This window comes from Amycolatopsis sp. NPDC043887 (assembly GCF_056435665.1).
Window position 1 is genome coordinate 395,163 of record NZ_JBWKEB010000006.1, and the last position, 57,671, is coordinate 452,833.

Consider the following 57,671-nt stretch of genomic DNA (forward strand, 5'->3'; position numbering starts at 1 on the left):
AACCCTTGATTCTAGCAATCTGACCATCGAATGCTTTAATTTCTTTTTCAAGATAGGAAATGCGGCCGTCAATGATTCACTGGCGAATCTCTGACGTAGGCGCATTCTTCAGGATTCCCTTGTTGTCGAAAGCGTCAGGATTAGCGCGGCAGGTGTCTAGCTTCGCTTGATGCTCTGCACTCCTAGCTTGAAGCGAACGAATCGACTTCTCTTGTTCAGGCGTTAGCCCTCCACCACCCTCGTTGTGAACGAGGACCGGAGTGTCTCCGGCGAGTACATGGTACGTGTGGTCGGTGTTGATGGTGAGGTTGTGGACACGAGCGGGCGCGTCCCAGAGCCGGGTGGCGGTGACCTGCACCGAGGTGCCGGTGCTGGTCTGCAGCCTTGAACCCGACACAAGTTCCTTCGCCGGTACCCATTTGCGCTGCTCGGGGAGCCAGAAGGGGTGACCGTCGGTGGCCACGATCGGTGCGCCACCGGTGACACTGATCTCGACCAGGCGTTTCTGACCCTGCCCGATGATCGTCGCCACAACCTTCCGGGCTGTGGTCTTACCCGTCTCCGGATCCGTCGCCTGCACCTGATCATCGAGCTTCAACTGCTCGATCGGACGACGGCTGCCATCCGCCATCACCACCAGCGTACCCGGCACGAAACTGTTACACCCGGTCGTCTTCGACAACCGCTCCTCAGCCTCGTGCACCCGCCGCAGATCCGCCTGCGCCTTATCCCGCTTCCGAATCCACGCCAGCAGAGGCATCAAATTGCATATTTGGATCAGCTGGCGGGTTCACGCAGGACGAGAATCACTCGATCAACCCAATCGCTGTCGTTGACGAACACCTCGACCCGCCGGGATCTTCCGGTTAGCTGCACGCGCAAACATGCGATGTCGTCAGAGTCATGCGCCTTGACTTCCATTGATGGCACATTCAGGACCCCTTCAAACTTCCGCACCAGCTCAGAAGCGGCGAATTCGGGGATATAGTCATGATAAATATCCACGCGAACCGGACCGTCGACATCAGCCTGCACTGCCACATAGAGCGAATCATCATCTAGGTGAAACGGCTCATTGGCGGCATCCCAGGAATCATGACCAGCTCGACTGGACACGTCCTCGAATACCAGCAACCCATGCTGGAAGAACGTGATGAACCCACCTCCATAGATCTCGGCGTCCAGGTTGTCGAGTTCAGTTTCCTCAGAAGTCATAACGATCGTCTCCCAACTGACGTACGATCCCGCCCTGCTGTCTCATGCAGGTCACGCACTGAGGATAGGCCGTGTGCTGCGTCCCCTTCGGCACGGCCTGCGTGGGCGGTTGGTGATCACGTACCCAGTTACCCTTCTTTGTGCCCGGCGTACTCGCGCCACAAGTGTGACATCCGTTTCGGTTGCCGGCCTCATTGACCAGGTTTTGCACACCGGGTCCGTTGATATTGCCGTTCTCCAGAGCCACGCCCTCCTTGGCGTAGGGACCGGGCCCCATAGTCAGACGGCACACGTCGGCTTCATTGGCGTTGTGGACGAACAGCGCAGCGCCCCCTGCTGCGACGTAGTACGTGTGGTCGGTGTCGATGGTGAGGTTGTGGACACGAGCGGGCGCGTCCCAGAGCCGGGTGGCGGTGACCTGCACCGAGGTGCCGGTGCTGGTCTGCAGCCTTGAACCCGACACAAGTTCCTTCGCCGGTACCCATTTGCGCTGCTCGGGGAGCCAGAAGGGGTGACCGTCGGTGGCCACGATCGGTGCGCCACCGGCGACGCTGATCTCGACCAGGCGTTTCTGACCCTGCCCGATGATCGTCGCCACAACCTTCCGGGCTGTGGTCTTACCCGTCTCCGGATCCGTCGCCTGCACCTGATCATCGAGCTTCAACTGCTCGATCGGACGACGACTGCCGTCCGCCATCACCACCAGAGTGCCCGGCACGAAGCTGTTGCACGTCGTCTTCGACAACCGCTCCTCGGCCTCTTGCACCCGCCGCAAGTCCGCCTGGGCCTTGTCTCGCTTCCGGATCCACGCCAAGGTGTCCTGGAACGCGTTGACGATCTTGTCGACGATCTTCCCGCCCTTGAGGATCTTCCCCCACGGCAGCGCGGTCAGAACTTCCAGACCGCACTGCAACAGACTGAAATCCTTGATGCAGTGGTCGACGATCCCCTTGACACCCACGATTTCCTGCAGGATGTCGCCACCCGCCTGGATCGCGATATCCATCCAGCCCCGCTTGTCCGCGGCGGCCTTCTTCGCCTCCTCGTACTCCGCCTGACTCAACCCGGCGTCTTTGACCGCTTGTTCCTTCTGGCTTCCGCCGCCGCCACCGCTGTTCAGCATCATCGACCAAGGCGAGTCGATCCAGACCCGGTAGACGAAGGTCTGCACCACCCAGTAGACGAACGAGACCAGCATCAACATGGGGAAGAAAAGGCCGAGGAAGAACATCTTCCAGGCGAACCCGATATGCGCGGTCTGTTTGGCGACCTTGACGGTCTTCCAGTAGAGGCCGCTCGGGTCGGAGTTGGTCGCCGGCGCGTTGTTGGCGTAGGCGTAGCCGTTCATCTGCTGTGGATCGTCGGTGTCGAGCACCGGGTCCGGGGAGATGAACCGGCCGGTCTCGGGGTCGTACTGGCGTGCGCCGAGGTTGGTGAGCCCGGATTCGTCCTTCGCCCCGCCGACGAAGCCCTTGTCGTCCGGCCAGGTCTTCGGTTCCTCACCACGCGGATTGCCGAAGGCGTCCTGCCGCCGCTGACTGACCGCGAGAGTGCTCGCATTGACGCTCATGGCCGCGGTGCCCTGATGGTCCCCGAGCAGCCAGGACAACCCGCCGCCCGCACCGGAGGTCCTGACCGCGACGGCGGAGCCGCCGTGGTCGTAGTACCGGCGACCGGTCAATTCCTGGGTGGCGGGTTTGAGCACCAGCTCCATCCCGTCGAGATAGAGCGTGGTGCTTCCTGGCTCGCGTTTGATCAACCGCCCGCCGTCGGCGTCGTAAAGGTAGGTCGACGTACGGCCGTCCGCCTCGGTGACCTTCTCTGTGCGGCCGAGCGGGTCCCAGTCGAGTTTCTGGGTCGACCCGGAGATGTTCCGGGTCGTCATGTTGCCGGTCGTGTCGTAGCCGAACTCGTCCTTCGACGTCCCCTGAGGGCCGGTTTGCGTCACCGATCGCAGGGTGTGGGGCTGAGTTCCGTTCTGGCCGCCGTAGGCATACGTACGGGTGACGTCGCCATCGAGCCGGTGGTCGACGTCGGAAGTCCGGTTACCCGCTTTGTCGTAGGCATACTCGTGCCAGTACGGCGCGGCACCACCCATGGCGGCGAGCGATGGCTGGACGGCGCAGTCCCCGCTCTTCGGAGTGAAGGCACTGGTCATGCGCTTGAGATAGTCGTAGGCGTAACACTGGGTATCGCCTACGGCCCCGGGCGGGGTGTCGGCGATCTTGGTGACGTTGCCCGAAGGGTCGTAGCCGTAGCTCCGCTTGGCGAGGTAGGTGCCGCCTTCGAGGTTGCGCTGGACGTCGACACCGGCGAGCCGCCGGGTGCCTTCCTCGTAGAACATCGAGGTGTAGACCGTCTTGGCGCCGGAGCCCATGGTGAGCCGCAGCGTCTCGCCGTACTTGGAGTAGAGGTGCTCCGGCACATAGGTGTCGATGCCGAAGGTCTCGGTCGGAAGCCCCAGTTCGTTGTACCGGTGGTTGATGATCTCCGCGTCGAGTCCGCCTGCCGCGGGCTGGGTCTGAGTCGCGACCCGCCCGGTGTTCGGCTCGTAGGAAGTCCTGAAGGTGTAGGTACCGGTGAGTTTTCCTTCGCCTTCCGGGATGACGACCTTGGTCATCGTCGGCCGGTTCGCCGAGTCGTACGCGCCGACCTGCTTGGTGTAGCCCTTGCCGTCGATCCACCTGGTCGACGAGTCGACGAGCCCCCTCTTCAGGCCGTCGTAGCTCCATGTCGCCGTCTTGACCTCTGCTTGGCCCGGTGCCCGTGTCTCATAGCTCGCGACCTTGCGGCCGAGCAGGTCGTACTCGGAGCGGGTCACCGCACCGCGTGAATCGGTGACGGTTTCCAGCTGGTCGAGTGCGGTGTAGGTGTAGCGGGTCGTCCCGCGGTCCGGATCGTGGTCGGCGACCCGACGGCCGAGCTGGTCATGCTCGTAGCTCCACTGAGCGCCGTCCGGGCCGGTGACCGACGTCGTCAGGCCACGAACGTCATGGACGTACTTGGTGGAGTCGTAATCGCTGGTCGCCTGCCGCCCGTGATGCTGGCGCTTTTCGACCGCGCGGCCGTGCACGTCGCGGATCACCGTCGTCGTGGTACCGCCCTCGGGCGGAATGACCGTGACTCGATCGGCTTCGTACGACGACGAGGTCTGCCACTGCTTGACACCGAGTTTGTGGTAGGCCACCTCGGTTTCGCGCTGGAGCGCGTCGAACACGGTGCGCGTCTGGTTCGGCACCGCGTTGTCGAGTACGCCGAGGAGAGCTTTCTCGGGCTCCTTCTCGTTGTAGTAGGCGCCATTGACCTTGTGCTTGAGACCGCGGGAATCGTAGAACCAGTCGGTCAGGACGCGGCCGCCGGCGACCGCCGGCAACTGGGCTTGCCGCTCGCGCAGCAGTCCGTCGTAGAGCGTGTACGACGTCGTGTACTTGCCGTCCTCCCGGAGAACTCGGGTGGTGACGACGGTCGGCCCGTCGGTCCGGTATTCGTAGGCGAACTCGCTGCTCGGCGTGCGGCCGTCCACTTTGGACCGTCCCGGGGCCCAGGTCCGGATGACGCGACCGAGCGGGTCGTAGTCGATGTCGGCTCGCTCACCGCTGATGCCGACGTCGGTCGTGGTGAGAGCCCACGCTGGGTCCTATGGTGGTGACCGAGGTGAAGCCGAGCGGATCCTTTTTGGTCACTGTCCTGACCCCGAATTCGGGACCGGGGCTGTAGGTCGTGGTGACCTTGTGGCCCTGAGCGTTCACCACCTCGGCCGGGCGGCCCAGCGCGTCATAGGTGGTGCCCTGGGTCAGCTGCCAGCCCGTGCCGGTCCACCTTTCGGTGGCGGTCAGGTTGCCCTTTGCCGGAATCGCCTCGAACGCCTGGCCGTCGTAACTCGAGCGGACGTGGGCGACGACGTCCTTGGGCGCGCCCTCTCCTGCCGAGCAGGGCAGGGCGACGGTGCGAACGGTCGAGGGCCTGGTCAGGATCCAGGCATCGTTGTTGGGGACATAGGTGGTTCGAGAGCAGGTTTCATCGCCGGTGACGCTGGTGTCTCCGGTATCCTCGACCTGGATGACGTTGCCGTGGTCGTCGAACGAGTTGGTCACCTTGGTGCGCCGCCACGAGCCATCACCGAGCAACGTCCGCCCGCGGACGGTGGCGATGTTGGTCATGAACGCCTTGTCTTCGCCCGCGGTCGCGGTCGGGCCGCGGAGCCATGGTTCCTTGACTGATGCCGACACGATCTTGTCGCCGTCGTAGGAAAGGCTTTCCAGGCTGAACCCGGCGAGTGCTTCGTAGTCGGTGACCTTGCTTCCCTCCGAGTCGGCGACCTCGACCGTGCGCTTCTTGCCATCCGGCAGGCGATCGCCGTCCATGCCGCGCAGGAATCGCTCGGCCGTGACGGTTTGCGTCTTTCCCGGCTCCCCGGCGATGGTGCGGACTTCACCGAAGCCACGCCATTGCGACCAGGTGCGGTGCTTCATCTCGGTGAATTCGGCGTCGTCGAAGTGCCAGGCCGCGCCACCCTGGTACTGGTACTCGGTCTTCTTCAGTTCCGAGCCGCCGGTCCGATCGTCTTCCGTCACCGCGGTGACGACGTATTTGTGGAACCAGCCGAGTACGGCTTCGTAGCCGAATTCGGGGAGCCACCAGCTGGGGAAGCACCGCATGGTGTTCTTTTCCGGGTTGGCGGGCATCGCCGAACCGGTCACACATTCGCGGTCGGAGTACTTGACCTCCGTGATGCCACCGGCTTCGTTCTGGACTCGTTCGATGCGGTAACGGGTGATCGGCGGCAGCCCGTCGTTGGCTTCCACCCGGTTCGGCATCGATCGGCCGTGGAACACCATCTCCGGCAACACGGCCGTGCCTCCGGCCAGACCGGTGTGCGTGATCCCCGCCAGCCACAACGCCGGAGACAGCCCGTCACCGGTGTCGGGGAACTGGTGCCGCAACGTCCACGCGTCCACGTCACGCCACTGCGCCGGGCCAGTGACGTCGTCGCGGCGGATCTGGGTCAGCACCTTCACCAGCCGCTTACGGCTGAAGAACGCGGGCGAGGTGCGCCCGTCGCATTTCTCGCCCGGCTTGCAGATCCGGTCGAAAGGCACATCAGGCCAGGACTTCGCGGTGTCCTTGGTCAGCTGATCGGGGTTGCACGCGAACGTGCTGGTCGGCAGACACCGTTCCGCGGTGTCGAACCACACCCGCGACGGTGCCGGGGCGAACAGCGCACCCGCCCGCAGACCGTATTCGATACGGCGGACGAAACCGGCCGCGACATAGGAGGTCTGCTTGTCCGCGGACTGGTCCCGGCCGTAGAAGTTCGTTTCACGGTCGTAGTAGTAGGTGGTCGCGTTGCCGTTGGGATCGACGACGTAGTCGAGGTTCCACCGGTACGCCTGCTGGCACCAGGAGTCACCGAAGGCGGCTTTCGCGCAGGGTTCACCCGCGTTGTTGCCGAAGACCGGAACCGTGAACGCCGAGCCGGTCTCGGGTTTGCCCTCTGTCCAGCCGGGAGCGCACCGACGCCGAGCAGCAGGCTGCGTGCGGCGTGCTCGGCGATCATCGGCCCGACCGGGATGCGAGTGACGGCACTGCGCCCGAGGTCGCCGGTGACCAGCCCACCCAACCACTCGACGTAGCGCTCCAGCACCGGGCGGTCCAGGCCCAGCTGCGCGGTCAGCGCGGCGACCTGCTGCGGGTCGGCGCGCTGACCGAGCGCCTGCTCGACCGGATTGCCCGGCAGCACCGTCACGGCCAGGAACATCGCCGTGACGACGGCGAACAGGAGCGCAATACCGACCGCCACGGTGCGCCCGACGCGGCCGGCCCACACCCGCGGTCCGGCGGGCGCCGCCGGGGCGGCAGATGTCACGGGGCCGGCTTCACCAGGGCCACCGGTCATTGCGCCAGCTCGATCGTGGCCAGCCGCGGCAGGTCCTGGAGGTACGCGACGCTGCGGATCGCCGTGACAGCGGCGTCAAGGTGCTCGCCGTAACCCCAGACGATCTCCCCGCCGCGCTCCCACAGGTACCGCTGAGCCTTGTCGAGCGCCTGCTGCCGCGCCGCGGGATCGACGGTCGTCTGCACGGCCTGCAGCAGCGGGTCGTACGCGGGGCCACCGACACCCGTGGTGTTGTACGGGTTGCCGGTACCGGTGACCATGGACATGCTCGAGGCCGCCGGCCGGTTGAACAGGTAGTAGGACTGGAACGGCGTGGCCAGCAGCGCCTTGTAGTCGGCGAAATAGGTGTCGGCCGGCACCGAGGTCAGAGTGATCGTCAGCCCGGCCTCCGCCGCCTGTTGCGCAATGAGCTTCGCGGCATCGACGGTGCCGGGAACCAGGTCGGCGACCTTGAGCTCCACGGTCGACACACCGGCGCCGGCGAGCAGCTGGCGAGCGCGCGCCACGTCGCGCGTGCGCTGCGGGATCGTCGACGCATACCCGACGAGTCCCTTGCCGACCAGGTCGTTGCCCACCTCGCCGTTACCGAACAACACGGTGTCCACGATCGCCTGCCGGTCGACGAGCAGCTTCATTGCCAGCACCACGTCGGGATTGGTGAACGGCGCCTTCGTGAGGTTCATCTCCAGTGTCATCGCGACCGCGCTGCCCACCCCGCCGCGCAGGACATGCACAGAGGGGTCGGACGCCAGCGTGGCGGCACCGGCCGGGCTGATCCCGTGTGCGAAGTCGATCTCACCGCCGAGCAGCGCGTTGAGCCGCGTGGTCGGATCGGCGATCGCGACGATCTCGACCCGCTCCAGCGCCGGCGCCTTGCCCCAATAGTCGGGATTGCGCTCCAGCGTGATCCCGCAGGCTCCGGGCTGCGTCGCGGCGAGCTTGAACGGACCGGACCCGTCCGCCGCCTTCCACTTGTCGTCGGTGGTGCCATCCGGGAAGACCAATGCGAAGCCGGTGAAAACGCCCTCGACCAGATCAGCGCGCGGTCGTCGCAGCGGGACGCGCACGGTGCGCGGGTCGACGACAGTGATCTTCGCGGCATCGATGTCGCGCAGAAGCGCAGCCAGATTGAAGCTGCGCTTCGGGTCGGAGGCCGTGGCGAGCGTGTAAGCGACGTCGGTCGCGGTGAGGGGCTTGCCGCTGTGAAAGCGCACACCGTCGCGGATCCGGATCGTGTAGACGGTGGCGTCGGCGTTCGGTTCGATCGACTCGGCCAGCACCATCTCGATCTTGTCTCCGACCAGCTGGACCAGCGGATCGTAGAGCGCCCACATCGCCATGTAGTCGACGGAGCCGGTGCTGGTCAGGATGTTCAGCGCGTCGGCGGGTGCGCTCTTCGCCCCGATCCGCAGCGTGCCCGCCTTCGCCAGACCGCCCGCGGCGGAGCCGCTGCGGCCGCCGCACGCGGCGAGCACGCCGGACGAGGCCGCCAGCGCCGCAGTCCCCACCGCTCCGCGGAGGAACGCCCGGCGCGCCACGGCGGGGGAAAAGGGGAAGCGCTGCGGATCACCGCAGCTGGGTGGAACGGACACCGGGGCTCCTCGTCATCACAGTCTTCCACCGGCCCGGTACACCCAAACAGCAAGTAAGGCCAACCGCCGTCAGCGCATACGGAGTTCCCACGAGCCGGGTCCAACCCCTCAATAATGATAATGACAATCAATACCACTCGATCGGTGGGTACCGCCACACGTGCCGGTGATCGACGGTGAAACCCAGCTACGCCACAACGGACTGACAGGTCCGATCACGAACCGCCCGATCGCCGCCCCGATGAGACAGGCCGTCAACGAGAACCGGATGACCGGCGAGGACCACGATGAGCAGACCGGTCCCAGTTCCAACGCTGGCGGAATCGGCGGCGAAGGGGACCCGCCCCCTTCGCCCCCGCGGAATTCACTCAGGCCCGCGGCTGCCGCGATCCCGGTTTCCGGGTGCCGGAATTCGGCGCGCTGGCGCAGCCGCCCACTCCTGGCTGTCCACGGCCGGATTGCTCGCCGCGTTCGCCCGGTCGAGATCGGCCCGGGTATCAGCCGTCGGTACCCCGTCGAGATATTCGCGTAGCCGAGGTTTCGAGCCAGCCAGGTAGGATCGCGAGAAAAGAGACGGAAATCATGCCGCAATCCAGGGCGCCGTCGTCGCTCGAGATCCTTCCTCGACTGCACAACCAAATCAAGTCGCTGACCGTGGTACTCACGTTGCCGACGGCGCCTCGGACGTCAGCGTTCTGCTGGAACAGCTGGCTGCCGCATGAGCCCACTCTGGCCGGTCTCCCGGTTGGTGTGAAGATCGTGATCATGGACGACGCTGACGAACCGGAACGGTCACGTGAATCCAATGCAAACTGACTACTGGTACCAGCGAACGTATCCGGTCGACGGACATGGCCGCCGACCGGATACGTTCGTTGTAAACCGATCGAATGTGGAGATCAGCTCGCATTCCCGTTGCAGGCGCTGTAGTCGGCCTCACTGCCAGGGTTCAGGATGTTCAGCGGGCCATTCCACAACCACGGCGCGACACACAGGTTGTCGCCGATGCTGACGCCGCTGTGGTGCTCGGCGGTATTTCCGTTGCAGGCACTGTAGTTGCTGCCGCTTCCCGGGTTACCGATGTTGCCAGGGCCGATCCAGTTCCACGGGAGCGCGCACACATTGTTCAGGATGCTGACACCACCGTTGTAGTGCCCGCCGTTGTCGTGGTTCGTCGCAGCCGGTGAGGCGGACGCCGTGGTGGCCGCAGCCGTCATCGCGCCAACTGCGAGTACGCCGGCGATCACAGACCTCTTCAGGATGACCTTGTTCATAAATGTTCCTATCTGCATAACTTCACGGGCATGCGGTAGCAGCGGACGGCTGCCGCCGCGGGAATGACCCGCTGACTTATGCAAGGTATTGCGGCAATGGCGATGCGCGAAAGTAAAACCGTCCGTGATCACTCGAAGGTGTCAGTTCGGTCATGCCCGGCCGAATTCCGCGCGTAGACCACAGCGCAGCTTTCCGGATATTTCGGACATCGGCCCGATACTTGACTGCCTGGCGTATTCGCTTGCCGCAATACTGCGGTGAACCGCACACGTATAAGCAAGACTATATATTTCGCCCGGCCGCGCTGACCCGTGAAAATGCTCGTTTTGTCCACTTCTGTTGCCTTGGGCGAGGTGTAGCCACAGACATAATCCTTGGCCTGGGCAAAGTGCGACCGGAGAGTCCTGGACGCAACCTCATGTGACGTCTATAGGATTTCTCCATGGCTACGGGTTTGTCGGCGCAGAGCGCTCAGGCTCCGGACAAGGTCGGGATAGACGACCTTGAGGAGAAGTGGGCGCCGGTATGGGAGAGCAACGGCACGTTCCGGTTCGATCGCAGCAAACACCCGGCCGACGTCTACTCTATTGACACCCCTCTGCCGACCGTGAGCGGGTCCCTGCACATCGGGCACGTTTTCTCCTATACCCACACTGACATCATCGCCCGGTACAAGCGCATGCGCGGGCTTGAGGTGTTCTACCCGATGGACTGGGACGATAACGGCCTGCCCACGGAACGCCGGGTGCAGAACTATTTCGGTGTCACGTGCGACCCCGCGCTTCCGTATGATCCTGACTTCCAGCCTCCAGAGAAGCCGGGCAAAGAGGTCATATCGTGTTCCCGGCAGAACTTCATCGAACTCTGCGAACGTCTTACTGAGACGGACGAAAGGTCTTCGAAGAACTGTGGCGACGCCTAGGCCTCTCCGTCGATTGGGGAATGACCTACCAGACCATCGACCGAAATGCCCGGATAATCTCTCAGCGTGCCTTTCTGCACAATCTGTCCAGGGATGAGGCATATCAGGCTGAAGCCCCGACCTTGTGGGACGTCACGTTCCGTACCGCTGTCGCGCAGGCGGAGCTGGTAGACCGGGAGCGGCCTGCGCGGGTCGCCGGCGAGCAACCCTTGACAACCGAGGTCGTGGTCGCGGGGTGAAGCAGCCTCGGGCATGCCTGGCCAAGGCTCTCCGGCTTTGGCCAGGCACGCCGAAGGCGCGATGGCCTTACGGTTTGACGTGTTTCGCGCTCCAAGTACCGGCAGCGCGACGGAACTTCCGGGTGATGTAGTCACCGGAGCGCGTGGGTGAGATCAGGTGCACGGCCGGTTGATCAGCCGAATGTTCCCGATGTACCGAGCGAGGTACCCGCGAGCACCTTTACGAACCCGCCACCTTCGCCTTACCCATCACTAATCCGAACGATGACCGTCAGGACAGCTGGTCGTGGTAGTCCGGAAGCTGGTAGCCCTGGAGATAGTTGCCGCCCGCCATGTCGTGCGCCCGGTTACCGATATTCGCCAGAATCACGTAGCCCTCGTCGGTGAATAGCTGGCGGCACCGCTGTTTGGTGGCACCTTGCCCCTCATCACCGGCCTTAGCCGTACACAGACCGTCGACCCGGTACCCTGCGTCGGTGAGCTGTTTGGTGCTGTAAGAAACAGAGGACTCGCTTCGGGCTGTCGCGAAGAGCACGGCAACCCCGTGTTCAGCCGCCCATTGAGTGACTTCGAGGACCGGCTTGTTCGGCTGTCCCGGGTGATAGTGCGTCTCCAGGGACGTGTTGTCGATGTCGAGCACGATCGCCGGCTTGTCACCGCCTTCGGCGAGATGACTTCGCAACCACGGGATCGCCGGGTCCATCACCTTCGTCACGTCCGCCTGCCATTGCGCGTAAGTAGGCAAGCCGGCTGGAGCAGCCTGGGCGGCCGCGGCACCTGAACAGACAGCCGTCGCGATCACAGCGGCGAGGACTCCGGCTCGGGCAGAACCAACAAACGTCAAAGTAATCTCCTCACACAAGCAATAGGGCCAATTCGGACTATTGCCCATCTTTTACCGATTGATTACCAATACACCAGCAAATCACCACACCCGCTACGGCTCCTACACCGTGCGGCCGGATGATAGTCAACCTAGAATTCGACATGAATGTCACCATTGCAAGCATAGTGACATTGCTCACCGTCATTCACTTCTTCTCTCACGATTAGCGAGGGTTCGAGGTTACGAAATCGGACAATGAGTTCTCAATCAGTTCATTACGTCCTATCTAGCGAGGCTGCTCCGACCACTCGTCCCCTGCGCCCGACCAGGGCCGAAGGCGTCCTTCGTCGCTTCAGACCCGGCAAAGGGAGCCTTCACCCCACTTCCATGTCAAAGCTCGACGGTCCCCCGCGCTGCGACCCCATCTCCCCGGATCACCGGTCGAGCACGGACGACGCCCGATCGGGGGCCCGCGTCGTGCCCTATACGTCCACGGTCACGTTGTGGATCCGCAGCCATTCGGCCGTCTGGAGCCAGAAGGAGATCGTGTCGACCTGCCGCCAAACACCCACCGCGGGCTGCGTCCGCTCAAGGAGCTCGGTTGTCGCCACGCGGTCGAGCAGGGGCGCGAGGCGGGAGCCGGGATCGGCCAGCTCGTCCCTTAGCTGCCCACGCAGGAGCCGTTCATAGCCGGGATGCGGGTCGACCGGGAACGACGTCTTCTTCCGCTTCAGCACGGCTTCAGGCAACAGGTCGGTGACCGCGTCGATGAGCAGTCCCTTGGCCCGGCCGCCCGTGCTCTTCATCGCCCAAGGCGTGTTCCACAGGTATTCGACCAGCCGGTGATCGCAGAACGGGACACGCACTTCGAGCCCGGCGCGCATGCTCATCCGGTCCGTGAAGTTCAGCAGCACGCCGAGCCACCGGGTGAGGTTGAGGTGGAACATCCGGCGGATCGACGCATCCGCCGCGGATTCGCCTTCGATCTCCGGGATCTCGGCGAGCGCGTCGGCATAGCGGTCGGCGACGTATTCACGCATGCGCAACCGCGCCCGTAATTCCGGAGCCAGCACGGACTCGATCGCCGGGACGTTGCCGGTCCACGGGAACGTGGGCGCGTTCAGCCCGCCTGCCGGGGTGAACCACGGATACCCGCCGAACGACTCGTCCGCGGACTCACCGGAGAGCGCGACCGTGACGTGCTGCTTCAGCTCGCGGAACATCAAGTATTGCGCCGCGTTGATGTCGCCGAAGCCGGGCAGGTCGCGTGCCTGCAGGGCCTCCGAGCGTGCTCGGATCACGTCCTCCGGCGTGAGCACGACCTCCAGATGCTTGGAGCCGACGTGCGCGGAGACCTGCCTGGCGTACTCGGCGTCCCGTTCGGGCCGGACCGTGTCCGGCCGGAAGTACTCGTCCGCGCCCTGGAAATCGACCGAGCAGGTGATCAGCGTGCCGGTGCGGTGCGGTGCTCCGGCGGCCAGCGCCGTGACCGCGCTGGAGTCGAGCCCGCCGGAGAGCAGCGTGCCGACCTCGACGTCCGCCACCAACTGCTGGGCGACCGCGTCGCCGAGCAGTGTCCGTACTTTGTGGACAGTGGTGGGAAGGTCGTCTTCGTGCGGCCTGCTTTCCAGCCGCCAGTAAGGAATCTCGACACAGCCCGCCCTGGTCGCCAGGACTTGGTGTCCCGCGCGCACGGCGTGGACGTTTTCGAACACGCCCGCGCCCGGCGTGTGCGTGAAGCAGAACATCTCGGCAAGGCCCTCTGCCCGCACGCGGGGCTGGACGAACGGATGCGCCAGCAGCGTCTTCAACTCGGAGCCGAACACCACACCACTGTCGTAGGGCAGGTAGAAGAGCGGTTTCACCCCCAGCCGGTCCCGCGCGAGAAGCAGGCTCTGCAACTCAGGGTCCCAGATACCGAAGGCGAACATGCCGGTGAACCGCTCCACACACCGCGTACCCCATTCCAGGTAGGCCCGCAGCAACACCTCCGTGTCGGACCGGGTACGGAACCCGTGCCCCCGGTCCGTCAGTTCCGCCCGCAGTTCGCGGAAGTTGTAGATCTCGCCGCTGAAGGTGACCACGGACGGCTCCTCCCCGTCCCGGCTCGCGAGCATGGGCTGCGCCCCGCCCACCAGATCGACGACCGCGAGCCGCCGGTGCCCGAAGGCCGCCCGCTCGGACAACCAGATGCCGGCACTGTCCGGGCCTCGCGGTAAGAGCGTCTCGGTCATGGCGTCCAGCACCCGGTGCTCGGTGCCGAGGTCGCGTTGCCAGTCGACCCATCCGGCGATGCCGCACATGACACTCACTCCCTGCCGTTGTCGAGGCCGCACCGTCGTGACGGTCAGCGGGAATCCGCACCCGAGCGTGGCAGCTCAAGTCGGCTTGAGATCAACATGCAGACCCCGAACGAGTGAAGATCACTCGAGGTCGACCTTGACCTCAAGTCGACTTGAGCTGCCAAGCTGGCCTTAATGAAAAGCGTTTGCGAAAACAGGGGTAAGCGGCGCGGGGTCGTGCTGCCCGCTTCGCTTGACCTGGTGCAGGAAGACCGGCTTCTCATCCCCTTTCGTCGCGCGGGTGGTGATGGTGCTCGCCCCTCTGTTCCCGCTCGCGCTCGGGGTATTGCCCGGTGCGCCCACCCCAATCCGGCTCCTCACACCACCATCGCCGCCTGATCGAAGGAAATCGTGACCACAGTCGAAAAAGCCTTGCCCACTCCGACGTCGAACCCGCCATCGCGATCACCCTCGCCACCGCGACCGGCCACGACCGGGGCCGCGGCACGTCTGCTGCGCCCGGTCCGCGGGCGCCTGATCACCGCGGCCACGCTGGCCGCGCTCGGCGCGGTGGCCGGTTTGCTCCCTTATGTCGCCGCCGCCGAGATCGCCCGCGCCGTGCTCACCACGACCGACCCCGCGGCCGCGGTCTGGACGTGGACCGCCGTCGGCGCGGCAGGCGCTGTCGTACGGCTGATCGCGTCCGGGTTCGGCAGCGATCTCGGCCACTACGCCGACGCCGAGCTCCAGCACGACCTGCGTACCCGGCTCGTCAGCCATCTCGGGCGGCTCCCGCTCGGCTGGTTCCGTGACGCCGGTGCCAGTCAGGTCAAGAAGGCGCTGACCGACGACATCGAAGAGATGCACCACCTCATCGCCCACGCACTGGGCGAACTGGTCGCGGCCGCGACCGCGGTCGTCTGCGGTTTCGCCTACCTCGTCGCCGTCGACTGGCGAATGGCCCTGATCACCCTTTCGGTCCCGGCCTTGATGGTGGTCGGCTACCGGCTGTCGATGCGATCCCTGCCTCACCACGTCCGGCGTCTGATGGCGGCCGAGCGCCGTATCGGCGCGGCCACCGTCGAATACGCCGACGGAATCTCGGTGGTGAAGACGTTCGGTGCCGACGGTGGCATCATGCGCCGCTTCTCCGAAGCCGTCGACGAGCACACCGAGGCGATGCGGGTCTGGGTGTCCGAAAGCAAGCGCAGCTCGGCCATGACCCGCGTCATGATGTCCGAAGTGACCGTGCTGACGGTCGTGCTCGCCGCCGGATCGGCGTTCGTCTCGGCCGGCTCGCTCACGGTGCCGGAACTGTTGCCGTTCTTGGTCGTCGGCGCCGGACTGCCCACTCCGATCCTGCCGGTGGTCCAGAGCACGCAGACCCTGCGCAAGGCGCGGATGGCCGCCGGGCACCTCGAGGAGCTGCTCGCGAGGCCGGCGCTGCCGGAGCCCGAGCGGCCGAAGGTCCCTGACGGCACCCTGCTCGAACTCGAAGACGTCCGGTTCTCCTACGACGACGACCGGATGGCGCTCGACGGGATCACCGCGACCTGCCCGCCGGGCACGATGACCGCGATCGTCGGCCCGTCCGGTTCCGGCAAGAGCACGCTCGCGATGCTGCTCCCCCGCTTCCATGACGTGACAGCGGGGTCGATCCGGCTGGGCGGGGTGGACGTCAGGGACATCGAGCAGCGAGAACTGCTTTCGCGGTTCGCGCTCGTGTTCCAGGACGCCATCCTGCTGCGTGACACCGTCCTGGAGAACATCCGAATCGGCAGGCCCGGCGCCTCCGACGACGAAGTCCGGGAAGCAGCAAGAGAAGCGCAAATCCACGACGTGATCGAGGGCCTGCCGGAGGGATACGACACGGTCCTCGGTGACGGGACCGCGGGCCTGTCGGGCGGCGAGCGGCAACGGCTCGCGCTCGCTCGCGCGATTCTCGGCGACGCCCCGATCGTGGTACTCGACGAGGCCACCGCCGCGGTCGACCCGGACAACGAGACCGCGATCCAGGAAGCCGTCACCCGGCTGACCGCCGGGCGGACGCTCATCGTCATCGCGCACCGGCTCCGGACCATCGTCGACGCCGACCGGATTCTCGTGCTGGACGACGGCCGGATCGCGGAATCCGGCACACATCGGGCCCTGCTGGCCGCAGACGGGCGTTACGCCCGGATGTGGCGGGCCCAGCACCTGACCGGAACGGAGGAACGCCCGTGATCCGCCGGCTGCTGGCACTGTGGCCGCAACCAGGCCTGCTCGTGAAACTGGGCGCGCTGCACGTCGTGCTCTCCGTGCTGCAGGGTCTGCTGTTCATCCTGCTCATCCCGATCCTCCACGCTCTGCTCGCCGATCCGGTCGACTTCGCCGCGGCCACGCCTTGGCTGGTCCTCGGCGCGGCTGGCGTCCTCCTGCACTGGATCCTCACCGTCATCGCCACCCCGGTCGGATTCGCCGCGAGTATGCGGCTTTCGGCGACATTGCGGCGACGGCTCATGGCCCACGCGACGACACTGCCGCTGGGCTGGTTCGATGCGGTCACCAAGGCTCGGCTCGGCCGGACGGTCACCGCCGCCACCGGCGACCTCTCCCGGCTGATCGCGCAGCTCGGCCCGCAGGTCGTCCAGGCGACCGTGGTGCCGCTGACCCTGGTGACCGCGATCTTCGTCCTCGACTGGCGGCTCGGCCTGCTGTTGCTGGCCACCACGCCGGTCGCGGTGTTCGTGCTGCGCCGGTCCGGGCGGATCGCCGCCGAGATCAACGAAGAACTCGACGAGGCGACGACCGAGGTGGCAGGACGCGCACTGGAGCTGGGGCAGGCGCAGCCCGTGCTTCGCGCCGCCGGGCACGGCGATACGGGCGGGCGGCGGCTGCAGGACTCGCTCGAAGAGCACCGGCTGCGCTACCGGCGCGGGCTGCGCCGGGCACTGGTTCCCGGACTGGGTTATGCCGGCGTCGTCCTCGTCGCTTTCGTCGCGATGCTCGTGCTGGCCACTGCTCTCCTGTTGGGCGGTGATCTCTCGGTACCGGACGCGGTGGCCCTGCTGGTGCTGGCGGTCCGGTACCTGGAACCGCTGGGTGCGCTGAGCGGGCTCGTCGGCGGACTGCGGTCGATGGAGAACGCGCTCGGCCAGGTCGAAGCGGTGCTCCGAACGGCACCGTTGCCCGCGGCCGCGAACCCCGTACAGCGTCTTGCCGGAACCGACATCGAATTCGATGGCGTCACGTTTTCCTACGGTGGCGCGGCGCCGGCCCTGCGTTCCGTGTCGTTCCGGTGTCCAGCGGGGACCACGACGGCGCTCGTCGGCCCGTCCGGGTCCGGTAAGACCACGGTCACCCGGCTGGTCGCGCGGTTCGCCGACGTGACCGCGGGGACCGTCCGAATCGGCGGCACCGACGTCCGTGAACTGGACAACGACACGCTGATGCGCTCGGTGGCGATCGTCTTCCAGGACGTCTACCTCTTCGACGGCACGATCGAGGAGAACGTCCGGCTGGCCCGGCCTGAGGCGACCGAGGCGGAATTCGCCGAGGCGGCGCGGGCGGCGCGGCTCGACGAGGTCGTAGCCCGGCTGCCCGACGGCTGGCGGACACGGGTCGGTGAAGGCGGCGCTCAGCTGTCAGGCGGCGAACGGCAGCGAGTCTCGATCGCCCGCGCGTTCGTCAAACAGGCGCGGATCGTCCTGCTGGACGAGGTCAGCTCGGCACTCGATCCGGAGAACGAGAGCATGGTCCAAGCGGCGATCGCCGACCTGTGCGCGGATCCGGACCGCACGGTGATCGTGATCGCGCACCGTCCGGGCACGCTGGCCGGCGCGGACAACGTCGTCGCTCTCGAAGCCGGCGAGGTCGCCGAACTCGGCACGCCGGCCGAACTGCTGCGAACCGACGGGATGTTCGCCCGGATCTGGACCCAGAACGATCGCGCGTCCGGCTGGCACCTCACCGCGGGCGGCAGGATGTAAGCCCTTTCGTGGACCTCCGGTGGATTCCGGCGCCGTAGCGGTGCGACCAAGCTGTGAAAGGTGAAACGCACAGCGGAGATCGTCGGCGCCGGATTCGCCGGTTTGACCGTGGCCATCGAACTCGCCCGCAGGGGCTGGGCCGTATCCGTCCACGAGCAGGCGGACACGCTGCGCGCCTTCGGAGCCGGGATCTTTCTCTGGGAAAACGGTTTACAGGTGCTTCACGAGCTCAGCCTCGAAGAGATCGTGCTCGCCCGCGCGCACCAGGCACCGGAGTGGGAAGAACGCACCGCCACGGACGAAGTCCTGCGACGGAACGACCTTCCGCTGCCCGGTGGTGTCCGCATGGTCACGCTCACTCGTCAGGATCTGCACACCATCCTGCTGACGGCCGCGCGTGCCGCCGGAGTCCGGTTCCTGGCCGGATCCCGGGTGAGCGCGGCCGAACCCGGCGGCGTCCTCGTCACCGGGGACGGCACGCGCCGCGCCGCGGATCTCGTCGTCGCCGCCGACGGCATCCGTTCGGCCGTACGGACTTCGCTGGATCTGCTGGACGACCACACCGTCTTCCCGTTCACCGTCCTGCGGTTCCTGGTGCCGATGGACCGGGTACCGGACTGTGCGGGCCGGTGGCGCAACTACGCCAGCTTCTGGAACCACGACGCCCGCAGGCGAGTGCTCTACGTGCCGTGCAACGCCACCGATCTGTACCTGCTGCTCGGCGCGCTCCCCGGGGATCCGGCACTCGACGCGCCACTCGACCCGCGAACGTGGATCGAATCGTTTCCGCCACTGCGCGAGGTGCTCGGCGAATTACCCGGCCGGGTGCGCCAGGACCAGTACGAGGCCATCCGGCTGAAGAGCTGGTCGGCAGGCCGGGTGGCGCTCCTCGGCGACGCGGCGCACGCGATGCCGCCCACCATCGGGCAGGGCGCGGGCACCGCGATGCTCAACGCGCTGAACCTCGCCAGAGCGGTCGACAACGCGACGGACCTCGAGAGCGCGCTCGTGGAATGGGAGGCCGTGAACCGGCCGATGACCGAACAGACCCAACGGGAGTCCGTCGCGATCGCGGGAAATCTGTTCCCGGACGCGGATCGCCGTGGTGACTGGAACGAGGCCACTTTGCAAGTGGCAAGGAACCGGCCGCAGAGCTGAATCTGGAGGGAGAACTGCAATGGTGGCGCTACACGTCAGGGAATGGGGCGAGGGGGACAGGACGGCCGTGCTGCTGCACGGCTTGTCAGGGAGTTCGAAGACCTGGTGGGAGCTGGGCCCCGAACTGGCCGCGAGGGGCTATCACGTACTGGCCCCGGATCTCCGCGGTCACGGCAAGAGTCCTCGCGGCCGTTACAGCCGTGAACTCTGGGCGGACGACGTCCTCACGGTCGTGCCGGACCGCCCCGAACTGGTCGTCGGCCATTCCGTGGGCGGTGTCGTACTCTCGATGCTGGCCGAACGGTTGCGCCCGGCGCGGGCGATCTACGACGACCCCGCGTGGTGGGTGACCGAAGGTGGTTTCGGCGTCGCGATGAAGCAGGTCATCCGCCCGCAGAAGGACTACACCATGGCGGACCTGGAACGCCTCTTCCCGCACTGGAGCCCGGAAGCCCGCGCGGTCCGGCTCGAGGAACTGTCCGATTGGGACATCCGCACGACCTACATGGATTACCTGGAAACGGCCTACGTGCCGGTCATCGAAGCGGTGCCGTCACTGGTCGTGCTGGCCGACCCGAGCGTACTGACCACACCGCCGCGCCAGGTCGAACTCAAGGCACTCGGGTTCACCGTGCGGGCGGTCACGGGAACTTCGCACAATGTCCACGTCGACGACTTCCCCAACTTCCTGAAGGCGCTGGACGGCTGGATCTGACCGCTCCGGCATCGCTCTCGCCGGATGGTCGGCGAGAGCGATGCCGGAGCGGTGGCGGGCCCGTGACCGGACCCGGAACTGACGTGACCAGACGGACGACACGCGTGATCAGCGGGACGACACGCGTGATCAGACGGACGACACGGGCCAGGACACGCGCGAGCCAAATTGTCCACTTAGGACAGCTGTGGTGTCGACCGGGCGGCGAGGTCCGCACGCAAGGCGGACTTGTCGACCTTCCCGATGCCCAGGTACGGGAACTCGTCGAGCACCTCCATGCGCTCCGGCAGCTTGAATCGAGCCAGTCCTCGGTCCTGCAGGAAGCGCCGGACGTCCGGCAGTTCCGGGATCTCGTCGCCTTGCGGGACCACATACAGGCAGACGATTTCACCGAAGCGCGGATGCGGGGCGGCGACCACCGCCGCCGCTGCGATCCCAGGATGCTCGGCGGCCAGTAATTCCAACTCGGCGGCCGGGATCTTCTCCCCTCCTCGGTTGACGACGTCGTGGGAACGCCCCTCGACCACCAGCGATCCGGACGGGTGCAGGCTGACCAGGTCACCGGTGCGGTAGAAGCCGTCCGCGGTGAACGCACCGGCGGTCGCTTCCTGGTCGCCGTAGTAACCGCCGACCGTGTACGGGCCGCGAGTCAGCAGTTCGCCCGTATCGCCGGGAGGTACCGGCGCACCGGTGTCGTCCAGGATCCGGATCTCGTCCGCGGGCGAGGCGGGCAGTCCTTGGGTGTGGAACGCGACATCACCATCGGCATCGACCGGGGTGTAGTTCAGCAAGCCTTCGCTCATGCCATAGCACTGCTGCACCACGCAGCCGAGCACCTCCGGGATCCGTTCGATCTGGCCCGGCCGCGGCCGGGCGCCGCCGACCTGGATCACCTCGAGGCTGGTCAGGTCGAATCCGCTGTCCTCGGCGGCGTCGGCCCAGCGTTCGGCCAGTGCCGGTACCAGCGTGCAGTGGGTCACGAGATGACGTTCGATCAGGGCGAAGGTCGCCTCCGGCTCGGTCGACGGCCCGAGGACGACCGTGCCGCCGGCACCGAGTGTCCCGAGGATTCCGGGACAGCCCAGCACGAACCCGTGGGTGGCGGGCATGACCGCGAGGTACACCGAGCCGGGACCGATCCCGGCAAGGCCGGGTGTCGTCCGCAGCTGATAGCCGTATGCCTCCTGCAGCCGCGGAATCACCTTGGGCGGGCCGGTGGTGCCGTTGGACAACAGGCACAACGCCGGGTCGTCCAGCGTCGCCAGTTCGCCTTCGACGAGCTCGCCCGGCGACCCTGGCAGCGCACACAGGGCGGCGAGGTCCACCGCATCCGGGCTGTCCACATCGGACACGAAGAGGGTGCGCAGGGACGGATGCCCGGCACGAAGCCGCCGTGCGAGGGCGAAGTGGTCGTACCGGGCGTGCCGGGCGGGTACCGCCATGGCGACCGGACGGGTGTTCCTGGCGACATGGTCGAGTTCGTACTCGCGCAACGCGGTCGGAGTGAGCACCGGCGCCGCGCCGATCTTGGACGACGCCAGCGTCAGCACGACGAGTTCGATGTCGTTCGGCAGCTGGACCAGCACCAGGTCCCCGCGCCGGATTCCGTTGTCCTTCAACCGTTTCGCACAGGCATCCACCGCGAGTCGCAACTCGCCGTGGGTCAATGTCCGTTCACCGGAGACCAGGGCGAGTTCACCGCCGCGTGAGGAAGAGTGGGCCAGCACGGTCTCGTCCACCCGGTCCGGCCCCCACAATCCCATGTCCCGATACCGCCGAGCTCGCCGCGGATCGATCCTGACCAGCTTGTCCCACATGGCTTTCCTCACTCTCGTGCTCGTGCGATGTGCTCCTCGAGCTCGGAAAGGCTGTAGTCGTGCTTGTCCCACAAGTCCACGACAACGCCGAAGCGCGCCTTCAACACCGCCTCGAGCTCGACCGTCTCGGTCGAGTCGAGAGCGAGATGCGCACGCAGCCGGGAATCCGCGTCGATGTCCGCTTCTTCGACGCCCAGTTCGGCGAGGATCCCGCGTAGTTCGCTCATGAACCGAACCGTACTTCAAGCAGCACTGTCCTCGCGTCCATCTGTGGTTCTACAACCGCGACCGGGATGCGACTGGTCGTAGAACCGCCAACATCCAACGGTGGATACCGGGTGCACGCACGGCCGTTCGAAGATGAAAGCCGAGCGACGGAAAGTCCTTTACTGGGGGGAAGTGGCATATCGATGTCCATAGCTGAGCGCTACCTGGTCCCGTATCCGAGCAGGGGAAGCCTTCTCGGTGAACCCGAACTGGACGCGCTTTCCGCGCTCGTGCGGTCGCAGGCCCCGCTGTCTTCGGGCGGCTATCGCACGGAGTTCGACAATCGGTTCCGCGAACTCGTCGGCAGCCGCCACGCGCTTTCGGTCACCAGTGGCACCGTGGCGCTCGCGTTGGCCGTCGGCCTGCTCGGCCTGAACCACGGCGACGAAGTCATCGCCACACCACAGACGTACAAGGCGACCATCCAGCCGCTGCTGGACCTGCCGGTCACCGTTCGTTTCTGCGACGTCGACGAGAACACCCTCAACGCAGACCCGGCGAGTATCGAAGCACTCATCGGGCCACGCACCCGGGCGATCCTGATCGTGCACTACGGCGGCCTGCCCGCCGACATGGACCCGATCATGCGGCTCGCCCGGCAGCACGGCATCAGGGTGATCGAAGACTGCGCGCACGCGCTGGGCAGCGTCTATCACGGCCGGCGTCCCGGCGCGCTGGCCGATATCGGCTGCTTCAGCTTCCACTCCAGCAAGAACATCACCACCCTCGGCGAGGGCGGGATGATCACCGTGGCGTCCGACGAATGGGCGGAACGGCTCGATCGCATCCGTTCCAACGATTCCGACGCCGTCTATGTCCCTTCGGCGCAACGGTTCGGCGGCCGGGACGACGCTCCAGCCTGGATGCTGCATCCGGGGAATTCGTATTCGCACGCCTGTGTCGAGCTGCGCCACCCCGGAACGAACGCGACGCTGTCGGAGGCGGGCGCCGCGGTCGGGCTCGCCCAGCTGCGCAGGCTCGACTCCCTGGTCGGGCGACGCCGGGAAATCGCGGGCCGGATCACCGAGGTACTGGCGAGATTCCCGTTCGTCCGCCTGCTTCCCGAACGGCCCGGGGTCATGAACGCCTACCACCTCTACACCTTCTTCGTCGACCCCGGCAGCGGAGCCGACCGGGACGCCATCGTCGACCGGCTGTCCCGGTACGGCGTCGAAATGCAGCTGCGGTATTTCCCGCTGCACCTGCTCCCGGAATGGCAGGCGCGCGGGCATCGGCCGGGGGAATGCCCGGTCGCCGAGCGCCTCTGGTTCACCCAGCAGATCAACGTGCCTTGCCAGCCGACCCTGTCCGACCAGGAGGTCGGCCACCTGCTCGAGGCGCTCGAGGCGGTTCTCACCGAGGTTTCGACCGGCACCGCGGCGCTGGCCGCTCCGTGAGCGCCGCCCCGTGAAGAGCGACCGGAAACCGACAGCGCAGGAACGGAAGACCATGGGCATCAGCAGTTCGTTCGACCTCATCGTGGTCGGCGGCGGACCGATCGGACTCTCCACGGCGGCGGAGGCCGCCGCGCGCGGGCAGCGCACACTCGTGCTGGACCGGCATGGCTTCTTCAACGAGAGCAGCGGGACCAGCGGAGCGGAACGGCACTGGCGGCTGCAGTACACGCAGGAGGACCTGTTCCGCCTGACCCTGGCGGCCTACCCGCTGTGGCAGCGGCTGGAAGCGCGAGCCGAACGACGGCTGATCCACCCGATCGGCAGTCTGTGGTTCGGCGACGTGGACGTGGTCACCAACGAGGGCAAGATCAGCGAAACCGCCAGGGTCATGGACAAACTCGATGTCGGCTACGAATGGCTGCGGGCGAAGGAGATCGAGCGCCGCTACGGTTTCACCGCGCTGCCCGGCCATTTCGAGGGATTCTTCCAGCCGGACGGCGGCACCATCGACGTCCGCGGCACCCTCGCCGCGCTCTACGGACTCGCGCAAGCGGGCGGCTGTGCCCTCCACGGCGGTGAACGGGTACTGGAGCTGCTGCCCGATTCCTCCGGGGTGACCGTGCGGACCGACCGCGGCGGCTACCGCGCGGACAAGGTGGTGCTGGCCAACGGCGGTTCGATCAACGAACTGCTCGGCCCGCTCGGCGCGAAGCTCGATATCAAGCTCTACGAGATGGCGCTGGTGTCCCTGCGCCGCCGTGACGAGACCGCGGACTTCCCGTTCTGGTTCGTGTTCCAGCAGCCGACCGACGAGGATACGAACCTGTTCTACGGTTTCGGCCGCAATCCCTGGTCGCCGAGCGAACTGGTGCGGCTCGGGCCGGTCTTCGAGGTACATCCCCTCGCCGACGCGGACCAGGTGACCGGACGACCCGATCCCCGCCATGTCGAACGACTCGGTTCCTGGGTCGGCAAGCACCTTCCCGCACTCGATCCGGAGCCTGTGCACACCTCAACCTGCCTGGCCGTGCTGCCGGGCGATCCGGAACGACAGTTCCACCTCGGTTCGGCGGCCGGGCTCTTCCCGCACGGTGAGCACCTGCTGCTCTACAGCTCAGGCTGGGGCTTCAAATTCGTGCCACTGCTCGGGAGCATCCTGGCCGATCTCGCGATCGACGGCCGTACCGAGTACGACATCTCCCGGCTCTCCCCGGCGACCCTGCAGGAGGCAGACCAGTGACCCGCCCCGAAACCGCGGCTGCCGACATCGCCGTCGTCGGCATGTCCGGCCGATTCCCCGGCGCCCCGGATTTGGCCGCGTACTGGCGGAATCTACGCGACGGTGTCGAATCCGTCACCGCGCTGACCGACGAACAACTGCTCGCCGAGGGGATTCCGCCGGAGGTGTCCGGCAGGCCCGATTACGTCCGCATGGCGCCGCTGCTGGACGGCATCGACCAGTTCGACGCGCAGTTCTTCGGCATCAATCCCCGCGAGGCGGCCCTGCTCGACCCGCAACAGCGGCTCTTCCTCGAAACCGCTTGGCACGCGCTGGAAGACGCGGGCCGCGGGCCGGGCACCGACAGCGACGTCGGGGTGTTCGCCGGCGCCAACATGCCCGCCTACCTGATGTCGAACCTCCTCGGCGGCAGCCGGATCGTCATGAGCCCGGCGGTCTTCGAACTGCAGATCCACAACGACAAGGACTACCTCGCCAGCCGCACCTCGTTCCTGCTCGGGCTCACCGGCCCTTCGGTCACCGTGCAGACCGCGTGTTCCAGCTCGCTCGTCGCCGTCCACCAGGCCGCACGGGCACTGCAGGCGGGCGAGTGCGGGACTGCACTGGCGGGCGGCGTCACCGTCCGGGTTCCGCACCAGGCCGGTTACCTCTACGAAGAAGGCCTGATCTACTCCCCCGACGGGCATTGCCGACCGTTCGACGCGGACGGCCGGGGCACCGTGTTCGGCAACGGCGTCGGCGTGGTCGTGCTGCGGCGGCTCGACGACGCGCTCGCCGACGGCGATCGGATCCTCGCCGTGCTCAAGGCAACCGCGGTCAACAACGACGGCGACGACAAGGTCGGCTACACCGCGCCGAGCGTCTCCGGCCAGGACCGGCTGATCAGCGCGGCGCTCGCGGCGAGTGGTGTCGACGCGCGGACCATCACCGCGCTCGAAGCGCACGGAACCGGCACACCGGTCGGCGACCCGATCGAGATCAAGGCACTGACCAGGGCGTTCGGCGCGCATACAGACGAAACCAGCTTCTGCGCGATCGGCTCGGTGAAGGCGAACATCGGGCATCTCGAATCCGCGGCGGGGGTCGCCAGTCTGATCAAGGCCATCCTGCAGCTGCGCAACCGCGAGCTCGTGCCGGACCCGCACTTCCGGCGGCCTAACCCCCGCATCGACTTCGACTCCACCCCGTTCTTCGTCAACACCGCGCTCACCGACTGGAAGACCGGCGGCCATCCCCGCCGGATCGGGGTCAGCTCGTTCGGCATCGGCGGAACCAACGCCCACGCCGTCCTCGAGGAAGCCCCGGCCGCCCGGCCCTCACCCGCATCGCGGCGGGCCTCCCAGGTGATCGTGCTGTCGGCCAAGAGCCCGGCGGCGCTCGAACAGTCGAGCGCCGGGCTGGCCGCGCATCTGCGGGCCGGTCTCGACACCGGCGCCCCGGCCGACCTCGCCGATGTCGCGGCGGCGACCCAGCTGGGCCGGAGCGCACTGCGGTTCCGCCGGGCGCTTGTCGCCTCCAGCACCGAAGACGCCGCCGCGCTGCTCGACGGCGCCGACCCCGCGAGGGTGGCCGGTTCGGCGGTCCCGGCGACGCCGCCGAAGATCGTCTTCCTCTTCCCGGGCCAAGGCACCCAGTACCCGGGCATGGGCGCGGACCTCTACCGCGACGAGCCCGTCTATCGCGCGGCCGTGGACGAATGCGCCGCCATTCTCGGCCCGTTGCTCGGCACCAGCCTGCTCACCGCCCTGTACCCACCCGCCGACACCGACCCGGACGACGCCGCGCGACGGCTCGCCCACACGTCAATGGCCCAGCCCGCGCTGTTCACCACGGAATACGCGTTGGCCAAGCAGCTGGCCGCCTGGGGCGTCACCCCCGACGCCATGGTCGGCCACAGTCTCGGCGAGTTCGTCGCGGCGACCGTGGCAGGCGTCGTCGATCTGCCCGACGTCCTGCGGCTGGTGGCCGCCCGCGGCCGGATGATGCAGGAACTCCCGTCCGGCGGCATGCTCTCGGTCGCCGCCGACGAGGCCGACGTCCTTCCCCTGTTGCCCGCGGAACTCTCCGTCGCCGCGGTGAACGCGCCGGGGTTGTGTGTGGTCTCCGGGCCCCACGACGCACTGGACGCCCTCGCGAACCGGCTGACCGATCAGGGCGTGTCGACCCGGCCTCTCCACACTTCGCACGCGTTCCACTCCTCGATGATCGATCCGATCGTCGAGCCCTTCACCGAGCTCGCGCGCGAGATCGGGTTCCGCACGCCTCGGCTCCCGTTCGTCTCCACCGTCACCGGAGAGTGGATCGACGACGACCGGGCCACCGACCCCGAGTACTGGGGCACGCATATGCGCCGCCCGGTCCGGTTCGGCGACGCGGTCGGTGTCGCCGCGAAGATCGGCCGTTGCGTGCTGCTGGAAGTCGGTCCCGGCAACACCTTGGGCACCTTGGCGAGGCAGGCCGTCGAGCCCGCCGCCGCCGTGGTCACCACCCTGCGCCGTCCCGACCAGGAACGGTCCGACACCGAGTCACTGCTGGCCGGGTTCGCCGGGCTGTGGCTGGCAGGCGTGGACGTCGACTGGTCCCGCATCGAAGACCCACGACAACGGCTTCCCCTGCCGGGATATCCGTTCCAGCACAAGCGTTATTGGGTCGAACCGCGAGGCGAAGCCGGTGCCGAGCTCGTCGTCGACACCCCCGCGACGGCCGAGGCCGCCGAGGCCGAGACGTCCTCCCGGCCCGAGCATCTGCTGACCGCCTACACCGCGCCGCGGAACGACCTCGAGCACGCCGTCGCCGCCCTGTGGGAGGAGTTCTTCGGGTTCGGTCCGATCGGCGTGCACGACAACTTCTTCGAGCTGGGCGGGCATTCGCTGCTCGCCACCCAGATGCTCAACCGGCTGCGTGGCCGCCTCCACCGGGTCGCCACCCCGGCCCAACTGCTCGCCGCGCCGAATATCGCCGCACTGGCCGAACTTCTCGCCACACAGGACCCGGACGCCACACCGGCCGAAGAACTCCCCGTCATCACGCCGGCCCCCGATCGCCGTCACGAACCGTTCCCGCTGACGGAAATGCAGCAGGCGCAGTGGATCGGCAGGCTCGGGAGCTTCGACATGGGCGGGGTGGCCCCGCATCTGTACCTGGAGTTCGACAGCGACACGCTCGACCTCGACCGGCTCGAACGGGCTTGGCGGCAGGTGGTGCGGCGGCACGAGATGCTGCGGATCGTCGTGCTCGCCGACGGGCGTCAGCGAATACTGGCCGACGTCCCCGACTACCGGTTCGAGGTCCTCGATCTCCGGGAATGCGACGAGGAGACCGCCGCGGCCCGGCTGGCCGAGGTGTCCGGGCGGATGGCCGCCGATGTGCGGCCCGCGGACACCTGGCCGCTGTGGGAGGTTCGGGTCAGCCGGCTCGGCGACGGGAAGCTCCGCACGCATATCGGCTTCGACCTGCTGTGCGCGGATGTCGCCAGCTTCTTCTACCAGGTGCTGCCCGCGTGGCGGGAGTTCTACGCGGACCCGGCCCGCCCGGCCGATCCGCCGGAGCTGTCCTTCCGTGACTACGTGCTGGCCGAAGAAGCGTTGCAGGAGACCGCACTCTACGAACGTTCCCTCGACTACTGGCGCAATCGGGTCAAGCGACTGCCCGCGGCGCCCGAACTGCCCACCGCGGTCGCCCCCGGCGAGCTGACCCGGCCCGAGTTCGTGCGGCGGCACGCGATCCTCGACGCGGAGGTCTGGGCCCGGATCAAGGAACAGGCCGGCGAGCACGGGGCGACGCCGTCGAGCGTGCTCGTCGCCGCCTACGCCACGGTGATCGCCCGCTGGAGCAAAAGCCAGCACTTCACGCTCAACTTCACCGCGGTGAACCGGCTTCCCCTGCACCAGGACGTCGACACGACGGTCGGTGAGTTCGCGTCCTTCGAACTGCTGGAAGTCGACACCCGGACGCTGGACACCTTCGGCGATCTCGTCGCGCAGATCCAGCGGCAGGCCTGGGAGGACTTCGAACACCGGTATGTCAGCGGCGTCCGTATCCTGCGTGAGCTCAACCGTGTCCGCCGGGACACCGCGGGCGGGGTGATGCCCGTCGTGTTCACCAGCGCGCTCTCGACCGAGAAGGATCCGGCGAACGTGCCGTCCCCGGTGGACTGGCTCGGCGAGCAGGCCCGCTTCATCTCGCAGACCCCGCAGGTCACCATCGACCACTTCGTCCTGGAATTCGGCGGGATCCTCCAACTGGCCTGGCACGCGGTGGACGAGCTGTTCCCCGACGGCATGATGGCCGAGATGTTCGAGGCCTACCAAGACCTTCTGGCCACGCTCGCCACTCCCGAGGGCTGGCGGCGGCCGCCCTCGGTCCCGCTGCCCGAATGGCAGCGCGTGCAACGGGAGCGGATCAACGACACCGCGGCTGACGTTCCCACCGGGTTGCTGACGACCCGGCTGCTCGCGGTCGGCGCCGACCCCGCCTTCTCGGCGCGGCCCGCCGTGATCACCCCCGGGAAGACGTTGAGCCACGGCGAACTGTCCGGCCGGGCCGTGCATCTGGCGCGGACCCTGGTCGCCCGCGGGCTCGGCCGTGGCAGTGTGGTCGGTGTCGGGCTGGCCAAGGGCTGGCAGCAGATCGTCGCCGTGGCCGGGGTTTCCGCGGCCGGAGCCACCTACGTGCCGATCGACCCGGAACTGCCCGACAGCCGCCGGGCATGGTTGATCGAGGCCGCCGGGGTGGAGTGCGTCGTCGCCGACAGTGCCGACTGGCCGTCCGAAGTGGACACTCTGACCTTCGGCGACCTGGCCTTCGACGACGCGACCGGCGAGGACGTCACGGGCTGGACCTGCCCGGCCCGCGAGGATGACATCGCCTACGTCATCTACACCTCCGGCTCCACCGGGACGCCGAAGGGGGTCGCGGAGACGCACACCGCCGCGGTCAACACCCTGGTCGACGTCGTGGAGCGGTTCGGCGTCACGGCCGACGACCGGGTGCTCGGCCTTTCGTCGCTGAGTTTCGACCTCTCGGTGTTCGACGTCTTCGGCGTCCTCGGCGCGGGTGGCGCGCTCGTCCTGCCCGAACCCGGCGCCCGCCGCGATCCCCAGCGATGGCAGGAACTGATCCGTGAACACGGTGTGTCGGTGTGGAACTCCGTACCCGCTCTCTTCGAGATGCTGGTGACTCATCTGGAGGGCGGTGGCGCCTCGCTGCCTCTGCGGCTCGCGATGCTCAGCGGCGACTGGATCCCGGTCCGGCTGCCCGACCGGGCCCGTGCGCTCTCCCCGGAGCTGACGGTGATGAGCCTCGGCGGCGCCACCGAGGCGGCCATCTGGTCGATCCACTACCCGATCGGGGAAGTCCCGGCGGACTGGACGTCGATTCCGTACGGCTATCCCCTGCGCAACCAGACCTTCCACGTGCTCAACGACCGCCTCGAACCCGCTCCTGTGTGGACGGCCGGGCAGCTCTACATCGGCGGCATCGGCGTCGCGGCCTGTTACTGGAACGACGAACAGCGCACCGCCGAGTCGTTCTTCGTCCACCCGGTTACCGGGGAACGGCTCTACCGCACCGGCGACCTCGGTCGCTACCTGCCCGACGGCGCGATCGAGTTCCTCGGCCGGGAGGATTTCCAGGTCAAGATCGGCGGGTTCCGGGTGGAGCTCGGCGAGGTCGAACACGCGCTGGCGCAGCATCCGGCGTTGACGACCGCGGTGGCGACCGCGGTCGGGCCGCGCACCCAGCAGCGGCTGGTGGCGTATCTGGTCCCGGCCGAACCGGGCACCGACGAGGCGGCCCTGCTGGACTCCGTCCGCGCTCACCTGTCGCGGACCGTACCCGGCTACCTGATTCCCGCCGACTTCATCGTGCTGGACAAACTTCCCTTGAGCAGCAACGGAAAGGTGGACCGAGCAGCCCTGCCCGCCCCGGAGCGGGCGGGACATGCCGGGGCGGCGACCGAGGTCGAAGCAGGTCTTCAGGCGATCCTCGGGCGCCTGCTCGTCCTCGCCGGCGACGTGCTCACCCTGGACGACGCTGGCCCCGACGACAACTTCTTCGAGCTGGGCGGCGACTCGATCATGGGTATCCAGCTGGTCAGCCGGGCCGATGCCGAAGGCCTCCGCCTGCGCCCGCAGGACCTGTTCGAGAGCGCCACCTTCCTCGAACTCGCCGGACGTGCCGCGGCGGCCGCCACGACGGTGACCGACGCCGACGCGGTGCCGCTCACGGCCGCCCAGACCGCGCTGGCCGAAGCGAACGTGGTGAGCTGGGTTTCCGTGGAGACGTCGCTCGACGCCGGCCGGACCGAAGAAGCGTTGAGGGAGGTGGCGGCCCGTCACACCGCCCTGAGGCTACGGCTCGGCGCGCTGGACGACGGCACTCCCGGCCTGCTCGACGACCTGGCCGTCCCGGAGGTCGCCGTGATCGACCTCTCGGGGCTGCCCGCCACCACCCGCTCGGCCGCGCTCGCCGAGATCGTCACCGAACTGACAGCGGAAATCGATCTCGCCGAAGCCGTCCCGGCCAAGCTAGTCCACGTCACCACCGGCGACGAGCGGGACCGGCTGGTCTGGGTCGGCTCGGCGGTGGTACTCGACGACGCGTCCTGGCGGGTCCTGCTGACCGACCTCGCCCATGCCGCGACGGGACTCGCGGAACGGGGCAGCGTGGACTGGGAGTCCCGGCCGGAGTGCTTCCTGGAGTGGTCGCGGAACCACATCTCGGAGGTGGCCGCGCCCACCGGATCCGGTTCGGTTCCGCTCGAGGGCGAGCTGGTCACCGTCCTCGGCGCGGACGTCGTTCGCGCGTTTCGTGATGCCGTGTTCTCGAGCCACCATCTGGACTTCGGCGAAGCACTCGCGGCGGCACTGACGCTCGCGCTGCGAGAGTGGCCGGGCGGCGCTCCATCGCTCACCGTGGACCGGACCGTCCGCGATTTCGCGCTCGACGGATCGGCCGGGATGTTCGTGGAGTCCAGGATGGTGCCCGCACCCGGCGGTGACCTCGACGACCTCATCGCCGAAATCAAGCGGGGTTGTCGTGAAGGCGCGGATGCGGCCCACGAGGGGCCGCGCGTCCACCTGCGCGAAGTGGTCGACCACGACTGGCTGCCCGGAGTCACGCCGATGGTCCTCGACACCTTCGCCGGGCCCACGACCGGCCACACGGCAGAGGGAATCCTCGCGGAAGTCGGCTCGGCCCTCGTCGCCGGGGAACTGAGGCTTTCCTGGCGCCACACCGGTTCACCCGACGCGGTCGCCGCGGTCGCCGAAGCCTTCGCCGCCGCCGTCGACACCCTCACCGCACACTGCGCGGGAGCCGGCGCCGGCCGGTACGAGGCGTCGGACTTCCCGCTGGCGGGCATCGGCTCCGATGAGCTGACCACCTTCCTGAGCACCCTCGAAAGCGACCTCGATCGATGACGAAAGAGAGCCCCACCGTGCGCTCGAATCCAGCAACCGGGACCACACCTGGCGGCCGCAAAGGCATCGAAGACGTCTACGCGCTCGCTCCGATCCAGCAGGGGCTGCTGTTCGAGCAGCTGAAGCGTCCCGAGGCGGGCGTCTACATCGAACAGCTTTTGCTCACCTTCGACGGCACTCTCGACACCGCGGCGTTCCAGCGGGCCTGGCAGCGAGTGGTCGACCGGCACCCGATCCTGCGTACGTCCTTCCACTGGCGGCCGGAAGGCCTGCCGCTGCAGGTCGTGCACGGCTCCGCCGAACTGCCCCTCGAGGTGCTGGACTGGCGGCACATTCCGGTGGCCGAGCAACGGGAGAAGATCGACGCCTGGCTCGACCGTGAACGGATCGAGGGCTTCGAGCTGGAGAAGGCGCCGCTCATGCGGATCACCGTGATCCGCAGCGAACCCCAGACGTGGATCTTCGCCTGGCGCCTGTCCCATCTGCTGATGGACGGCTGGTCGTTCGGGCTCGCGGTGACCGACTTCATCACCGCCTACCGCGCCGAGTGTCTGAGTCACGAGGCCGATTTCCGTCCCATGCGACCGTATCGCGACTACGTGGCTTGGTGGAACGGTCAGGAAGGCAAGGAGAGCCTCGAGTTCTGGCGCCGCGAGCTGGCCGGGTTCGAACCGCCCGAGCCCCTGTTCCTCGGCGGTGAACCGCCCGTCGAAGGCGAGCCCAGCCACGGGTTCGTCGAGTTGATGCTGACCGGCCTCGAACCGGGTCTGCGCGAGCTCGCACGGGTCAATCAGCTGACGCTCAACACGATCGTGCAAGGCGCGTGGCTCATCGTGCTGTCGCACTACTACGGCACCAGCGACGTCGCGTGCGGGTTCACCATGGCCCACCGTCCCGCCGAACTTCGCGGCGCCGAGACGATTCTCGGCCCGCTGATCGCGACCATGCCGGTCCGCGAGAAGCTGGAGCCGACCCGCGCGGTGCTTTCGTGGCTGAAGGACTTCCAGGTGCACATCGCCGCGGTCCGCGAGCACACCACCATGCCGTTGTTCGATGTCCAGCGACTGCTCGGCAGGCCGCTGGACGTGCCGCTGCTGGAAAGCAGCGTGTCCTACGAGAACATGCCCATGCCGGACTTCGCGCTGGAAGAGACCGGCATGAAGCTGACCGGCATGCGTTACGACGGACGGCCGCACTATCCGATCACCATGGTGATCATGCCCGGCGACGGGATGCCGCTGCGGGTCATTCACGACCGGAGCCGGTTCTCCACCGCGGCCGCGCAGCGCTTCTGCGACCAGCTACGGGACGTGCTGACCGGCATGGTCGAGCATCCCGAGCTCACCCTCGGCGAGCTCTCCCCCGGTGCGGCCGCCGCGGTGCCGGTCTCCGGCTCGGCGACCCTGGAGATCGAAACCGCCACGCTGCCCGAGACGTTCGCCGAACACGCCCGCCGGAACCCCACCGCCGAAGCCCTTTCGTTCGGTGGGCGCCGGTACGGCTACGGCGAACTCGACAGTCGCTCCGACGCGGTCGCCGCACGGCTGCAGGCACTCGGCGTCGGCCCTGGCGACCGGGTCGGACTCTGTCTCGACCGGTCGGCGGTCCTCGTCACCGCGATCCTCGGCGTGCTGAAGACGGGCGCGGCCTATGTCCCGCTCGACCCCGAGCACCCTGCCGACCGGCTGGCCGCCATGGTCGCCGACGCGCGGCCCGGCGCGGTCGTGACCACCGGGCAGTTCGCGGACCGGGTGCCGTCGACGGGGATCCCGGTGCTCGTTCTCGACGAGACGGTGCTGAGCACCCCTGCCCATGTCACCCCTGTCGAAACGGACGCGGATTCGGCCGCCTACGTGCTCTACACCTCCGGCTCGACCGGGCTGCCCAAAGCCGTCGTGGTCACCCATCGGAACGTGCAGAGCCTCCTCGCGGCCGGGCGCACCGTTTTCGGTTTCGGCGGGGACGACGTCTGGACGTTCAGCCACTCCTTCGCGTTCGACTACTCGGTCTGGGAAATCTGGGGCGCGCTCGGCAACGGTGCCCGGCTCGTCGTGGTTCCACAGTGGACGGTACGGAACCCGGACGAATTCCTCGCGCTGGTCCGCGACGAACGGGTCACCGTGTGCAGCCAAACCCCGGCGTTGTTCGAACACTTCGCCGAGGCCGACACCCTGTCTCCCGGCGAGTCGGCGCTGAGACGGATCTTCATCGGCGGTGACCGGCTGCATTCGGCGCCCGTCCGTACCTGGTTCGGCCGCCACGGCGACTCCACCCCCGAGGTGTACAACCTTTACGGCGTCACCGAAGCCGCGGTCGTATCGACCTACCACCGGATCACCGCCGTCGACGTCAACGACGACGCGCCGCTGCCGATCGGGCTGGCCTTGCCGAACCAGCGGGCCTATCTGCTCGACGAACGAGGCCGCTCGGTACCCGAAGGAGCCCGCGGCGAGTTGTGCGTGGCCGGGGCGGCCGTCGCCGCGGGCTACCACGACCGCGAGGAGCTGACGGCGCACCGGTTCGGGGTCGAACCGGGCGCGCCGGGCGAACGGCTCTACCGGACGGGCGACCTCGCCAGGGCACTGCCGGACGGTGCACTCCAGTACCTCGGCCGCGGCGACGGCCAGGTGAAGGTTCGCGGCTACCGCGTCGAACTCGGCGAGATCGAATCCGTGCTGCGCGGCCACCCGGCAGTGCGCTCCGCGGCGGCGACGGCAAGGCCTGACGGTTCGGGCACGGCGAGCATCGTCGCCTATGCCGTACCGGCCGACGAGAGTGTCGACGCCACGGAACTGCGTGCGTTCGCCTCCCGGCGGCTGCCCGAGCACATGGTGCCCGCCGCGATCGGGTTGCTCGAGGAACTGCCGACCACCGTCGGCGGCAAGATCGACGTGCACGCGCTGCCCGAGCTGGAGGCCGGTGGCCGGGGCGAGCACGTCCCGCCCCGGGCCGGCACCGAACAGGAGCTGGCGACCGTCCTTTCCGGACTTGTCGCGGCCGGGGAGATCGGCAGGCACGACCGGTTCGCCGAACTCGGCCTGCATTCGGCCCACCTGATGCGGTTGATGACGATCCTGCGATCACGTTGGGGCGTCTCGGTTCCGCTGCGCGAGCTGTACGTGTCGCAGACGCTCGAAGACCTGGCGCTGCTGGTGGAAGGAGCCCGCGCATGACCGCCCCTTCCTCCGAGGACGAAGCCTGGCGTGCCCACGTCAGGGCCTTCGCCCGCGAACACATCGCACCGTTGTCGGCGGGGATGGACCAGGCGGCGCGGCTCGACCAGGGCCTGCGGCGGCGGCTGTTCGATGCCGGGTTGATGGCCGTCGAGGCGCCGACCCGCTACGGCGGTCAGGGCGGCAGCCTGCTGCGGGTGATGCTGACCATCGAAGAGATCTCCCGCGTCGACCCCGGCGTCGCGGTCGGTGTCGACGTGCAGAACGCCTTGATCGTGGCGACGTTGCTCAGGCAGGGCAGTGGCGACCAGAAGCGCCGATATCTTCCTCTGCTGGCCACCCGGCAGATCGGCGCGTTCGCACTTTCGGAGGAACACGCGGGAAGCGACGCCTTCGCCGGAAGCACCACGGCGACCGCGAAAGCGGACGGCTACCTGCTCAACGGCCGGAAACGCTGGACGAGCAACGCCGCCGAGGCCGATCTGTTCCTGGTCTTCGCCCGCACCGAAGGTCATGGCTGGTCGGCTTTCCTGGTCGAGCGGGACGCGCCCGGCGTTCGGATCGAGCCGCGTACCGAGCAGCTCGGGGTGCGAGCGGCCTCGACGGCGGACGTTCTGCTGGAGGATGTCGAAGTGCGCCGTCAGCAGTGTGTCGGCGGGATCGGCAATGGCGAGGGCGTGGCGATCGCCGCACTCGACATCGGCCGGATCGGCATCGCCGCGCAACAGGTCGGCCTCGCGCAGGGGGCACTCGACGAGGCCGTCGCCTACAGCAAACGGCGGGAACAGTTCGGCAAGCGGATCAGTGGTTTTCAGGGTGTGCAGTTCACCCTCGCCGACATCGCCACCGAGATCGCCGCCGCACGAGCTCTGCTCTACGAGGTCACCAGAGTCGTCGAGGCGGGAACGGACCTCGCCGAACGGCTGCGTCAGTCCGCGATGGCGAAGTACTTCGCGTCCCAGGTCGCCGAACGGGCGGCCTCACGTTCGCTGGAGGTGTTGGGAGGGAACGGCTACACCCGTGAGTACACCGCCGAGCGGTTCTACCGCGACGCGAAGGCGGGGAAGATCTACGAAGGCACCTCGAACGTCCTTTTGCACAGCATCGCGGGCGCGCTGCTCGGTGGCGCGTCGTGACCGCGCCGCGGAAAGTGCGGCGGCCCGTCTCGCGCGCGGACACCGCCACCGTCAGGTTGTACTGCCTGGCCCACGCCGGCGGTGACGCCAGGATGTTCGCCCCGTGGTCGCTGCTGCTGCCCGAGCACATCGAGGTCTGCCCGGTGCAGCTTCCCGGGCACGGTGAGCGGCTGCGGCACCGAGCACCGCGCACCCTCGAAGACGCGGTTGGCGAAGTACTGGCCAGGATCGACTCGGATCTCCCGTTCGTCCTCTTCGGACACAGCCTCGGCGCGATCCTCGCGTTCGAGGCGGCCAGGCGGCTGCGTGACGCGGGACGTGGGCCCGCCCGGCTGCTGGTCTCCGGGCATCGTGCGCCCCATCTGCCGCTGCGCGAGAAGAAGATCCACCACTTGCCGGAGAAGGAGTTCGTGGCCCGGCTGCGCGACCTGGACGGCACTCCGCGCACTGTGCTCGACGACCCCGGTTTTCTCCGGATGATGCTGCCCGTCCTTCGAGCCGACTTCACGGTGTCCGAGACCTACGTCCACCGGCCCGGCAGGCCGCTCGACTGCCCGGTCACCGTATTCGGTGGCGCCGACGATCCTGATGTCGACACCACCGAACTCGAAGCATGGCGTCGGCACACCTCGACGCGGTTCCGTACCGAAACCCTGCCGGGTGGGCATTTCTACTTCAGTTCCGCACCGGACGCGCTGCTTGAACGGCTCAGTGCGGAGCTGGCCGGGTTCGCCCCGACCGGCTCCGGCTGAGCCGAGGACTCAGCTCCGGGCAGCGGCGGACGATTCGCCGAGCAGGGTGGTCCGCAGCGCGATCACCACGGCCTCCGTGCGATCCGCCGCACCGAGCTTGCGATAGATCATGTGCAGATGTGATTTCACCGTTTGTTCCGTGATGTGCAGGGATCGGCCGATCCGGCGGTTCGACACCCCTTGGGCCAGCAACTCGAGCACCTGCTGCTGCCGTCGGGTGAGCCGGACCGGCGGTGGGCTCGCCACTCGGAAAGCCGTCGGCGAGGGCGTCACCCGGTCCGTCTGTACCTGCCCATCACCTTCGACGGCCTCCCCCGCCCGCGCTCCGCCCGGATACGCCGCCAGCCGCACCCGCACATCGCGTGCCATGTCCCCCAGCACCTGGAGGTGCGCCAGAACGTCATCGATGGTCTTCAAGGCGACTTCCATATCGTCGTTCGAACCTGTCATCGGCATCTCGCACCCCTCCGGGCCTTGCCCGTAGCTAGTCACCCGCCAGCGGGAACCTTGACCGGCGTTCCCGATTTCCACACATGTGTGATCTGTTCCGGCTCGGCCAGCACGCCGATGTCGTCCAGCGGACTGCGGCTCACCGCGATCACGTCGGCGTCGTAGCCCGCCGCGAGCAGCCCGGACCGGGGCGCCTGCGGCCCCAGGGTTTCCGGTGCGGTCGCCGTACCCGCCTCGATCGCCTCCAGCGGACTCAGCCCCGCCGCCACCAGGTACCCGAACTCCCGGCCGTTGCGTCCCCACGCCAACGGCGAATCAGGGTTGCTCGTGCCGAGGTCGGTGCCCAGTGCGATCCGCACTCCCATTCGATGGGCGAGGGCCATGGCTTCGGAGTGCCTGGCCTCGATTTCTGCCAGCTTGCGCCGCGCGGCCGGGGAAACCATCTCCTTGCGCGCCAGGATCGCCTCGTAGATGCTCCGCGTCGGAACCAGGATGGCCCCGGCCTCCCGCATCGCCGCCGCGGTCTCCTCGTCGAGATCGGTGCCGTGCTCGATCGTCCGGCATCCGGCCCGCAGCGCCGCCATGATGCCGGACCGGCCGTGACAGTGCGCCGCGACCACGCGGTCGGCACGGGCCGCCTCCTCGACCACCGCGCGCAACTCCTCATCGCTGAACTGCTGATGCTGAGGATGGTCGATCTCGCTGATCACCCCACCCGAGGTGCACACCTTGATCACCTTCGCGCCGAGCCGCAGCTGGAGCCGCACCGCACGCAGGCAGTCCGGCACACCGTCGGCGACTTGCAGCATCCCGTTGGGCCGCAAAGGATCGGTCACCCAGGAATGCGGCAAGCTGTGCACGTCCGAATGCCCACCCGTCGGGCTGAGCACGCTGCCCGCGGCGTACACCTTCGGGCCGGCCACGGTCCCCTCGTCGATGGCCCTCGCCAAGTAGACGCCGTATCCCCCGACCTCACGGATACTCGTGAACCCCGCCTGCAGAGCGGCCTCCGCGTCCTTGACCGACCGTGCCACCGCCACCTGTGACGGCGTCAGGACGAGCTGTTCGGAGCCGATCGAGTCGCGTAACCCGACCAGATGCGTGTGGCAGTCCCACAGTCCCGGCAGCACCACCGGCACGCGGGTCACCTCGTCGTGGGCCTCGGCCGCGGGCGCGTTCCCCGCCGGGCCCGCGTAGCCGATCCGAGTTTCGTCGATCAGCACGACTCCGTCCGGAATCGGCTCACCGCGGCCGGGGATCAGCAGGTCCGCTTCGATCCTGATCATCGGGGAGCCGCCAGCACGGTGTGGATCGGCATGCCCCGCAACGAGTGCGACTCGCCGTAGGTGAATCCGCCCGCGGCGAGCACCGCCTTCAACTCGTCGAGGGTGTAGGTGTGCCCGCCCTTGCTGATGGCCAGCATCTGCGCCGAGAAGATCCGCGGCACCGGGTCCTCCGCGGGAACCGGTGACACCACGAGGAACTCGTTGACCACCAGTATCCCGCCCGGCCGGACGACGCCGGCGAGCCGCTTCACCAGGTTGATCGAGGTTTCGGTGTCGAAATTGTGGAGCACATGGCTCAGGACGACCACGTCGTACGGTCCTCCCAGCGGCACTTCGAACATGTCGCCCGGCAGGAACTCGACGCGGTCGGTGAGCCCGAGTTCCGCGGCGACGGAGCGGGTCACTTCCAGCACGTTGGCCCAGTCGAGTGCGGTGACCCGCAGTCCGGGATGCGTCTCGGCCAGTGTGAACGACTGGATTCCGTTGCCACAGGCCACATCCAGCACCGCAGGCGCCTCAAGACCGCTGATCCGGTCGGCGATGAGCCCGGCGACGTACCGGGCGGTGGCCCGGCTGGTCGCGGTGATGCCCTCCGCGAACTCCGGCCAGTACGCGTGCTCGGCGGTCTCGACGTTGTCCGGAAGGACGGTGCCTCCACTCCGGACAGCGCCGGCGAGGTCTTTGAAGGAATCGAAGACGTAGTCGCCGGTGTACACCTTGGCGAGCCCGCCGAGATAGCTTTTCGACGTGGTGACGAGGAATCGCTCGGCGGCCGGGGTGAGCCGGTAGCGCGGCTCCCCTTCAATAGCCGGTGCGACGTCGAGCAGTTCCAGTGCGGCCAGCGCGTCGAGCAGGATTCCGGTGGCCCGCTCGTCGGCACCGATCCGGGGAGCCACTTTGGCCGCTGACCGTGGACCGTCGCCGAGGGTGTCGAACACCTTCAGCTCGATCCCGGCACGGAGAATGCCGGCTCGTTCGACTCCGGTCAGCAGGTTCATCACCGGCTCGGCGGTCAGCGCACGGGCGGCTGACGGCAGGGCGGACTCGGGCATGATCGATCCTCACTTGAGCGCACGCGCGTACCCGCGTGCGGTAGCGGAAGTACGGCGGTGTCAGGCGGAAACGACGGATCGCAGCAGGTGCTTGTCGACCTTGCCGGCGGGGGTCAGCGGAAACTCCGGGAAGGTGAGCAGCCGTTCCGGGAACTTCGCCGTTTCGAGCCCGATGTCGTCACGCAGATACGCGTGGAGCAGCTCGATGTCGAGCGGAGGCGCCGCGCGGTGCAGGACCACACAGGCGAAGATCCGCTCCCCCGCCGAGCCGCCCGGCATGCCGAGCACGGCCGCGGAACGGACCGAGGGATGCTGGTGCAGCACTTCTTCCAATTCGGCGACGCTGACCTTGACGCCGCCCTTGTTGATGACGTCCTTCTTCCGCCCGGTGACGTGCAGCCTGCCGTCGGCGTCGAGAACGGCGATGTCACCGGTCTTGATCCAGCCGCCTTCGACGCGATAGCGCTCGTCGAGTTCCGGGGAATTGTAGTAGCACAGCGGGGTCATCGGGCCGAGCGCGTAGAGTTCGCCGGCGACACCGAAACCGACGTCGTTGCCGTCGTCGTCGGCGATACGCACGCTGATCACCCGCGGATCGGGTTTGCCGACCGATCCGACGATGTCGTCGAAAGAGTCGTCCAGTGCGGTATGGCAGGCGATACCGTCCGCCGAGCCGTACGACTGGACGAACGTGGCACCGAAACAGTCCTGGGTGCGCTTCACGGTGTCGGCGTGCACAGTGGCGCCACCACAGACGATCGCGGTCACCGATTCGGTGTCGATCCGGCCCGGCCCGTTCAGCAGCGGCGAGGCGATGAGTTGTTCCAGCATCGCCGGCGACACCAGGAGGTGACTCGGCCGATGCCGGGCGACCGCGTCGAGCACCGCGTCCGGCTCGAACCGGTTCAAGGTGACCAGGGAAGCACCCATGGCGGCGAGGATGCACGGGGTACCGAAAGAGCCGAAGGGCGACGACAGCGGCACGCAGAAGAGAAACCTGGGTATCGTGCCGTCCGCCGCGTCACCCAGGGTGGTCAGGTACGGCGTCTGCCCGCTGACCAGTGCGTTATGGGAGTAGAGGACGAGTTTCGGTTCCGCTTCCGATCCGGAGGACGCCATGATCCTGGCCGGCGCGTCCGGGCTCACCGCCGGCAGTTCCCCCAGGAAACCCGCATCGTCCACGGAATCGAACATCATGTCGAGCGACTGCGTTCCCGGCGCGACCTCGCCGTGGACCACGACACTCTTCAACTCGGGAAGTTCCGGCTTCAGCTCGGCCAGCAACTCCGCATAGTCCAGCTGCCCGACATGACGAGTGACAATGGCGGCGACCGCACGGGAACGGCGTAACAGGGACAACGTTTCGCGGCGTTTACGTCCTATCGGATAAGGGAGCGATATCGCGCCCAACGCGGCCAGCGCGAAATCCGCGGCACACGCACGCCACCCATTCGGCAGGTTCACCGCGACGACGTCTCCCGCGCCCACCCCTGCCGCTCGAAGCCCGGCTGCCAGCCGTAAAGAGCGCCGATGAAGCTCCCCGTAATCGATCGCACCGTCCTCGTCGATCACGGCCACCCGGCCGGGGTGAGCAGTGGCCCACGCCGTGAAGGCGGTGAACATGTCCTGGTCCTTGTACCACCCGGTGCTCCGCCATTGTTCTCTGAGTTCCCCAGGTACGAGATCGGCAAACAGCCGCGAAACCATGACCATGCCCCCAGTAGTGTCGTTACGCCAGATTCAGCAACCGCACCCCTTGGCCACCAGAAGAAAGGTACGAACAACTACGGCGAACACGGCCAAGGACGCAGCGAACTTCTCCCCATTCAGGAAGTGCCGAACAATATTCATCGGTTAGTTCCTCACCGACAAAACCGACTGTACCCGAGACATCCGGGGGTGACAAGGAACGGAAGTAGCAGGCAGAAGGAGTCGTGAAACACATGCACGGACATTAATAAACAAGGGCAGCACAGAGAATAGCGGGCACGAACAAGTGACCGTTTTCCGGAAAAATGACCGATTTACGAAATCCTTCCAGCCGATCGGCCCCGGAATCGGAAGTGCCGGGGATCGTCGCCGGCACCGCCTGGCGCTGGGGGTCGCAAGGCGGTGCCGGCGACGAAGATCACTCGATGACGCCACTCCTACCCGCGGGGAGGCTGATCACGGCGTTGACCACCATCAGGGCGAGCAGGACCACGAGCGGCAATGTCCAGGAACCGGCCGCGGCGAACAACGCGGCGGTCAGCAGCGGTCCGGTCGCCGCGATCACGTAGCCGACCGTCTGCGCCATCGACGACAACTGGGCCGCGGTCTGCCGATCTCCCGTCCTCGCCACGTACAGCACACCTGGGATTCCTTGTCCCGCACCGAGTCCGAGCCCGAGGACGATCGCCCACACCGGGGCCGAACCGGTCGGTGCGAGCAGGACACCGGCGATGCCGACGAAGCAGAGCCCCGCCGTCACGAGCACCGGCAGCCGCTGGTCCGCGCGTCGCCCGGCCAGGCTGGGCCCGAAGAACCCGCCGACCGACACCGCGATCACGCAGATCGAAAGGTACAACCCTGCGGTGGTGCGATCGACGCCGTCGGCCACGTAGATCGTCGGCAGCCAGGCGAAGATCGTGTACAACATCAACGATTGGAGCCCGAAGAAACCGGTGACACTCCACGCGGTGCGATTGCGGAGCAGACCGGACCAGCGCGTGGTGGCCCCGGCCTGCCCTTTGTCGGGGCCGAACTTCAGCTGGGTCGTGAAGAGCAGCAACGCGGGCACCGCCGGGATCACCGCGACGCCCAGCGCGATCGCGGCCGAACCACCGGACGCTTGGTAGATCGGCACCGACAGGGCCGCGATGGCTGCGGCGCCCCCGCCCATCATCATCGCGTAGACGCCCATCATCACGCCGATGCGCTCGGGCGGGAACCGCTTCTTGACCAGCACCGGGGTGATCACGTTGAGCACGGCCACGCCGATACTGGCGACGATCGTCCCGGCGAACAGACCGAACAGGCCGACCGAGCGCAGGAGGATGCCCAGCACCAGCACGACCAATGCGGCGAACAGCGAGCGCTCGTCACCCAGCCTGCCGCGCAAGGTCGTGGCGACGGGGGCGAACAGGCCCATGCACAGCGGCGGAAGCGTGGTGAGCACAGTGGCCGCCGTATGACTCAGCTGAAGGCTCGGGATCAGCGGGCCCACCCCGCCGAACACGATCCGGAGATTGAGGCTGAGCAGGACGAAGGCCGCGATCAGCAGCGGAGCCGACCCCCGAGCACGCTCGGCGCGCCGCGCCGGCGCCTCGCTCACCTGGCTCATCGGTCGTGCCCCAGCCGCTCACGCACGCCGATCTTCCCCATGATCGCCCCACACGTCCAAGCATTGGCCGTGCGGGGATGCCAGATCACACTTTGGCCGTCCATTCGGACATACCCCTTACCGACTCCGGCCGCTCTACCGACCAGGTCTTTGGTTCCTTGTAGCGGTTGTGGACTCGCGTCGCCGAAGCTCCGCCGATCCCACTGTGCACGCTCAAGGCGCCTTGAGGTCAAGCCTCGGTATGCGGAAGCTGCTCGGGTGTCATCGGGTTTCCGGCCATTCGCTGGGCGACGGCCTCCCTCAGGTACTCACATTCCGAAGCAGGGTGGTCGCGCGGACAGTTCAGCAAGTGCTCGAGGTGCACCCGGCCGGCTTCGAGCCGCTCGATCTGCTCGTCGATCGCTTGGAGCCGGTCCAGTACCGCGGCCCGCCAGACGCTGTCGGAATTGCCGTCGAGCAGCAAGGAGATCTCGTCGAGGCTCATCCGGCCGGTGTCCTGCCACATCTGGATCAGCCCGATCCGGTACAACTCCGCCGCGCCGTACCACCGGCGGCCGCCACGCCGCTCGGTGGCCGATACCAGGCCCCGCTCCTCCCAATACCGCAATGTGGAGACGGTCAGCCCGAACAACTGCGCCACGTCGCTGATCGAGACAGGTCCTGTGGGTTGTGAGGGCACCTGATATTGATGCCAGATTCGACAGGGCACCGCAACCCATGCACAATCCCGCACCAATGCACTCTCCGGCGATAATCTTCCGGCTCGCGAATCACCCGGTGCGCGCCAGGTCCGCGTATATCGTCCATATCGGACACTCGAAGCGGACCGGTGCGATCGACGGCATGATCGGCGGTGATACCCGTCAGGTCATTCCGCTGCGCTGGGCGCTTGGTCTTTCACCGATTCAGCGCCCGTGTCGAATCCGGTGCTTCCGCGCGCGAGGCCTTGACGCCGTCACGCCGCGGTGTCGGCACCGGACAGTCCGCCAAGGTGGCGGCAGGCCTGTTCCATCCCCGCCAACGACAGCAGCCGGCTGCGTGGCGCGACGAGCCCTCGCAGGCCGGCCTGTCCCAGTTGCCCGCAACGTCCGCACAGCCAGAACCAGTCCAGCCCGAGGTATTCGGCCAAGGCTCGCAGCCTTTCCCGCGAATCGGCCTGTCCCGTGATGGTGCTCGCGCAGGCGTAACGGACCAGCTCCTGATATTTTCTCGTCTCCCGCTGGGAAGTGACGACCGTGACCCCGTAACCAGGGTCTCCTCGCCGGCTCGGCACGACCACCTCGTGGTCCGAGATCACCAGGAACGCCGGGACGTCCGCGGCCGGACCCTGTGGCGTCGCCGTCACGGCGATGCCACAGGATTCACGTAGCGCCGCGACGAGCATGACCAGGATTCGATCCACTACCGGTTCAGTGGACAAGGCCGAGCCGGACAGGTTCAAGATGATTCTCGGCCGCGCTCCCAGCGCACCCACTTGCCCGGCGAGATCCCGCAGCCACGCCAGCTGGTGAGGGAACAGCAGCGCGCCACACGTCTCGTCCCCTGTTCCCTCGTCCGGCCATGCCACCCTGACCACCCGGCCGGGCCATCCCCTCACCATCTCCCTGATCCGTTGGAGGCGGTATTTCGACGTCAGCCAGCGCCTGCCGACCTCCGTCAGCTTCTCGTCCAGAACGCTGCAGCCTTTGGGCTCTCCCCAATCCGGGAGATCCCCCTGGGCCACGAAATTGTGCAAGGTCTCGTCGTCCTGCTGCATCGCAGCGTCCATGCCGAAGACGGCCCACTGAATGGCCGCGGTCACCTCGTCGAAAAGGTATGCCCTTGGCCAGGTGAGCGTGGCTCGACCGCGACGAGAGTCAGCATCACCACAGTACAAACCCTTGCCGTTCGCGCCGGGCACCTCGGCCACGGTCAATCCCCGTAACCCGACACGGGAGACGCCGCTCGAGCGCACGACGGACGCGGCCTGAACCCAGCCCTCACAGACCCGCTCCGCCGGCACCACGGTCGCCATGAGGGTGGCCCCCGGGATCACCTTGCCGTCGGGAAAGGTGAAGAACGCGGTTCCATCACCGTCAGCGGTCGCGAGCACCGAAACCCCAGGGAAGACCGCGTTCGCCGCGCGGCGCAGTACTTCCGTTCCTGTCGGCGCGGCGATTTCGGCGGCGATCACCCCGCACGGTGACAGCCCGCCCTGCAGGGCACCGGAGAGTCGCTCACGTTCGACCAACGACCACAATCGCCGTAACACACCACCGGTGGAGAGCACGGCGTCACAACGCTCGGCGAAGTCCGCCGACGGCCAGCGCTCGGCCTTCTCCACCTTGGCGACCAGATCCCCGCTCACATGCACCGCGACACCGAGCGCGGTTTGAGAAAATTGCGAAGCCTCCCTCCACCACCGCAATTCCGCACCGAAGAAATGATGCGCGGAGACATCCGGTGTCAACTTCTTCGGAGGCTGTGCCATACGAAATCTCCAACCGGACAATCGTGTTGTCCACTTCGAAGTCGGTCAACGACGTCCCGGCACGTGGTTACGTAGCCGCTGGACGCACGTTAACCCATTGTACTGGATCCGCTACACCACACCGAAACGCCGCACCTACCCCTCGCGAAGCCCGGCGACGTCAAGGCAAATCCTTTACCTCAACTATAAGAAAAACACGTTCCCCTGACACGGAGGAATAACCGGACATGTGGAATGAAACATCCACGGCGACTTCGCCTCACCCCTCACCGTTGAATATGGAATCGGCGGTGAGCTACTACACCACGTCGTTTCCCGCCGTGTTCGAGTACGCCGACGGCCCTCATATGCGCTCCTCCGACGGGGCCCGGTTCCTTGACTTCTTCTGCGGCGCGGGCGCGCTGAACTACGGCCACAACCCGCCGGAGATGGTCGAAGCCGTGCTGGAGCACCTCCGGTCGGGCCGCATCGTGCACGCGATGGACTGTGACACTCCCGTCAAGGAAACGTTCCTCCGCAGGCTCGACACGGTGATCCTCAAACCACGGGGATTCGACCACCGGGTCCAGTTTTGCGGTCCCACGGGGACCAATGCCGTCGAGGCAGCCCTGCGGCTGGCCCGTAAGGTGACCGGCCGCAACGGTGTGGTGGCGTTCTCCGGCTCCTTCCACGGTATGTCGGGCGGCAGCCTCACCGTGGGAAGCAACTGGGAAAGGCGCCGGTACAACGGCCTCGGCGCCGAGGTCACCTTCGTGCCCTACCCCGCGGGACCGCACCCCTCGTTCGACAGCATCGGCTATCTGGCGCAACTGCTCGACGATCCGATGTCCGGAATGGCTCCGCCCGCGGCCGTCATCATCGAGCCGGTGCAGATGGACGGCGGTATCTGGGCCGCGCCCGCGAGCTGGCTGCGCGCACTCGCCGAACTGTGCCGGACCAACGGGATTCTGCTGATCGCCGACGAGATCCAGAGCGGATGTGGCCGTACCGGAACGTTCCTCGCCCTGGACGAAGCCGGGGTCGTGCCGGACCTGGTGGCAATGTCCAAGTCGTTGAGCGGACTGGGACTCCCTCTGTCGATTCTGCTGGTCCGGTCGGACCGTGACGCGTGGGCCCCCGGAGAACACACTGGGACGTTCCGGGCGAATCAGCTCGCCTTGGTCGCCGCGACCGCCGCCCTCGACTACTGGGCCGACCCAGACTGGGTAGACCAGCTGGCCGATCGAGGGCGCTATTTCACTCGCCTGCTGGAACAGACGATGGACGCGGCGCATCCCGGTATGCCCCTGCGAGGCCGCGGGATGGCGTGGGGCCTCGATCTGGGACAGGAGCGCGCGGTGGCCGGTCCCCTGCAGCAGGCATGCTTCCAGAGGGGGCTCGTCGTCGAGCTCTGCGGGCGTTACGACGAGGTCCTCAAACTGTTCCCGCCACTGACCGCATCGGAAGAGGTACTCGAAGAAGGCGTGGGGATTCTCTGCGAGGCGCTGGCGGCGGTTCGCGGGGTCCACTCGTGAGTTCCTCGCCGAGTTCGAACAACTCCCTCGGTGTGACCTTCGCCATCGGCGCCTGCCTGCTATGGGGATTGGATGTCCTGGTCCCCGTGGTACTGCCCGAATTCGGCCCGATGCCGATCACGGTCAGCCGCTTTCTTTGCTACGGCGTGGTTTCCGTACTGATTCTGGCCGCCCGCGGCAGACTCGGCCGGGTAGTCCGCTACGAACCGCGGTTGCTCGCGTATTGCCTGCTTCTCGGCGCGGTCAGCGAACCGGTCTACTACTTTCTCGTGGTCGCGGGCATCGGGCTCGCTGGTGGCCCTGTGGTGGCGGTGATCGTCGGGCTGCTGCCGGTGACGGTGGCGATCGTCGGCCATCGGCGTCAGCGGGGCTTCCCCTTGCGCCGCTTGGTCGTCCCGATCGGGATGATCCTGACCGGGCTGCTCACGGTCAACGTCTGTGAGGTCGGCTGGTCGGAGGTCGGCTCGCACCGGCTCGGCAGGCAACTGCTCGGGATCGGCTGTGGCCTCATCGCCGTCGCGCTGTGGACTTGGTTCGCGGTGGCGAACGCGCGACTGCTCGAGCGAAAACCGGAAGTGTCCGCGGCGGACTGGTCGGCGATGCTCGGCATCGCCGCGATGATCCCAGCGGTGATCGCCGCACCGTTCGCCTTTCCGGCCGGTTCGCCCGAGCAGCCCGAGGTGATCCGGCTGCTCGTCGGCGGGGCGGTGCTCGGGCTGGCGGTGTCCTGGCTCGGCACGGTGTTCTGGAACAGCGCGTCCCGGAGACTTCCGGTCACGCTGCTCGGCCAGTTGATGGTTTTCGAAACCCTGGGAAGTCTCGGCTACGTCTTCATCGCGGTGGGGAGAACGCCGGGAGTCCTCGAATCGATCGGCATCGGGGTGGCGCTGGCCGGCCTGTACCTCGGCATCGTCCTGGGGCGGCCTCGCGCCGAGTCGAGGGAGGCGTGCGCCGATGCGGCCGTTGCCCGATGAACTCCTCGGCCGTGGCACACCGCAAGCACCCTGGGTGCGCGCGCATCGTGACTTGACCTACCACGAGCTCCGCCTCCGGGTTCGCGAACTCGCCGGGACCTTGTCTGCGCACGGCCTCACTCCCGGCGATTCGGCGGTGGTCCAGCTCGGGCACAACCTCACCTCGTTGTGGACGGTTTTCGCGCTGTGGGCACTCGACGTCAGTGCCGTGTTGTTCGACAGCGCGGTCATACCCGCCGAAGCAGTGTGCCGAAGCGCAGCGGAGCACCGTATTTCCTTCGGACCGTCCGGTAGTGAGTTTCGCTGGGGCACAGAGGTCCTGGTCCGCCGAACGCGGCACACCCCGCACCCACCACCGAGGCGGAACTCGGAGTGCCTGGTGCTGCTCGGCTGTGCCGGAAGCCGCGAAGCCTGGTGCCCGGCACAGCTTCTGTCCGAGTTGGACCGCCGCGCCAGGCAGCCCGGTGCACCGGCACGGAATTCCAAGGTCGGCGCCTCGAAGACGACCACCACCGCGCGTGGATTCCTCGACACCGTACTCGGCTGTACCTACGCCGGCGCCTGCCTGCATTTTCCCGCGAAACCCGGCCTGACGGGCTCACGTGTCGAAGCCCGCGTGGCGATTGGAGCGCATTGATGTTTCCCTCGTCTTCCCTTGCCGGTGGGGTAACCGGCCCGCGGGAGAATCTGCTCCCGCTGGTCAACGTCGTCGTCGACGCGCTCGAGAAGGGCGCCGCCGGCAGAGGCGGACCGATTCCGGCGACCACGCCGGAGGCACTCGAGACTCTCGTCCACGAGACCATGGGTCAGATCGTGCGCGAACGCGGGACCGATGCCCGTGAGGCGCTGGGGACGCTCACCGAGTTGCTCGCCCTGGGTGCCGCCGATCCCGCCGATCCCTCGTGCGCCGCCCACCTGCACTGCCCGCCGCTCGCGGTCGCGGTGGCCGCGGAACTCGCCGCCGCGACGTTGAACCAGTCGCTCGATTCCTGGGACCAGGCACCGGCCGCGGCCACGATGGAACCAGCTGTGGTCCGCGCTCTCGCGGAGCTGGTCGGCTATCGGCCGGACACCGCCGACGGCGTGATCACCAGCGGCGGCACGGAATCGAACCTCATGGGCCTGCTGTTCGCCCGGGATCTCGTCCTGGAACGGGTCTACGCCGGGAGCCCCAGCCGGTTCGGCGTGCCTTCCGCGGCCAGGCCTCGCATCTTCTGCTCCGGTGCGGCGCATTTCTCCGTGGCACGGAACGCGGGTCTCCTCGGACTCGGCGAGGATTCCGTGGTCAGTGTGCCGATCGACGGCGGCCAGCGGATGCGGCCGGACGCCCTCGCCGAGGCCGTCACCAACTCGGTGTCGAGCGGGGAACTGCCGATCGCGGTGGTCGCCACCGCGGGGACCACCGACCTCGCCGCGATCGACCCGCTGCCCGAGATCGCCGAGATCGCCCAGCGGCATCAGCTGTGGCTGCACGTCGACGCCGCCTACGGAGGCGGAGCGCTGTTCTCTTCTCGGTTGCGCGGTCTGCTGAACGGAATCGAGCTTGCCGACTCCGTGGGCCTCGACTTGCACAAGCTCGGCTGGCTACCGGTCGCGGCCGGGGTCTACCTCGCCCGAAGGGACGATTCATTCCGGGTGATCGACCGGCGAGTCGAGTACCTGATCACCGACGACGACCACGAGGCGGGCTATCCGAGCCTGCTCGGGCACTCGCTGCGCACCACCCGGCGGGCCGACGTGTTCAAGCTGGCGGTGACGTTGCGGGCACTGGGCACCGACGGACTCGGCTGGATGGTCGACCGATGCCACGAACTCGCCCGGCACGCCGCCACCAAGATCGACCGCTCACCCCGGTTGCGGCTGCACAGCCCACCCACCCTCACCACCGTGGTATTCCGGTACGAACCGTCCGATCCGGCCACCGCCGACACGGTGAACGCCGCGTTACGCCGCCGCCTGTTCCGTGCCGGATCCGCCGTCGTCGGGCGAACTGAGTTCGCCGGGACGACCTGGCTGAAACTGACCCTGCTCAATCCCCACGCCACCGAACACGACCTCGACGTACTGGTCGACAACGTCGTCGAAGCAGGTGACCGCGAACTCGCTTGATCCGCCCGACCACACCTGGTGCGGCGTCACGTCGCCTCCCCTGCCGACGTGACGCCGCACGGGCGTGATCGTTCACGAAGAGACGGTATCTGCGCCCGACCTCATGGGCGCCCGGCTGGGTATCGTGGCACGGATATCTCCGGCCGGGCGACCGAGAAGTACGACGTCACCGGAATCGCCGCACTAGGTGAGCGTGCTTTGCTGGTTTCCATCTCACCAGGAGTTCCTCCGGCCTCGCCGCAGGATTCCCTGCGCAGAGACTATTCTCGCGTGGAACATGCCTGCCAGAGGTTTCACGCCAATGAGTGATATCATCGATTGGGACATATCGCAATTGCTACCGCGAAGTCCGAATTGACCACCTTCCCTCTGCTGCTCGGATCTTTCGGCGATGTCGAATCCCTGATCATGTGCACCCTGCGGAACAGCGCCGCCGGTCAGGTCCGGTCGGTCATGTACATCCACATCGGACAGTCGGGGGAGAGGACATGACGAGCTCGGTCTCCGACGTCTCGGTTCAGCAACCGGTGGGACGGAGGCATCGGCCTGAAGTACTCGCACACGTAAACCCCAGCACCCCTTTCGCGGTCTTTCGTTCGGTTCGGCGGCACTTCGGTGGTGAGCGAGGAACTTCCCTGTCCAATGCGCAGTTCCCGGCTCCATCCGGCTGTTCAGCCGGCCATCGCGACCAGCTCGCGGTAGTAGCGGGCCTGACCGGCTTGGTTCGGGTGCAGGCTCTCCCAGGTGGGCCAGGACAGGCCGTTGATCCAGGGATTCGCGCCGCACGCGCCGTGCCCGGCGAACGCGGCTCTGGCATCGACGCGTTCGACCCCGCCGACGTTGCCGGCCGCGTTCCGGATCGCCTGGTCCATCGCGTCCACCCCACGGTTCATCGCTTTGCGCTTGCCCAGCGACCAGGAACAGTCACTGGCTGACTGGGTGTCGAAGAGATGCGGGTAGTCCAGCACGACGATCTTGGCCCACGGTGCCCGGTCCCGGATCTTGCGGTAGAGCCGCTGCAGGTCGCCGGCGATCCGGTTGTCGATGTCGTCGATCGATTCTTGCACCTTCTTCGCGCAGCCCTCGTCGGTGATGTAGGGCGCGACGCAATAGGTGGCGACATTGCCGAATTGGGCGTCGTTGCCGCCGATGGAGAGGGTCACCAACTCGGTGTCGGAGTTGACGTGGTTGATCTGCTCCGTGTCCAGGTCGGCGATTTCGGCGCCGTGGCACGCCACGAAGTCGACGGCGCTGTTGTGGTTGGCCGCCCATTGGCTGGCGTAGGCATGGTAGCTGCGGTGGCATTCGGTGCCGTCGTTGAAGTATTCGCCGGCGCCGGTCCCGGCGGCGAACGAGTCGCCCAGGGCGACGTAGGTGCGGAAGTCGGTGGCGGGGCGGGCACTGCCGGTCGCCGCGGTGGCGGCGGGCGCGGTGGCCGCGGTGGCGGCGGGCGCGGTGGCCGCGATGGTGCCGGCCACTACGGCGGCCACCAGGCCGCGCTGGGTGAGCCGGCGAAGCAGGCTGGTCATCCGGAGTCCTTCTTTCTCGATACGCGATGGACTTCGGAAGTCAACCGGGCAGCCTTGCGGCGGGCTGAGTGCACGGTGAGGGCCGGCCGGACATAGTCCGGCGGCGCCGAAACCGAAACGTGTTTCGCCGGAGCGTCAGAGGTCCACCAGCGGTGCTCCCGAGCTCATAGGCAGAGGTCGATGATCGGCGGCAGGCGCAGCCGCACGGCGCACTGGACACCTAGTTCGTCCCGACGCGGAGTATCCGAGGATGGCGGCCTGGCCGGCGCGCGAGCCGGCGCCTCAGTGCTGGACGGCGGTGGATCGCCCCGCCTCGTCTCCCCGCTACCGCGTGACGACCATGGCGCGGATGGCCGTGGTGTCGCCAAGGCAGGCGAGCGCTCGCTCTCCGCACGATCTCGAGATCGCCCACTGGTCACGGGACTCTGAAGCGCAGAACTGTTCTGCACGCCAGCAGCAGGCTCGTCACGGCGGAGGAACGACGACGACCTTCCATTTTGAGGGTCGGCGTACGTCGCCCGCGGCGGACTGGTCAGCTCGTTGTCCATTGTGGTTTGCCGCGCCTCCGCGGGCGGCGGTGCTTCCTCGGCCCGCACTCCCTCACCGCCGGGGCCGGGCCCATTGGCGACGGTGAACGCCAAGGCCGTCGCGACGGCCACCGCTGCCCAGCCCGCGATTACCACAGGGTACCCGAAACGGCGTGACACAGGGATCCGCGCCAGGTGTCTTGGTCTTTCCCGTTTGCGATGGCGGCCAGTCTCCCGCACACGGTGGCCCGTGCCTGGAAATCGTGTCATCGACCTGACTCCTTTTGTCTGCGTCGCGGATTGTGTCGCATCGAGTGGGCAGGCGTCGTCCGCCGAACGGGTTTGCCCGACCAAGCCTCTCTCCGCACGCAAACCTGGCGACTTCGGGCATCGCCACCAGAAAGACTCGCTATGGACATTAACGCGAAAAGCGGCAAGCAACTACGCTCCAGCGCATTTACCCCAACCTGCCGAGATGAGGCATCATTGCAAACACGGGAGACGACCCGCGTTTTGTCCTGATTGCGCGTTATAACACCCTCAGGGGACCAGCTATCGAACCACTGACACAAACCCTTTCGCGAGCGAACACCTTCGAGTGGCAAATCTCGAGAGTCGCCATACTTATCGCAAATTCATCACGAACAGCGACCGGATATCAGCATTGCCCAGCAATACCGTTCACTCGACCGAGTGACAGTCGCCGCGCGGTTGCTACTTTCTATCGATCGGCGAACCACCGCAAATCTGTTGTGGTTTTTGCCGGGCAAGATGGTTTGGTAGCCTCCGAATCCGCTCCCGGCGGTGCCCTTATCGAGTCATGGATTGGCACCCGAAACCTCGCGAGCACTTTTCTGTTTTCCTTGGAAGGACAATTCATGCGGATGGACTTGATGCGCAGAGGGAGTGTGGCCGGTACGGCCGCTGCAGCACTCCTCCTTGCCACCGCACCGGTCTCGGCGGCGACGGCCGCGGAGGGTATCGGTACGGCCTACGGGGCCTCGGCCAGCGTCTCGCTACTGGCGGGCGTGCTAGGCGGCCAGGGCCTCACGGTGAACACCGGCAAGCTCGCGAGGTCGGCTACTGACGGCCCGGCGTCGGCTTCCGTCGTCGACGCTCCGCTCAAGGGATTGCTCACCGCAAAAGCGATCGACAGCAGCGTAAAACACACAGAGCACAGCGGTATCACGTCGACAGCGTCGATCGTCGATGCGACGCTGCCGGTGCTCACGGCGCTAGCCGGCGGCCCGGTGTCGGCGAACGTGCTGAGCGCGAAATGTGTGTCGACGACGTCCGCCGCGGTCGGCAGCGCCGAAGTCGTCGGCCTGAATCTCGGCAAGATCGGCAAGGTACCGGTCGCCGCCGGGGTCAACCATTCGCTCGGCATTCCCGGGCTGGTGCAAGTGATCGTCAACGAAGAGATCAAGCATGAGGACGGCAGCCTCACGGTGAACGCGCTGCACATCAAGCTGCTCGGCGGCGCGCTCGGCCACGGCGACATCCTGCTGTCATCGGCGACTTGCGGCAAGGCGATCGATACCACACCGAGTGTGAAACCCACCCCGACCACGACCCCCGTCTCGCGCGAACCTGCTGCCGGCAGGCAAGTCACCCAGGTGCCGGTGGGCGCACCCCAGACCGGTGATGGCAGCAGCCTCACCAAGAGCCGAGGCCGATGAAAGTTCACCCTCCGATGACACGGCAACCGCTGACCGACAAGAGGGCTCATTGGGCGGCGATGCTCGCAGTGCTGGTCGCCGGCCTCCTCCTCGCGGGGTGCGGCTCCAGTTCGCCCGCCCCCGCACCTCCGGTACCTGCCGCCGCGGAGGCCGGCGAGGTGAAACCGCTTCCAGCGTGGATAGCAGTACCCAGCATAGAAGCCAGGTCGGACCTTGTGCCCCTCGGTCTCAACCCGGATCACACGGTCGAGGTGCCACCTGTCGACAAACCGATGCAGGCAGGCTGGTACGAGAACAGTCCGCCACCTGGTCAGATCGGCCCCGCGGTGATACTCGGGCATATCGATGGCAACCACCAGAAGGGCATATTCTGGCGCTTGCGCAAAGTCAAAGCGGGCGACAAGGTGCTCGTCGGCACGCAGGACGGCAAGACGTTGACCTTCACGGTCAGCAAGACCGACCAGGTTCCCAAGAGTGAGTTCCCGACCGATGCCGTCTATGGGAACACCTCTGACGCCGAATTACGCCTTGTCACGTGTGGAGGCGTTTTCGATCACGGCACAGGGAACTACCTCGACAACATCATCGTCTACGCCAAGCTGGTGAGCTGACTCAAGCGCGGGTAGTCCGACTTGCCGGACTACCCGCGCTCCGTCGAAGCGATCGGACAGCCAGGTCAAGGGTGTCTCAGATACCCACTGCCCAGCGCGGCGTGAGGTGGAACGTGACGAGTTTCCAGCCCGCGCCGGACCGCTGCCACACCGCACAAGTCAGCGCGTCGATCCGGGAGATCCCGCCCGGATCATCCAGCGTCATGCGCAACTCTCCCAGAACCACCGCCATCTGCGCGGCCACGGTGACGCGCCGTACCACGTGCTCGATACTGTGAAAGACCCAAAATCCGTCCCGGAATTTACGGAGATAGCTTTCGCACGTGTCGACGGAGCCATCGATGTGGACATACTGTAACTCCGGGTGACAGAGCGCCTCGAGCGCCTCGACATCACCGACCAGCATCGCCTGGAATCGTCGGATCTCGTAGTAGGCGATCACCTCGCTTCCCGCGGACGGGCCGGTCTCCGCACTACCAACCCACATGGCAGCGTTTCGTCAACCGCTTCGGGGCGACGCAGTTGATCCGGAGCTTCTCGATACCGTGCAAGCGGCTGCGGCGTAAGGCGGCGCTAACTCTCACCAACGACATCGCGGCATCCTTCACGCATTGCTCTTGGCACCAAACTGGTCTTGGCTGGGGAGCCTGCCAATATGGTGGCACCCCGAGGTGACACTGATCAACCCGGACGCCATACGTATATTTTTCCCGTGCTGGCCCTTATTCGTACGTAGCGAGTGAGCACGATTGACCGGCGGTCCGATGGCAAGGGAAAGAGTTCCCGAACAAAAAGCACTCCGCACCACAAAACGCCGAGACTGGAGTGGTCGGGAATGGGCGGGCGGATATGTCAGCGATAGTTGACGCGGAGGCCACCGAACGGGTCGGGAGCGACTTCCGCTTCGACACCGAACACCTCCCGGATGCGGTCAGGCGTCAAGACGTCGCGCGGGACACCTGAGGCCACCATCCGGCCTCGGTTCATCAGCGCCAGCCGGTCGCAGAAGCGCGCCGCCAGCGACAGGTCGTGCAGGACGACCACAGTGGTCCATTCGCCGGCGGCGAGCAGGCGCATGAGTTCGAGCTGGTGCCGGATGTCGAGATGGTTCGTGGGTTCGTCGAGCAGGATGGCCGAAGGCTCCTGCGCGAGCGCACGCGCGATGTGCGTGCGCTGATGTTCCCCGCCGGAGAGGGTTCTCCAAGGCCTGGCACGCAGTTCGGTCAGCCCCATCCGGTCGAGCGCCGCGTCGACGACGGCGTCGTCGTGATGGTCATGGCCTCGCCAGTTCGCGCGGAACGGGGTCCGGCCGAGTGCGACGACGTCGGCGACGAGAAGATCGCTTTCGGTGATCGAGTATTGGTCCACAAAGGCCACGTGACGGGCGATGCGTAAGCTGCCCCAGCTGGAGATGTCCGCGCCGTCGTAGCGAACGGTCCCGCCGGTGGGTTTGCGCAGGCCCGCGACACACCGCAGCAGCGACGACTTTCCGGAGCCGTTCGGTCCCACCAGGCCCAGTACCTCGCCGGTGCCGACGCTCAACGCGACGTCGTCGACGATGATCCTCGCCGGGACGCCCCAGTGCACGGATTCCACATCGATTCTCACAGTTCCCCCCGCCTGCGCATGATGAGAAGGAACACCGGGACGCCGATCACGGCGGTGACCACACCGACCGGGACCTCCCTGGGCGCCAGCGCGATCCGGGCCAGCGCGTCGGTCAGCACCAGGAACACCGCGCCCATGATGGCGGCGAACGGGATGAGGACCCGGTGCCGTGGGCCGACCACGAACCTCGCGGCGTGCGGGACGATGAGGCCGACGAAGCCGATGGCACCGACGGAAGCCACCGCGACCGACGTCAGCAGGGCGGTCAGGATGAGCGCGGTGATCCGGGTGACGCGCACGTTGATCCCGAGCGACTCGGCGGTGTCCTCACCGAAAGAGAAGGCGTCCAGGGCCTGTGCCCGAGTCCAGCATCCGACCAGCCCGACGGCACAGGCGATGAGACAGAGGACGACTTCGTCCCAGCGGGCGGAAGTCATCGAGCCCAGCAGCCAGTAGGTGATGGCGCGAGTGGTCTCGGCGTCCGCCGAAGCCATGACGAGCAGTGAGGTCAGCGCGGCGAAGAGCTGGCCGACCACGACGCCGGTCAGCACGATGCGGATCGTACGCATTCCGTTGCGCAGCAACAGCATCATCAAACCGAAGGACATCAGTGCACCCATCAGGGCCCCACCGGACAACCCGAGCGCGGAGCCGCCGAGGCCGAACAACGTCACCGCGACGGCACCGACCGAGGCCCCGTTGGACACGCCGAGCAGGTACGGGTCGGCCAGGGCGTTGCCGGTCAGTCCTTGCAGCACGGTTCCGGATACGGCGAGCATCGCCCCGATCAGTGCCGCCAGCAGCACTCTGGGGACACGGAGCTGCCAGATCAGGGAGTCGAGCAAACGGGACACCGGCTCCACCGGCAACCCGAGATGGGTGCCGACCGAGCGGGCGACCTCCTGCAGGCTGCCGCCGTTGGCGCCCACGCCGATGGCGACCCCGATGGACAGCGTCAGAACGGCCAGGCCGACGGCGAACAGCACCCACGTCGGGGTCGCGGTGCGCCGGAGCTTCGCTCCCTCGGTCACCGGGGCCGACACCTCGTTCTTGGTAGCCGTCATGCGAGTTTCGCCAGACCGTCGTTGATCGTCTTGAGCGCGTTCACGCTGCGCACCGTGGCGTCGAGTTCCAGGCCTGGGACGGTCACGAACCGGCCGGCACGGACAGCGTCGAGCTGCGAGAGCACCGGGTGCGCACGCATCAGCTGGATCTTCTCCTGAGCGGTGTCATTCTGCTGGCCCCGGTC

General features: G+C 67.1%; 40 protein-coding genes and 1 pseudogene (1 of these 41 only partly in view). 18 read left to right on the forward strand and 23 right to left on the reverse strand.

What is annotated here, in order from left to right; translation table 11 throughout:
- Nucleotides 1-76: 76 nt before the first annotated feature.
- The 7 genes and pseudogenes from AC069H_RS18920 to AC069H_RS18950 form a co-directional block, all read right to left on the reverse strand.
- Nucleotides 77-760, reverse strand: coding sequence for a polymorphic toxin-type HINT domain-containing protein (locus AC069H_RS18920; RefSeq protein WP_478233187.1), 684 nt, complete (start codon nt 758-760; stop codon nt 77-79).
- A 17-nt stretch (nt 761-777) separates the two neighbouring features.
- A complete protein-coding gene (locus AC069H_RS18925; RefSeq protein ID WP_478229917.1) occupies nt 778-1,215 on the reverse strand; it encodes a hypothetical protein in 438 nt (145 codons plus the stop codon).
- On the reverse strand, nt 1,205-4,738 hold the full coding sequence (locus AC069H_RS18930; protein WP_478233188.1) for a polymorphic toxin-type HINT domain-containing protein: 3,534 nt from the start codon (nt 4,736-4,738) through the stop codon (nt 1,205-1,207). Before AC069H_RS18930 ends, AC069H_RS18925 begins: the two co-directional genes overlap by 11 nt.
- Nucleotides 4,739-4,805: 67 nt before the next feature.
- Entirely contained in the window at nt 4,806-6,839 is a 2,034-nt protein-coding gene (locus AC069H_RS18935; RefSeq protein ID WP_478233259.1) for a hypothetical protein, read from the reverse strand.
- A gap of 32 nt (nt 6,840-6,871) precedes the next feature.
- A pseudogene (locus AC069H_RS18940) lies at nt 6,872-7,111 on the reverse strand (hypothetical protein); the annotation flags it as partial.
- Nucleotides 7,108-8,703, reverse strand: coding sequence for an ABC transporter substrate-binding protein (locus AC069H_RS18945; protein WP_478233189.1), 1,596 nt, complete (start codon nt 8,701-8,703; stop codon nt 7,108-7,110). The gene AC069H_RS18945 and the pseudogene AC069H_RS18940, both read right to left, overlap by 4 nt.
- Nucleotides 8,704-9,602: 899 nt before the next feature.
- Nucleotides 9,603-9,977: a hypothetical protein gene (locus AC069H_RS18950; RefSeq protein WP_478233190.1), complete on the reverse strand. Its 375-nt coding sequence runs from the start codon at nt 9,975-9,977 to the stop codon at nt 9,603-9,605.
- 443 nt (nt 9,978-10,420) lie between these two features.
- On the opposite strand from AC069H_RS18950, the gene AC069H_RS18955 reads away from it, so the two are divergent.
- Nucleotides 10,421-10,900 (forward strand): class I tRNA ligase family protein, encoded by a 480-nt coding sequence (locus AC069H_RS18955; protein WP_478233191.1) that lies wholly within the window; start codon nt 10,421-10,423, stop codon nt 10,898-10,900.
- A 20-nt stretch (nt 10,901-10,920) separates the two neighbouring features.
- The gene (locus tag AC069H_RS18960; protein ID WP_478233192.1) at nt 10,921-11,139 is read left to right on the forward strand and encodes a hypothetical protein; all 219 of its coding nucleotides are present in this window, start codon (nt 10,921-10,923) and stop codon (nt 11,137-11,139) included.
- Nucleotides 11,140-11,410: 271 nt separating this feature from the next.
- Here AC069H_RS18960 and AC069H_RS18965 read toward each other — a convergent pair whose 3' ends face one another.
- Together AC069H_RS18965 and asnB are read right to left on the reverse strand one after the other, a co-directional pair.
- Nucleotides 11,411-12,031, reverse strand: coding sequence for an HAD family acid phosphatase (locus AC069H_RS18965; protein WP_478233193.1), 621 nt, complete (start codon nt 12,029-12,031; stop codon nt 11,411-11,413).
- Between the two features lie 416 nt (nt 12,032-12,447).
- The gene (gene asnB / locus AC069H_RS18970) at nt 12,448-14,268 is read right to left on the reverse strand and encodes an asparagine synthase (glutamine-hydrolyzing) (RefSeq protein WP_478233194.1); all 1,821 of its coding nucleotides are present in this window, start codon (nt 14,266-14,268) and stop codon (nt 12,448-12,450) included.
- 390 nt (nt 14,269-14,658) lie between these two features.
- Here asnB and AC069H_RS18975 point away from each other — a divergent pair, with 390 nt between their 5' ends.
- Genes AC069H_RS18975 through AC069H_RS18990 form a run of 4 tightly spaced genes read left to right on the forward strand, consistent with a single transcriptional unit; the run spans nt 14,659 to nt 20,088 of the window.
- The gene (locus AC069H_RS18975) at nt 14,659-16,470 is read left to right on the forward strand and encodes an ABC transporter ATP-binding protein (protein WP_478233195.1); all 1,812 of its coding nucleotides are present in this window, start codon (nt 14,659-14,661) and stop codon (nt 16,468-16,470) included.
- Nucleotides 16,467-18,215, forward strand: coding sequence for an ABC transporter ATP-binding protein (locus AC069H_RS18980; protein WP_478233196.1), 1,749 nt, complete (start codon nt 16,467-16,469; stop codon nt 18,213-18,215). The genes AC069H_RS18975 and AC069H_RS18980 overlap by 4 nt, the downstream gene beginning before the upstream one ends.
- Nucleotides 18,216-18,275: 60 nt before the next feature.
- Entirely contained in the window at nt 18,276-19,373 is a 1,098-nt protein-coding gene (locus AC069H_RS18985; protein ID WP_478233197.1) for an FAD-dependent oxidoreductase, read from the forward strand.
- A gap of 19 nt (nt 19,374-19,392) precedes the next feature.
- Complete coding sequence (locus AC069H_RS18990; protein ID WP_478233198.1) at nt 19,393-20,088, forward strand: alpha/beta fold hydrolase; 696 nt, start codon at nt 19,393-19,395, stop codon at nt 20,086-20,088.
- A 176-nt stretch (nt 20,089-20,264) separates the two neighbouring features.
- On the opposite strand, the gene AC069H_RS18995 is transcribed toward AC069H_RS18990, so the two are convergent.
- Together AC069H_RS18995 and AC069H_RS19000 are read right to left on the reverse strand one after the other, a co-directional pair.
- Complete coding sequence (locus tag AC069H_RS18995) at nt 20,265-21,905, reverse strand: (2,3-dihydroxybenzoyl)adenylate synthase (protein WP_478233199.1); 1,641 nt, start codon at nt 21,903-21,905, stop codon at nt 20,265-20,267.
- Nucleotides 21,906-21,913: 8 nt separating this feature from the next.
- Nucleotides 21,914-22,132, reverse strand: coding sequence for a phosphopantetheine-binding protein (locus AC069H_RS19000; RefSeq protein ID WP_478233200.1), 219 nt, complete (start codon nt 22,130-22,132; stop codon nt 21,914-21,916).
- A gap of 183 nt (nt 22,133-22,315) precedes the next feature.
- Between AC069H_RS19000 and AC069H_RS19005 the strand changes: the two genes are divergently transcribed.
- The 6 genes from AC069H_RS19005 to AC069H_RS19030 are packed head-to-tail and all read left to right on the forward strand — an operon-like array spanning nt 22,316 to nt 37,291.
- On the forward strand, nt 22,316-23,569 hold the full coding sequence (locus AC069H_RS19005; RefSeq protein WP_478233201.1) for a DegT/DnrJ/EryC1/StrS aminotransferase family protein: 1,254 nt from the start codon (nt 22,316-22,318) through the stop codon (nt 23,567-23,569).
- Nucleotides 23,570-23,621: 52 nt separating this feature from the next.
- Nucleotides 23,622-24,809, forward strand: a complete 1,188-nt coding sequence (locus AC069H_RS19010) for an FAD-dependent oxidoreductase (protein WP_478233202.1) — start codon at nt 23,622-23,624, stop codon at nt 24,807-24,809.
- On the forward strand, nt 24,806-32,230 hold the full coding sequence (locus tag AC069H_RS19015) for a hybrid non-ribosomal peptide synthetase/type I polyketide synthase (protein ID WP_478233203.1): 7,425 nt from the start codon (nt 24,806-24,808) through the stop codon (nt 32,228-32,230). Before AC069H_RS19010 ends, AC069H_RS19015 begins: the two co-directional genes overlap by 4 nt.
- Nucleotides 32,227-35,403 (forward strand): non-ribosomal peptide synthetase, encoded by a 3,177-nt coding sequence (locus tag AC069H_RS19020; protein ID WP_478233204.1) that lies wholly within the window; start codon nt 32,227-32,229, stop codon nt 35,401-35,403. The genes AC069H_RS19015 and AC069H_RS19020 overlap by 4 nt, the downstream gene beginning before the upstream one ends.
- The gene (locus AC069H_RS19025; protein ID WP_478233205.1) at nt 35,400-36,539 is read left to right on the forward strand and encodes an acyl-CoA dehydrogenase family protein; all 1,140 of its coding nucleotides are present in this window, start codon (nt 35,400-35,402) and stop codon (nt 36,537-36,539) included. The genes AC069H_RS19020 and AC069H_RS19025 overlap by 4 nt, the downstream gene beginning before the upstream one ends.
- On the forward strand, nt 36,536-37,291 hold the full coding sequence (locus AC069H_RS19030; protein WP_478233206.1) for a thioesterase II family protein: 756 nt from the start codon (nt 36,536-36,538) through the stop codon (nt 37,289-37,291). Before AC069H_RS19025 ends, AC069H_RS19030 begins: the two co-directional genes overlap by 4 nt.
- Nucleotides 37,292-37,300: 9 nt before the next feature.
- Here the strand turns inward: AC069H_RS19030 and AC069H_RS19035 are convergent, their stop codons facing one another.
- The 7 genes from AC069H_RS19035 to AC069H_RS19065 form a co-directional block, all read right to left on the reverse strand.
- Nucleotides 37,301-37,708, reverse strand: coding sequence for a helix-turn-helix domain-containing protein (locus AC069H_RS19035; protein WP_478233207.1), 408 nt, complete (start codon nt 37,706-37,708; stop codon nt 37,301-37,303).
- A 71-nt stretch (nt 37,709-37,779) separates the two neighbouring features.
- Nucleotides 37,780-39,027: a metal-dependent hydrolase family protein gene (locus AC069H_RS19040; RefSeq protein WP_478233208.1), complete on the reverse strand. Its 1,248-nt coding sequence runs from the start codon at nt 39,025-39,027 to the stop codon at nt 37,780-37,782.
- Complete coding sequence (locus tag AC069H_RS19045; protein ID WP_478233209.1) at nt 39,024-40,079, reverse strand: class I SAM-dependent methyltransferase; 1,056 nt, start codon at nt 40,077-40,079, stop codon at nt 39,024-39,026. Before AC069H_RS19045 ends, AC069H_RS19040 begins: the two co-directional genes overlap by 4 nt.
- A 60-nt stretch (nt 40,080-40,139) precedes the next feature.
- Nucleotides 40,140-41,702, reverse strand: a complete 1,563-nt coding sequence (locus tag AC069H_RS19050) for a class I adenylate-forming enzyme family protein (RefSeq protein WP_478233210.1) — start codon at nt 41,700-41,702, stop codon at nt 40,140-40,142.
- A 505-nt stretch (nt 41,703-42,207) separates the two neighbouring features.
- Entirely contained in the window at nt 42,208-43,401 is a 1,194-nt protein-coding gene (locus tag AC069H_RS19055) for an MFS transporter (protein ID WP_478233211.1), read from the reverse strand.
- A gap of 229 nt (nt 43,402-43,630) precedes the next feature.
- Nucleotides 43,631-44,041 (reverse strand): MerR family transcriptional regulator, encoded by a 411-nt coding sequence (locus AC069H_RS19060; RefSeq protein ID WP_478233212.1) that lies wholly within the window; start codon nt 44,039-44,041, stop codon nt 43,631-43,633.
- Nucleotides 44,042-44,356: 315 nt separating this feature from the next.
- Entirely contained in the window at nt 44,357-45,871 is a 1,515-nt protein-coding gene (locus AC069H_RS19065; protein WP_478233213.1) for a helix-turn-helix domain-containing protein, read from the reverse strand.
- Nucleotides 45,872-46,149: 278 nt separating this feature from the next.
- Here AC069H_RS19065 and AC069H_RS19070 point away from each other — a divergent pair, with 278 nt between their 5' ends.
- Genes AC069H_RS19070 through AC069H_RS19085 form a run of 4 tightly spaced genes read left to right on the forward strand, consistent with a single transcriptional unit; the run spans nt 46,150 to nt 50,468 of the window.
- Nucleotides 46,150-47,385, forward strand: a complete 1,236-nt coding sequence (locus tag AC069H_RS19070; protein ID WP_478233214.1) for a diaminobutyrate--2-oxoglutarate transaminase — start codon at nt 46,150-46,152, stop codon at nt 47,383-47,385.
- On the forward strand, nt 47,382-48,359 hold the full coding sequence (locus tag AC069H_RS19075) for a DMT family transporter (protein ID WP_478233215.1): 978 nt from the start codon (nt 47,382-47,384) through the stop codon (nt 48,357-48,359). The genes AC069H_RS19070 and AC069H_RS19075 overlap by 4 nt, the downstream gene beginning before the upstream one ends.
- Nucleotides 48,340-48,996 (forward strand): hypothetical protein, encoded by a 657-nt coding sequence (locus tag AC069H_RS19080; RefSeq protein ID WP_478233216.1) that lies wholly within the window; start codon nt 48,340-48,342, stop codon nt 48,994-48,996. The genes AC069H_RS19075 and AC069H_RS19080 overlap by 20 nt, the downstream gene beginning before the upstream one ends.
- Nucleotides 48,996-50,468, forward strand: a complete 1,473-nt coding sequence (locus AC069H_RS19085) for a pyridoxal phosphate-dependent decarboxylase family protein (RefSeq protein WP_478233217.1) — start codon at nt 48,996-48,998, stop codon at nt 50,466-50,468. Before AC069H_RS19080 ends, AC069H_RS19085 begins: the two co-directional genes overlap by 1 nt.
- Nucleotides 50,469-51,139: 671 nt before the next feature.
- Here the strand turns inward: AC069H_RS19085 and AC069H_RS19090 are convergent.
- Complete coding sequence (locus AC069H_RS19090; protein WP_478233218.1) at nt 51,140-51,997, reverse strand: SGNH/GDSL hydrolase family protein; 858 nt, start codon at nt 51,995-51,997, stop codon at nt 51,140-51,142.
- Nucleotides 51,998-53,402: 1,405 nt separating this feature from the next.
- Here AC069H_RS19090 and AC069H_RS19095 point away from each other — a divergent pair.
- Entirely contained in the window at nt 53,403-54,203 is an 801-nt protein-coding gene (locus AC069H_RS19095) for a choice-of-anchor P family protein (RefSeq protein WP_478233219.1), read from the forward strand.
- Nucleotides 54,204-54,217: 14 nt separating this feature from the next.
- Nucleotides 54,218-54,814 carry a class F sortase gene (locus AC069H_RS19100; protein ID WP_478233220.1) on the forward strand — a complete coding sequence of 199 codons (597 nt, stop codon included), beginning with the start codon at nt 54,218-54,220 and terminating at the stop codon, nt 54,812-54,814.
- Nucleotides 54,815-54,890: 76 nt separating this feature from the next.
- On the opposite strand, the gene AC069H_RS19105 is transcribed toward AC069H_RS19100, so the two are convergent.
- The 4 genes from AC069H_RS19105 to AC069H_RS19120 form a co-directional block, all read right to left on the reverse strand.
- Nucleotides 54,891-55,256 (reverse strand): nuclear transport factor 2 family protein, encoded by a 366-nt coding sequence (locus AC069H_RS19105; protein WP_478233221.1) that lies wholly within the window; start codon nt 55,254-55,256, stop codon nt 54,891-54,893.
- Nucleotides 55,257-55,666: 410 nt separating this feature from the next.
- Nucleotides 55,667-56,422, reverse strand: coding sequence for an ABC transporter ATP-binding protein (locus AC069H_RS19110; protein WP_478233222.1), 756 nt, complete (start codon nt 56,420-56,422; stop codon nt 55,667-55,669).
- A complete protein-coding gene (locus AC069H_RS19115; RefSeq protein WP_478233223.1) occupies nt 56,419-57,486 on the reverse strand; it encodes a FecCD family ABC transporter permease in 1,068 nt (355 codons plus the stop codon). The genes AC069H_RS19110 and AC069H_RS19115 overlap by 4 nt, the downstream gene beginning before the upstream one ends.
- Nucleotides 57,483-57,671: the 3' end of an ABC transporter substrate-binding protein gene (locus AC069H_RS19120; RefSeq protein ID WP_478233224.1), read on the reverse strand. Its footprint extends 849 nt past the window's final position; the window shows 189 of its 1,038 coding nt (coding positions 850-1,038); its start codon lies off the right edge, out of view; its stop codon occupies nt 57,483-57,485. Before AC069H_RS19120 ends, AC069H_RS19115 begins: the two co-directional genes overlap by 4 nt.

Bases quoted from the DNA above. Each gene is read 5' to 3' on its own strand.
- AC069H_RS19005 (WP_478233201.1), top strand. From the start codon at position 22,316: ATGTCCATAGCTGAGCGCTACCTGGTCCCGTATCCGAGCAGGGGAAGC.
- AC069H_RS19055 (WP_478233211.1), bottom strand. From the start codon at position 43,401: ATGAGCCAGGTGAGCGAGGCGCCGGCGCGGCGCGCCGAGCGTGCTCGG.
- AC069H_RS19020 (WP_478233204.1), top strand. From the start codon at position 32,227: ATGACGAAAGAGAGCCCCACCGTGCGCTCGAATCCAGCAACCGGGACC.
- AC069H_RS19100 (WP_478233220.1), top strand. From the start codon at position 54,218: ATGACACGGCAACCGCTGACCGACAAGAGGGCTCATTGGGCGGCGATG.
- AC069H_RS19010 (WP_478233202.1), top strand. From the start codon at position 23,622: ATGGGCATCAGCAGTTCGTTCGACCTCATCGTGGTCGGCGGCGGACCG.
- AC069H_RS18995 (WP_478233199.1), bottom strand. From the start codon at position 21,905: ATGTGGGACAAGCTGGTCAGGATCGATCCGCGGCGAGCTCGGCGGTAT.
- AC069H_RS18955 (WP_478233191.1), top strand. From the start codon at position 10,421: ATGGCTACGGGTTTGTCGGCGCAGAGCGCTCAGGCTCCGGACAAGGTC.
- AC069H_RS19065 (WP_478233213.1), bottom strand. From the start codon at position 45,871: ATGGCACAGCCTCCGAAGAAGTTGACACCGGATGTCTCCGCGCATCAT.
- AC069H_RS19070 (WP_478233214.1), top strand. From the start codon at position 46,150: ATGGAATCGGCGGTGAGCTACTACACCACGTCGTTTCCCGCCGTGTTC.
- AC069H_RS18990 (WP_478233198.1), top strand. From the start codon at position 19,393: ATGGTGGCGCTACACGTCAGGGAATGGGGCGAGGGGGACAGGACGGCC.
- AC069H_RS18950 (WP_478233190.1), bottom strand. From the start codon at position 9,977: ATGAACAAGGTCATCCTGAAGAGGTCTGTGATCGCCGGCGTACTCGCA.
- AC069H_RS19085 (WP_478233217.1), top strand. From the start codon at position 48,996: ATGTTTCCCTCGTCTTCCCTTGCCGGTGGGGTAACCGGCCCGCGGGAG.
- AC069H_RS19115 (WP_478233223.1), bottom strand. From the start codon at position 57,486: ATGACGGCTACCAAGAACGAGGTGTCGGCCCCGGTGACCGAGGGAGCG.
- AC069H_RS19000 (WP_478233200.1), bottom strand. From the start codon at position 22,132: ATGAGCGAACTACGCGGGATCCTCGCCGAACTGGGCGTCGAAGAAGCG.
- AC069H_RS18960 (WP_478233192.1), top strand. From the start codon at position 10,921: ATGACCTACCAGACCATCGACCGAAATGCCCGGATAATCTCTCAGCGT.
- AC069H_RS18920 (WP_478233187.1), bottom strand. From the start codon at position 760: ATGCCTCTGCTGGCGTGGATTCGGAAGCGGGATAAGGCGCAGGCGGAT.
- AC069H_RS19095 (WP_478233219.1), top strand. From the start codon at position 53,403: ATGCGGATGGACTTGATGCGCAGAGGGAGTGTGGCCGGTACGGCCGCT.
- AC069H_RS19050 (WP_478233210.1), bottom strand. From the start codon at position 41,702: ATGTTCACCGCCTTCACGGCGTGGGCCACTGCTCACCCCGGCCGGGTG.
- AC069H_RS19045 (WP_478233209.1), bottom strand. From the start codon at position 40,079: ATGCCCGAGTCCGCCCTGCCGTCAGCCGCCCGTGCGCTGACCGCCGAG.
- asnB (WP_478233194.1), bottom strand. From the start codon at position 14,268: ATGTGCGGCATCGCCGGATGGGTCGACTGGCAACGCGACCTCGGCACC.
- AC069H_RS19025 (WP_478233205.1), top strand. From the start codon at position 35,400: ATGACCGCCCCTTCCTCCGAGGACGAAGCCTGGCGTGCCCACGTCAGG.
- AC069H_RS19090 (WP_478233218.1), bottom strand. From the start codon at position 51,997: ATGACCAGCCTGCTTCGCCGGCTCACCCAGCGCGGCCTGGTGGCCGCC.
- AC069H_RS19040 (WP_478233208.1), bottom strand. From the start codon at position 39,027: ATGATCAGGATCGAAGCGGACCTGCTGATCCCCGGCCGCGGTGAGCCG.
- AC069H_RS19080 (WP_478233216.1), top strand. From the start codon at position 48,340: ATGCGGCCGTTGCCCGATGAACTCCTCGGCCGTGGCACACCGCAAGCA.
- AC069H_RS18925 (WP_478229917.1), bottom strand. From the start codon at position 1,215: ATGACTTCTGAGGAAACTGAACTCGACAACCTGGACGCCGAGATCTAT.
- AC069H_RS18965 (WP_478233193.1), bottom strand. From the start codon at position 12,031: ATGGGCAATAGTCCGAATTGGCCCTATTGCTTGTGTGAGGAGATTACT.